The sequence below is a fragment of the Chimaeribacter arupi genome (assembly GCF_002858805.1).
GTDB lineage: Bacteria > Pseudomonadota > Gammaproteobacteria > Enterobacterales > Enterobacteriaceae > Chimaeribacter > Chimaeribacter arupi.
The window spans coordinates 1-57,408 of record NZ_PJZI01000025.1; the positions used below are offsets into that span (position 1 = coordinate 1).

52 protein-coding genes, 1 tRNA gene and 1 pseudogene (1 of these 54 only partly in view) are annotated in these 57,408 nt (G+C 58.3%); 30 read left to right on the forward strand and 24 right to left on the reverse strand.

Annotated elements, in window-relative coordinates:
- Positions 1 to 600: 600 nt before the first annotated feature.
- Positions 601 to 2,586 (reverse strand): methyl-accepting chemotaxis protein, encoded by a 1,986-nt coding sequence (locus tag CYR52_RS14600; protein WP_241506175.1) that lies wholly within the window; start codon positions 2,584 to 2,586, stop codon positions 601 to 603.
- 281 nt (positions 2,587 to 2,867) lie between these two features.
- Here CYR52_RS14600 and CYR52_RS14605 point away from each other — a divergent pair, with 281 nt between their 5' ends.
- From CYR52_RS14605 to CYR52_RS14615, 3 genes are all read left to right on the forward strand, one after another.
- Positions 2,868 to 3,383 (forward strand): GNAT family N-acetyltransferase, encoded by a 516-nt coding sequence (locus CYR52_RS14605; protein ID WP_072926664.1) that lies wholly within the window; start codon positions 2,868 to 2,870, stop codon positions 3,381 to 3,383.
- A gap of 168 nt (positions 3,384 to 3,551) precedes the next feature.
- Positions 3,552 to 3,998, forward strand: a complete 447-nt coding sequence (locus CYR52_RS14610; protein WP_165699092.1) for a DUF2946 domain-containing protein — start codon at positions 3,552 to 3,554, stop codon at positions 3,996 to 3,998.
- Positions 3,999 to 4,087: 89 nt separating this feature from the next.
- Entirely contained in the window at positions 4,088 to 5,503 is a 1,416-nt protein-coding gene (locus CYR52_RS14615; protein ID WP_101828838.1) for a PepSY-associated TM helix domain-containing protein, read from the forward strand.
- Positions 5,504 to 5,509: 6 nt separating this feature from the next.
- Here CYR52_RS14615 and CYR52_RS14620 read toward each other — a convergent pair whose 3' ends face one another.
- Positions 5,510 to 6,250: an SDR family oxidoreductase gene (locus tag CYR52_RS14620; protein ID WP_072926929.1), complete on the reverse strand. Its 741-nt coding sequence runs from the start codon at positions 6,248 to 6,250 to the stop codon at positions 5,510 to 5,512.
- A gap of 224 nt (positions 6,251 to 6,474) precedes the next feature.
- Positions 6,475 to 6,717, reverse strand: coding sequence for an exopolysaccharide production protein YjbE (gene yjbE, locus CYR52_RS14625; protein WP_241521491.1), 243 nt, complete (start codon positions 6,715 to 6,717; stop codon positions 6,475 to 6,477).
- A 708-nt stretch (positions 6,718 to 7,425) separates the two neighbouring features.
- Between yjbE and mmuP the strand changes: the two genes are divergently transcribed.
- A complete protein-coding gene (gene mmuP / locus CYR52_RS14630) occupies positions 7,426 to 8,856 on the forward strand; it encodes an S-methylmethionine permease (RefSeq protein ID WP_072926672.1) in 1,431 nt (476 codons plus the stop codon).
- Positions 8,846 to 9,784 (forward strand): homocysteine S-methyltransferase, encoded by a 939-nt coding sequence (mmuM, locus tag CYR52_RS14635; protein WP_072926674.1) that lies wholly within the window; start codon positions 8,846 to 8,848, stop codon positions 9,782 to 9,784. Before mmuP ends, mmuM begins: the two co-directional genes overlap by 11 nt.
- Positions 9,785 to 9,815: 31 nt before the next feature.
- Here mmuM and CYR52_RS14640 read toward each other — a convergent pair whose 3' ends face one another.
- Entirely contained in the window at positions 9,816 to 10,082 is a 267-nt protein-coding gene (locus tag CYR52_RS14640; RefSeq protein WP_072926676.1) for a helix-turn-helix transcriptional regulator, read from the reverse strand.
- Positions 10,083 to 10,707: 625 nt separating this feature from the next.
- Here CYR52_RS14640 and CYR52_RS14645 point away from each other — a divergent pair.
- Complete coding sequence (locus tag CYR52_RS14645; protein WP_101828839.1) at positions 10,708 to 12,255, forward strand: catalase; 1,548 nt, start codon at positions 10,708 to 10,710, stop codon at positions 12,253 to 12,255.
- A gap of 47 nt (positions 12,256 to 12,302) precedes the next feature.
- Positions 12,303 to 12,842 carry an ankyrin repeat domain-containing protein gene (locus CYR52_RS14650; protein ID WP_101828840.1) on the forward strand — a complete coding sequence of 180 codons (540 nt, stop codon included), beginning with the start codon at positions 12,303 to 12,305 and terminating at the stop codon, positions 12,840 to 12,842.
- A gap of 4 nt (positions 12,843 to 12,846) precedes the next feature.
- Here the strand turns inward: CYR52_RS14650 and CYR52_RS14655 are convergent, their stop codons facing one another.
- From CYR52_RS14655 to CYR52_RS14670, 4 genes are all read right to left on the reverse strand, one after another.
- A complete protein-coding gene (locus CYR52_RS14655; protein ID WP_101828841.1) occupies positions 12,847 to 13,251 on the reverse strand; it encodes a type II toxin-antitoxin system YafO family toxin in 405 nt (134 codons plus the stop codon).
- Positions 13,252 to 13,260: 9 nt separating this feature from the next.
- Complete coding sequence (yafN, locus tag CYR52_RS14660; protein WP_101828842.1) at positions 13,261 to 13,551, reverse strand: type I toxin-antitoxin system antitoxin YafN; 291 nt, start codon at positions 13,549 to 13,551, stop codon at positions 13,261 to 13,263.
- Positions 13,552 to 13,642: 91 nt separating this feature from the next.
- A complete protein-coding gene (locus CYR52_RS14665) occupies positions 13,643 to 14,116 on the reverse strand; it encodes a nuclear transport factor 2 family protein (RefSeq protein WP_101828843.1) in 474 nt (157 codons plus the stop codon).
- A gap of 189 nt (positions 14,117 to 14,305) precedes the next feature.
- A complete protein-coding gene (locus tag CYR52_RS14670; RefSeq protein WP_101828844.1) occupies positions 14,306 to 15,160 on the reverse strand; it encodes a LysR family transcriptional regulator in 855 nt (284 codons plus the stop codon).
- 264 nt (positions 15,161 to 15,424) lie between these two features.
- Between CYR52_RS14670 and CYR52_RS14675 the strand changes: the two genes are divergently transcribed.
- From CYR52_RS14675 to CYR52_RS14705, 7 genes and pseudogenes are all read left to right on the forward strand, one after another.
- On the forward strand, positions 15,425 to 15,820 hold the full coding sequence (locus CYR52_RS14675) for a putative holin (protein WP_072926690.1): 396 nt from the start codon (positions 15,425 to 15,427) through the stop codon (positions 15,818 to 15,820).
- On the forward strand, positions 15,817 to 16,077 hold the full coding sequence (locus tag CYR52_RS14680) for a phage holin family protein (protein WP_072926692.1): 261 nt from the start codon (positions 15,817 to 15,819) through the stop codon (positions 16,075 to 16,077). Before CYR52_RS14675 ends, CYR52_RS14680 begins: the two co-directional genes overlap by 4 nt.
- A gap of 8 nt (positions 16,078 to 16,085) precedes the next feature.
- A pseudogene (locus tag CYR52_RS14685) lies at positions 16,086 to 16,474 on the forward strand (M15 family metallopeptidase).
- A 155-nt stretch (positions 16,475 to 16,629) separates the two neighbouring features.
- On the forward strand, positions 16,630 to 17,757 hold the full coding sequence (locus CYR52_RS14690; RefSeq protein WP_101828845.1) for a hypothetical protein: 1,128 nt from the start codon (positions 16,630 to 16,632) through the stop codon (positions 17,755 to 17,757).
- A gap of 63 nt (positions 17,758 to 17,820) precedes the next feature.
- Positions 17,821 to 21,816: an RHS repeat domain-containing protein gene (locus tag CYR52_RS14695; RefSeq protein ID WP_165699093.1), complete on the forward strand. Its 3,996-nt coding sequence runs from the start codon at positions 17,821 to 17,823 to the stop codon at positions 21,814 to 21,816.
- A gap of 53 nt (positions 21,817 to 21,869) precedes the next feature.
- The gene (locus CYR52_RS14700; protein ID WP_101828847.1) at positions 21,870 to 23,078 is read left to right on the forward strand and encodes an RHS repeat-associated core domain-containing protein; all 1,209 of its coding nucleotides are present in this window, start codon (positions 21,870 to 21,872) and stop codon (positions 23,076 to 23,078) included.
- 258 nt (positions 23,079 to 23,336) lie between these two features.
- Positions 23,337 to 24,518 carry an RHS repeat-associated core domain-containing protein gene (locus tag CYR52_RS14705; protein ID WP_101828848.1) on the forward strand — a complete coding sequence of 394 codons (1,182 nt, stop codon included), beginning with the start codon at positions 23,337 to 23,339 and terminating at the stop codon, positions 24,516 to 24,518.
- A gap of 131 nt (positions 24,519 to 24,649) precedes the next feature.
- Here the strand turns inward: CYR52_RS14705 and CYR52_RS14710 are convergent, their stop codons facing one another.
- Positions 24,650 to 25,183, reverse strand: coding sequence for a helix-turn-helix domain-containing protein (locus CYR52_RS14710; RefSeq protein WP_072926704.1), 534 nt, complete (start codon positions 25,181 to 25,183; stop codon positions 24,650 to 24,652).
- Between the two features lie 342 nt (positions 25,184 to 25,525).
- Between CYR52_RS14710 and CYR52_RS14715 the strand changes: the two genes are divergently transcribed.
- The 5 genes from CYR52_RS14715 to CYR52_RS14735 all read left to right on the forward strand — a co-directional run bounded on the left by CYR52_RS14715 (position 25,526) and on the right by CYR52_RS14735 (position 32,053).
- Positions 25,526 to 26,662 (forward strand): CfaE/CblD family pilus tip adhesin, encoded by a 1,137-nt coding sequence (locus CYR52_RS14715; RefSeq protein ID WP_072926931.1) that lies wholly within the window; start codon positions 25,526 to 25,528, stop codon positions 26,660 to 26,662.
- A gap of 115 nt (positions 26,663 to 26,777) precedes the next feature.
- A complete protein-coding gene (locus CYR52_RS14720; RefSeq protein ID WP_101828850.1) occupies positions 26,778 to 27,509 on the forward strand; it encodes a fimbria/pilus periplasmic chaperone in 732 nt (243 codons plus the stop codon).
- Between the two features lie 105 nt (positions 27,510 to 27,614).
- Positions 27,615 to 28,133, forward strand: coding sequence for a fimbrial protein (locus tag CYR52_RS14725; RefSeq protein WP_101828851.1), 519 nt, complete (start codon positions 27,615 to 27,617; stop codon positions 28,131 to 28,133).
- Positions 28,134 to 28,217: 84 nt separating this feature from the next.
- Entirely contained in the window at positions 28,218 to 30,911 is a 2,694-nt protein-coding gene (locus tag CYR52_RS14730; RefSeq protein ID WP_101828852.1) for a TcfC E-set like domain-containing protein, read from the forward strand.
- Positions 30,908 to 32,053 carry a CfaE/CblD family pilus tip adhesin gene (locus CYR52_RS14735; RefSeq protein WP_241506178.1) on the forward strand — a complete coding sequence of 382 codons (1,146 nt, stop codon included), beginning with the start codon at positions 30,908 to 30,910 and terminating at the stop codon, positions 32,051 to 32,053. Before CYR52_RS14730 ends, CYR52_RS14735 begins: the two co-directional genes overlap by 4 nt.
- 74 nt (positions 32,054 to 32,127) lie before the next feature.
- On the opposite strand, the gene CYR52_RS14740 is transcribed toward CYR52_RS14735, so the two are convergent.
- The gene (locus CYR52_RS14740; RefSeq protein WP_072926715.1) at positions 32,128 to 33,096 is read right to left on the reverse strand and encodes a chemotaxis protein; all 969 of its coding nucleotides are present in this window, start codon (positions 33,094 to 33,096) and stop codon (positions 32,128 to 32,130) included.
- 395 nt (positions 33,097 to 33,491) lie between these two features.
- Between CYR52_RS14740 and CYR52_RS14745 the strand changes: the two genes are divergently transcribed.
- The 3 genes from CYR52_RS14745 (at position 33,492) to yajD (ending at position 34,823) form a co-directional block, all read left to right on the forward strand.
- Positions 33,492 to 33,806 (forward strand): hypothetical protein, encoded by a 315-nt coding sequence (locus tag CYR52_RS14745; RefSeq protein WP_146000797.1) that lies wholly within the window; start codon positions 33,492 to 33,494, stop codon positions 33,804 to 33,806.
- 134 nt (positions 33,807 to 33,940) lie between these two features.
- Entirely contained in the window at positions 33,941 to 34,291 is a 351-nt protein-coding gene (locus CYR52_RS14750; RefSeq protein ID WP_101828854.1) for a hypothetical protein, read from the forward strand.
- A gap of 184 nt (positions 34,292 to 34,475) precedes the next feature.
- Entirely contained in the window at positions 34,476 to 34,823 is a 348-nt protein-coding gene (yajD, locus tag CYR52_RS14755; RefSeq protein WP_072926721.1) for an HNH nuclease YajD, read from the forward strand.
- A 27-nt stretch (positions 34,824 to 34,850) separates the two neighbouring features.
- Here yajD and CYR52_RS14760 read toward each other — a convergent pair whose 3' ends face one another.
- Together CYR52_RS14760 and CYR52_RS14765 are read right to left on the reverse strand one after the other, a co-directional pair.
- Positions 34,851 to 35,723 (reverse strand): LysR family transcriptional regulator, encoded by an 873-nt coding sequence (locus CYR52_RS14760; RefSeq protein WP_101828855.1) that lies wholly within the window; start codon positions 35,721 to 35,723, stop codon positions 34,851 to 34,853.
- A gap of 179 nt (positions 35,724 to 35,902) precedes the next feature.
- The gene (locus CYR52_RS14765; RefSeq protein WP_101828856.1) at positions 35,903 to 36,556 is read right to left on the reverse strand and encodes a hydrolase; all 654 of its coding nucleotides are present in this window, start codon (positions 36,554 to 36,556) and stop codon (positions 35,903 to 35,905) included.
- Between the two features lie 443 nt (positions 36,557 to 36,999).
- Here CYR52_RS14765 and CYR52_RS14770 point away from each other — a divergent pair, with 443 nt between their 5' ends.
- Positions 37,000 to 37,251, forward strand: a complete 252-nt coding sequence (locus CYR52_RS14770) for a YdgH/BhsA/McbA family protein (RefSeq protein WP_101828857.1) — start codon at positions 37,000 to 37,002, stop codon at positions 37,249 to 37,251.
- Positions 37,252 to 37,311: 60 nt separating this feature from the next.
- Here the strand turns inward: CYR52_RS14770 and CYR52_RS22430 are convergent, their stop codons facing one another.
- The 8 genes from CYR52_RS22430 to gpt all read right to left on the reverse strand — a co-directional run bounded on the left by CYR52_RS22430 (position 37,312) and on the right by gpt (position 45,170).
- The gene (locus tag CYR52_RS22430) at positions 37,312 to 37,695 is read right to left on the reverse strand and encodes a hypothetical protein (RefSeq protein ID WP_146001344.1); all 384 of its coding nucleotides are present in this window, start codon (positions 37,693 to 37,695) and stop codon (positions 37,312 to 37,314) included.
- Between the two features lie 508 nt (positions 37,696 to 38,203).
- Positions 38,204 to 39,763: a GmrSD restriction endonuclease domain-containing protein gene (locus CYR52_RS14785; RefSeq protein ID WP_101828859.1), complete on the reverse strand. Its 1,560-nt coding sequence runs from the start codon at positions 39,761 to 39,763 to the stop codon at positions 38,204 to 38,206.
- 240 nt (positions 39,764 to 40,003) lie between these two features.
- Positions 40,004 to 40,079: transfer RNA gene (locus CYR52_RS14790), tRNA-Thr, on the reverse strand.
- 204 nt (positions 40,080 to 40,283) lie between these two features.
- Entirely contained in the window at positions 40,284 to 41,537 is a 1,254-nt protein-coding gene (gene proA / locus CYR52_RS14795) for a glutamate-5-semialdehyde dehydrogenase (RefSeq protein WP_072926733.1), read from the reverse strand.
- A gap of 9 nt (positions 41,538 to 41,546) precedes the next feature.
- Positions 41,547 to 42,650 (reverse strand): glutamate 5-kinase, encoded by a 1,104-nt coding sequence (gene proB, locus CYR52_RS14800; protein ID WP_072926735.1) that lies wholly within the window; start codon positions 42,648 to 42,650, stop codon positions 41,547 to 41,549.
- Between the two features lie 154 nt (positions 42,651 to 42,804).
- The gene (crl, locus tag CYR52_RS14805) at positions 42,805 to 43,206 is read right to left on the reverse strand and encodes a sigma factor-binding protein Crl (protein ID WP_072926737.1); all 402 of its coding nucleotides are present in this window, start codon (positions 43,204 to 43,206) and stop codon (positions 42,805 to 42,807) included.
- A 59-nt stretch (positions 43,207 to 43,265) separates the two neighbouring features.
- On the reverse strand, positions 43,266 to 44,513 hold the full coding sequence (gene frsA, locus CYR52_RS14810) for an esterase FrsA (protein ID WP_072926739.1): 1,248 nt from the start codon (positions 44,511 to 44,513) through the stop codon (positions 43,266 to 43,268).
- 198 nt (positions 44,514 to 44,711) lie between these two features.
- The gene (gene gpt, locus CYR52_RS14815) at positions 44,712 to 45,170 is read right to left on the reverse strand and encodes a xanthine phosphoribosyltransferase (protein ID WP_072926741.1); all 459 of its coding nucleotides are present in this window, start codon (positions 45,168 to 45,170) and stop codon (positions 44,712 to 44,714) included.
- A 300-nt stretch (positions 45,171 to 45,470) separates the two neighbouring features.
- Between gpt and pepD the strand changes: the two genes are divergently transcribed.
- Positions 45,471 to 46,931, forward strand: a complete 1,461-nt coding sequence (gene pepD, locus CYR52_RS14820) for a beta-Ala-His dipeptidase (RefSeq protein ID WP_072926743.1) — start codon at positions 45,471 to 45,473, stop codon at positions 46,929 to 46,931.
- A gap of 83 nt (positions 46,932 to 47,014) precedes the next feature.
- Here the strand turns inward: pepD and dinB are convergent, their stop codons facing one another.
- Positions 47,015 to 48,076 carry a DNA polymerase IV gene (gene dinB / locus CYR52_RS14825; RefSeq protein WP_072926745.1) on the reverse strand — a complete coding sequence of 354 codons (1,062 nt, stop codon included), beginning with the start codon at positions 48,074 to 48,076 and terminating at the stop codon, positions 47,015 to 47,017.
- Between the two features lie 194 nt (positions 48,077 to 48,270).
- Here dinB and CYR52_RS14830 point away from each other — a divergent pair, with 194 nt between their 5' ends.
- Positions 48,271 to 49,146, forward strand: a complete 876-nt coding sequence (locus CYR52_RS14830) for a glycerophosphodiester phosphodiesterase family protein (RefSeq protein ID WP_241522419.1) — start codon at positions 48,271 to 48,273, stop codon at positions 49,144 to 49,146.
- A 219-nt stretch (positions 49,147 to 49,365) separates the two neighbouring features.
- Complete coding sequence (gene dpaA / locus CYR52_RS14835) at positions 49,366 to 50,088, forward strand: peptidoglycan meso-diaminopimelic acid protein amidase (RefSeq protein WP_072926749.1); 723 nt, start codon at positions 49,366 to 49,368, stop codon at positions 50,086 to 50,088.
- Here the strand turns inward: dpaA and CYR52_RS14840 are convergent.
- Together CYR52_RS14840 and lpcA are read right to left on the reverse strand one after the other, a co-directional pair.
- The gene (locus CYR52_RS14840) at positions 50,059 to 50,826 is read right to left on the reverse strand and encodes a class II glutamine amidotransferase (RefSeq protein WP_072926751.1); all 768 of its coding nucleotides are present in this window, start codon (positions 50,824 to 50,826) and stop codon (positions 50,059 to 50,061) included. The genes dpaA and CYR52_RS14840 overlap by 30 nt on opposite strands.
- 36 nt (positions 50,827 to 50,862) lie before the next feature.
- A complete protein-coding gene (gene lpcA, locus CYR52_RS14845; RefSeq protein WP_072926752.1) occupies positions 50,863 to 51,444 on the reverse strand; it encodes a D-sedoheptulose 7-phosphate isomerase in 582 nt (193 codons plus the stop codon).
- A 234-nt stretch (positions 51,445 to 51,678) separates the two neighbouring features.
- Between lpcA and fadE the strand changes: the two genes are divergently transcribed.
- Complete coding sequence (gene fadE / locus CYR52_RS14850) at positions 51,679 to 54,126, forward strand: acyl-CoA dehydrogenase FadE (protein ID WP_101828861.1); 2,448 nt, start codon at positions 51,679 to 51,681, stop codon at positions 54,124 to 54,126.
- 84 nt (positions 54,127 to 54,210) lie between these two features.
- Here the strand turns inward: fadE and CYR52_RS14855 are convergent, their stop codons facing one another.
- Positions 54,211 to 54,681, reverse strand: a complete 471-nt coding sequence (locus tag CYR52_RS14855; RefSeq protein WP_072926756.1) for a YehS family protein — start codon at positions 54,679 to 54,681, stop codon at positions 54,211 to 54,213.
- Positions 54,682 to 54,872: 191 nt separating this feature from the next.
- Here CYR52_RS14855 and CYR52_RS14860 point away from each other — a divergent pair, with 191 nt between their 5' ends.
- From CYR52_RS14860 to CYR52_RS14870, 3 genes are all read left to right on the forward strand, one after another.
- Entirely contained in the window at positions 54,873 to 56,030 is a 1,158-nt protein-coding gene (locus CYR52_RS14860) for a pyridoxal phosphate-dependent aminotransferase (RefSeq protein WP_101828862.1), read from the forward strand.
- Positions 56,018 to 56,791: an amidohydrolase gene (locus tag CYR52_RS14865; protein ID WP_072926759.1), complete on the forward strand. Its 774-nt coding sequence runs from the start codon at positions 56,018 to 56,020 to the stop codon at positions 56,789 to 56,791. The genes CYR52_RS14860 and CYR52_RS14865 overlap by 13 nt, the downstream gene beginning before the upstream one ends.
- 152 nt (positions 56,792 to 56,943) lie before the next feature.
- Positions 56,944 to 57,408 carry the 5' portion of a glutamine amidotransferase-related protein gene (locus CYR52_RS14870; protein WP_101828863.1) on the forward strand. Its footprint extends 759 nt past the window's final position, so only the first 465 of its 1,224 coding nucleotides appear in the window; it begins with the start codon at positions 56,944 to 56,946; the stop codon falls past the right edge of the window.

The window sequence follows — 57,408 nt, forward strand, 5'->3', positions numbered from 1 at the left end:
GTTCGGCATCGCTGACCATTTCAACCACTAAGCCTCAACCGAGCAGGGCGCGCCGGTGCGCTCGCCCTGCACCCGCGCACTTTCGGTGCCCCGGCTGAATCATTGCCCGCTCTCGCGGGTGGCCCTCATTTCGCCTCCGGGCTAATCGGGCCGCCGCAGACACGCTCCCAGCGTGGCTGCGACTCTCGCGGGCGTCCTGCCCGCTCACCCGGCCCTGCGGCTCCATTCGGCAATGATTTTTACGCCCCCACCAGACTGCGAATTCTTAAGTATGTAAGGAAAAAGTAGACGGCGTTTTTGGCCGTCCTGCCCGCTCGGTTGGCCTGCGGCTCCATTCGGCAATGATTTTTACGCCCCCACTACTTCTGCAAACCAGCAAGTATGTGAGGAAATGGTAGGGGTGGTTTTTGGGTATCCGCCCCGCTTACCCAGGCCTGCGGCTCCGTTCGGCAAGGGTTTTTATGCCCCAGCCTTTCTGCAAGTTCTTGGGTAGGTACGGAAAAGCAGGCGGTGAATCGTTGAGGGTTGTCGTGAAGAAGGCGAAAAAAAGCCGGGACGTTGATACGCCCCGGCTTTTTATGCGGCCTGGTTTTATAACGCTTAAAGGTCGCGGGTTTTGAAGGTGCTGACGTGGGCGGTCAGGCCGAGGGCCTGCTGCTCCAGGGCGGCGGTGGTGGCGGTGGCTTGCTGTACCAGCGCGCTGTTCTGCTGGGTGACACCCTCCATCTCGTGCACCGCCTGGGTCACCTGGCTGATGCCGCGTGCCTGCTCGTCCGAGGCGGTGACAATCTCCGCCATAATGGCGTTGACTGCCATCACGGCCTGCGTCATCTCGGCCATCGTCTTGCCGGTGGCGTTCACCAACGATACCCCCTTGCCGACACGGGCACCGGACTCCGCCAGCAATGCGCTGATCTCGTGGGCGGCGTCGGCGCTGCGCTGCGCCAGATTCCGCACTTCCCCGGCAACCACCGCGAAACCACGGCCCTGCTCACCGGCGCGGGCGGCTTCCACCGCCGCGTTCAACGCGAGAATATTGGTCTGGAACGCGATGCCGTTAATCAGCGTGGTGATCTCGTTGATGCGCCGCGCGCTGTCGTCAATCTCACCCATAATCGCGACCACCTCACCCACCAGATGCTCACCGCGCCCGGCTATCTGCGCGGCATTGCCGGTCAGTGCGGTGGCGCTGTGCGCGTTCTCGGCGTTCTGCTGCACCGTGGCGGTCAACTGCTCCATACTGGCCGCCGTCTGCTCCAGCGCGGCAGCCTGCTGCTCCGTGCGGGCCGCCAGCTCCACATTCCCGGCAGCGATCTGCGTGGCCTCGCTGCTCACTGCCTCACTGGTGGCACGGATCTGCCCGACCAGCGTCGACAGCTGACGCTGCATGGTCGACAGCGCATAAAACAGACTGTGCGTGTCCTGCGCGCTCACCGTCACCGGCAAACGTAAATCCCCTGCGGCGACGGCGAGCGCAATCTCGGCCGCCTCGCGCGGTTCCCCGCCCAGCGGGCGCGCCACCTTAAAGGTAAACACCGCACCCAGCACGCCGGTCACAATCACAATACTCAGCAACATCAGCCACAACGCCTGAGTACGCTGCCGATCGGCCGCCGCCATCACCACATCCAGCGGCGCGACAATCTGCAACATCCACGGCGTGCCGCTGTTCCCCACCGGGATCGGCAACACAATACTGATGGCGCGCGTCTTCAGCACGCTGTCTTCCACTTCCGCCTGCCACGGCTTCCCGGCGCGGATATGCTCCAACAGCCCCGCTTCGGTCACACTCCCGCCACGCAGCGCCGCGTCCGGATGCGCCACCACTTTCCCCTCTGCCGAATAGAGCGCTGCATAACCGGTGCCCTGGAACGGCACAATCCCGGCAATCATCTTTTGCAAGGTAACCAGCGAGAAATCCGCCGTGACCGACCCGAGGAATTTCCCCTCTTTCATGATCGGCACGGCAATCGACGTCAGCAGTACCGGCACGCCGTTATACGGGTAACTGTAAGGCTCCAGAATCACGTCTGTGCGGCGCTCACGCGGCAACAGATAGTAATTGCCGCTGCCGGGGGTCTCGTAGTCCGTTAAGTTGTGCAGCGCCGGGTTGCCCTGCGCATCGCGATCGCTGTAGCGCACAAACCGCCCGGCGGCATCCTGCCCCGGCTGCCCGGCCAGCGCCCGGTCTTTGCCGTCAAAGGCGTCCGGCTCCCAGCCCATCGACATCGACAGAAAATCGGGATGGTTACCGAGCGTATTCTGTAACAGGGTATCCGCCAGGTGGCGATCGGCCGCGCCGCCCTGTTGCAGGCTTTGCAGGTTGACGCCCAGCGAGCGCGCGGCAATCAGCGCCGCATCCAGCCGTTGCTGGGTCGCCAACGCCTGCGTGGCTGCTGTCTGGGTCAGGTAGTGGATAGAAAGGGCTTTTTGTTGCTTGCCGGATTGGTAACTCAGCAGGCCCAGCGTGGTGACAAAGCCCAGCGTGATCACGCCAAGCCCCGCCAGCAGCATCACACTGCGGGTAGAGAGGCCGCGGTGCGCAGTGCCCGGCGGCTTTTTACGAAATAAGGATGACAAAAACATGGGGTTCCCCTGGCGAAGTCAGTCACAGTGTCAGCGGCACTCCCTGCTCGGGTGGTTCACCTGTTTCCCGCCAGGCATCGGGAACGTTATCGGCACCCGGCGGCGAAACCTTAGCCACTTGCCGCAGGCAAATTTCCGGTTTGCCCGCCCGGCGCACCGGGATCGGGTTCGCCTGATTCATTCATTTTGTGAATGAACGGTTAAAACGATTCAGCAAGCGGATTGATTTGTGTCGTTAAATTACGCAGGATGGAGGTCTTTTATACATCGAAGGAATGAGAATGTTGACGATCAGAACGGCCGGGGTCGCGGATGCGGCCACCCTGCAACAAGTGGCGCGTGAATCCTACCTGCACCATTTTGCCCACCTGTGGCAGGTGGCAGCGGAGATGGAGGAGTTTCTGGCCGACGAGTACAACCGTGACACGCTGGAGGCCGAACTCGCCAACCCGGAGATTTTGTGGCTGCTGGCCGAGTCCGCCGGGCAACCGATCGGCTTTGCCAAGGTGTGCTGGAACCGCCCGCGCCCTGACAACAACGAGCCGGGCGCGCTGCTGCAAAAACTCTACCTGATGCCGGAACAGACCGGCCAGGGCTATGGCCGGCAACTGTGGGAGCAGGTGCTGGCGGCCGCCAGGCAACAGGGCCAGAAAAGCCTGTGGCTGACGGTGTTGCAGAACAACCCGCGGGCGCGCACCTTCTACCTGCGGCACGGGATGGAAAGCATCCAGACCCTGCCCTTCTCCAGCGTCAGCCAGCGCAGCCTGATGGATCTGCTGGTGATGCCGCTCCCATAAGGGGGCGGTTGGCCGGTTAATTGCCCCGTTTGACGTCACCGATCGGTGATCTTTTCTTTACTGTCCCGTGTGTTTTTAGCAGCACGGGTTTAACATTTCTGCGATAAATCACGTACACTCCCTGCGCCGGTTACCGCATGGCGTGGTAACCCTGTGATGGGATCTGCTGTGTTTCTGACGCTCCGCCCCTCTGCCCGGCACCGTACCACGGCGGCCTGGCTGGGGATAGTCGCTCTGCTGCTGCTGTTTGTTGCCCCGGTGATCTCCACCTCACTGGCAGACACGCACGCCCGGACGACGGCGATGCCCGGCATGATGATGGCGATGGACTCTCCCTCAATGGGCCATGAGGCAATGGGCCATGAGGCGATGGATCATGGCGCGATGGCGGCGGGTGAGATGCCGATGTCGCACCCCGCGGGGATGATGCCCGATCAGGCCGCCTGTGGTTACTGCGTATTGCTGGCCCATGCGCCGCTGCTGGAGATAGCGCTGCCGTTGCTGGCCTGGTTTACCCTGCTGGCGGCCCGTGTGCCGCCGCCCCGGCTGCGGTTACGCCTGCCCCCGCCCCCGCCGGTCTGCCGCCCGCGTACCCGCGCGCCCCCTTTCTGCTGATAAGCCCCTGACGCCCCGGCGTCTGTTGTCCGTTGCCGCTGCCCTGCCGGGCGGTGGCGCGTGTCGTTTGCCTTATCACGGAGTTCACCATGTCGGTTGAATCTTTGCCGCAGGCGCGTACGCCTGCGCACACCCTCTCTGCCCGCGCGGCGCTGCTGGCGCTGCTGAAGCGGCTGCATTTCGCCATTGGCCTGTTCGTCGGCCCGTTTATCTTTGTCGCTGCCCTCACCGGCACGCTGTATGTGCTGACGCCGCAACTCGAAAATGCGCTGTATGCGCAGCAACTCTTTACCGATGCCACCGGCCCGGTGCAGCCGCTGTCGCGCCAGGTTGCCGCGGCCCAGGCGGCGGCAGGGCATGGTGCGCGGATCATCGCCGTGCGCCCTGCGCCTTCCCCCGGCCAGACCACCCGCGTGATGTTTGCGGCCGCCGGGCTGGGGCCGTCGGAGAGCCGGGCGCTGTTTATTGACCCACACACGCTGGCGCTACGCGGCGAGCTGACCGCCTACGGCACCAGCGGCATCCTGCCGTTGCGCACCACGCTGGACTACCTGCACCGCAACCTGCTGTTGGGCGAGCCGGGGCGCGTTTACAGCGAGCTGGCCGCCTCCTGGCTGTGGGTGGCGGCGCTGGGCGGTCTGGCGCTCTGGCTGATGCAGCGCCCGCCGCGGCTGACGCGCCACGCCACGGAGAACGCCCGGCAACAGCAACGCACCCGCCGCCGCCATACCGTGACCGGGCTGACGCTGCTGCTGGGGCTGCTGTTCTTCTCCGCCACCGGCCTGACCTGGTCAAACTGGGCAGGCAGCAATATCGACCGGATGCGCAGCGCGCTGGACTGGATGACCCCGGCCGTGAACACCGAGCTGCACCGCAGCCAGGGTGAAAAAGAAGAGGCTGACCCGCACGCGGAGCACCACGGCATGATGATGATGCCCGGCATGGTGATGCCGCCCGCCCCGGCGCAGGCCGCCGCCACGTTTGACGGCGTGCTGGCGGCGGCGCGGCAGGCCGGGATTGCCGCTGACCGGCTGGAGATCCGTCCGGCGAAAATCGCCGGCCGGGCCTGGACGGTGAATGAGATCAATCCCCGCTGGCCGACGCGCGTCGATTCCGCGGCCATCGACCCGCACGGCTACCGGGTGGTGGATGTGGTGCGCTTTGCCGATTTCCCGCTGGTGGCGAAACTGACGCGCTGGGGAATTGACGCACATATGGGCGTGCTGTTCGGGCTGCCGAACCAACTGGTGCTGGCGGCGTTCGGGCTGGGGCTGTGCCTGATGATCCTCTGGGGTTACCGGATGTGGTGGCTGCGGCGGCCCGCGGCCCCCGCGCAGCACCCGGCGCAGACACTCTCTGCCGCCTGGGCCGGGTTGCCGTGGCTGCCGCGCCTCGCGGTGGTGCTGGTGGCCGCCGGGCTGGCGCTCGCCTTGCCGGTGATGGGCGTCAGCCTGCTGCTGTTTTTGAGTGTGGATGTGTGGCGCTGGCGGCGCAGTCAGGCCTGATGAACGTCAGATAATGCCGCCGTTCGCGCGCAGCGTCTGGCCGTTGATCCAGCCGCCATCCGGCCCGGCCAGGAATGCCACGGTGGCGGCGATGTCCTGCGGCTCGCCGAGGCGCTCCAGCGGCGGCATCTTGGCCAGCCGCTCCACCTGTTCCGGGGTTTTGCCGTCGAGGAACAGATCGGTGGCGGTCGGGCCGGGCGCGACGGCGTTTACCGTGATGTTGCGGCCGCGCAGTTCCCGCGCCAGCACCGCCGTCAGCGCTTCCACCCCGGCTTTGGTGGCGGTGTAGACGCTGTAACCGGGGTGCAGCAGCCCGACCAGGCTGGAGGAAAGGTTGATGATGCGGCCGCCGTCGCGCAGGCGCGTTGCCGCCTCACGCAGGGTGTTGAAGCTGCCTTTCAGGTTGATGGCGATAAGCCGGTCAAAGGTGGCGTCATCGATCTCCGCCAGCGGCGCAATGGCCATGACCCCGGCGTTATTGACCAGCACGTCCACCCCGCCAAAGTCGGCGTCGGCCCGGTCAAACAAGGCGGCCACGGCGGCAGCATCACTGACATCCGCTTTTACCGCGATCGCCCGGCCACCGCGCAGGGTGATTTTTTCCACCAGCGCATTGGCCGGCAGGGCCTGGCTGGCGTAGTTCACCACTACCGCAAACCCCTCTTTGCTCAGCCGTTCCGCCACGGCCGCCCCGATGCCGCGTGAGGCCCCGGTCACGATCGCGACTTTCTGGTTTTCATTGCTCATCATCTTATCCCCCGGTTGAGGTCATCTGTTGCGCACGGTGTCGGCGCAAAGCGTGGCCTGCCCACCCGGCCGGGTGCGGCAGCCCTGGGAATAGCTATAGCAACCCACCGCCGCCCCGGCAATGAAAAAGGCCGCCGGTGAAGACGGAAAAAAGAGGCCGCCCGGAGGCGGCCTGTAAAACAAGCAAAGGGGAGTTACAGGTAAAGCGCAAAACAAGCAACAGGTTAGCGGGTGGTCTGGGTGGTGGTCGAGGTGCTGGTGGCAGTGGAGCCGTTGCCGTCTGAGCCGCCATTTTCCAGCAGCAGCGCCACGGCGGTAATCGCGGCAATGCTGCCGACACCGATGGCATCAGACTGCCCCTTGCTCAGCGAGGTCGCGCTGCTGCCTGCGGTTTGTGCCGCAGCCGCGCCGCCGGAGATCGCCAGGGCGGTGATAAGCCCGGCCACTTTCATCATAGTTGCGTTCATTTTCTTATTCTCCTGATGACTTGCTGTGAGAGTCCTGACATACCGGCGGGCCGCCCGGTTGCCGCCGCAGGTTTACGCTGTTTTTTTATCGCGTATTTATCCCGCTGCCGCCGGACGCGGCCCGATATTACCGGGGGATTCCTTGCCAATTAATCAAGCCCGGCGAATTAAAACGCTAGAGGTTTGGCTTTTAAAAAACAAATAACATCAGCGCCGGTAAAGTTTTTAAGAATAGCCTTAATATAAAATGAATTTTTTTAGTTTTTCCGGTGTTTATCACAAGGTGAAATGATCATGAAATCGGCGTGAAAATCCTTTAAAAACAAACAAATACCATTAGGAATGCAATTAAGAATCTCAGGCAACAACGCCAGCCGCCACACCGGCTAAAATAATCACATTATTTTCACTTCTGTTATTTATCTGCCGGGTTTTATTTTTAGCGGGGTATTTATTTCTCATTTCTTCCGGTGATTTTATTTCTTTGGGTGTGGCGCGGGGTTTTCATCAATAAATAAAGGTGTGTGCTGGGCGGGCGGGCGTTAAAAAAGCGGGCGGCGGGCTGGATAATTCCCGGCGGGGATTAATAAGCGGCCATCATCGCGCTCAGGCGGTCGGGGACACCCAGCAGGAGTGAAGATTGATTTCAGCCGGCGTAAAAGGTATAACAACCTCACTTTAGAAGTTTAGACGTCTATACGGATAAGAATGAGCAGCCAACCCTCCTCCACTTCCGGCCAAGAAGGCCAGTTCAAGCGCACCATGAAAGCCCGCCATCTGGTGATGCTCTCGCTTGGCGGCGTGATCGGCACCGGGTTGTTTTTCAACACCGGGTACATCATCTCCACCACCGGCGCCCTGGGGACGCTGCTGGCCTACCTGATTGGTGCGCTGGTGGTCTACCTGGTGATGCTGAGCCTGGGTGAGCTGTCGGTGGCGATGCCGGAAACCGGCGCGTTCCACCTCTATGCCGCCCGTTACCTCAGCCCGGCCACCGGTTACACCGTGGCCTGGCTCTACTGGCTGACCTGGACGGTGGCGCTCGGCTCCAGCCTGACTGCCGCCGGGTTCTGTATGCAGTACTGGTTCCCGACGGTGCCGGTGTGGATCTGGTGTCTGCTGTTTTGCGTCATCATCTTTGGGCTGAACGTCATCACCACCAAAGTGTTTGCCGAGGGGGAGTTCTGGTTTTCGCTGATCAAAGTGGTGACCATCCTGGCGTTCATTATCCTCGGGGCCGGGGCGATGGTCGGGCTGGTGCCGATGCGTGACGGCACGCCCGCGCCGTTCCTCAGTAACCTGACGGCCGGGGGCTGGTTCCCGCATGGCGGCCTGCCAATCCTGATGACGATGGTGGCGGTGAACTTTGCCTTCTCCGGCACTGAGCTTATCGGCATCGCCGCCGGTGAAACGGCGCAGCCGGAGAAAGTGGTGCCGATGGCCATCCGTACCACGGTGGCGCGGCTGGTGATCTTCTTTATCGGGTCGGTGCTGGTGCTGGCGGCGCTGATCCCGATGGACCAGGCAGGGATTGTGAAAAGCCCGTTCGTGGCGGTGTTTGAGAAGATCGGCATTCCTTATGCGGCCGACATGTTTAACTTCGTTATCCTGACGGCCATTCTGTCTGCGGCCAACTCCGGGCTGTACGCCTCCGGGCGGATGCTCTGGTCACTGGCGAATGAGCGCACGCTGCCGGGCGCCTTTGCCAAAGTGAACCGGCGCGGCATCCCGATGAACGCGCTGCTGGTCAGCATGGTCGGCGGGCTGCTGGCGCTGCTCTCCAGTGTGGTCGCGCCGGACACGGTGTTCGTGGCGCTCTCCGCCATTTCCGGCTTTGCGGTGGTGGCGGTGTGGCTGAGCATCTGCGCGTCACATTATGTGTTCCGCCGCCGCTGGCTGGCCGCGGGCAATGCGGCCGCCGCCCTGCCCTACCGCGCGCCCTGGTACCCGGTGACGCCGATCCTCGGTTTCGTGCTCTGCCTGCTGGCCTGCGTCGGGCTGGCGTTCGACCCGTCGCAACGGATTGCCCTATACTGTGGCCTGCCGTTCGTTGCGCTCTGCTATGTTGCCTATTATGTGACCCAACGACGGGCGAAAACCTTAACTGCCGCTGTATCAGGAGAACACCATGCCGGCTGAAAACCCGATTGCCCGCCATCTGGCGCAACACCCTTATCTGATCCTGGACGGGGCGCTGGCCACCGAGCTGGAGGCGCGCGGCTGCGACCTGGCTGACCCGCTCTGGTCGGCGAAAGTGCTGCTGGAGAACCCGGAACTGATTTATCAGGTGCATCTGGACTACTTCCGCGCCGGGGCGCAGTGCGCCATTACCGCCAGCTATCAGGCGACGCCGCAGGGCTTTGCGCCGCGCGGGCTGGATGAGGCGGCCTCGCTGGCGCTGATTGGCAAAAGCGTGTCGCTGGCGCAACAGGCGCGCAGCGATTACCTGGCGCAGCACCCGGAGAAAACCGGCCTGCTGGTGGCCGGCTCGGTTGGCCCCTACGGCGCTTACCTGGCGGACGGCTCTGAGTACCGCGGGGACTACCAGCTGCCGCAGGCGGAGATGATGGCGTTCCACCGGCCGCGCATCCGCGCGCTGGCGGAAGCGGGCGTGGATCTGCTGGCGTGCGAAACGCTGCCGTCGTTTGCCGAGTTGCAGGCGCTGATTGCGCTGCTGGCAGAGTTCCCGGCGCTCTCTGCCTGGTTCTCCTTTACGCTGCGTGACAGCGACCACCTGAGCGACGGCACCCCGCTGACGCAGGTGGTGGATCTGCTGAACGCCACCCCACAGGCGGCGGCGCTGGGGATTAACTGCATCGCGCTGGACAAGGTCACGGCGGCGCTGCAATCCCTAAGCCCGCTGACGGACAAACCGCTGCTGGTCTACCCGAATTCCGGCGAGCAGTATGACGCGACCAGCAAACGCTGGCACAGCTGCGGCAGCGGCCACCCCACGCCGGCAGACCACCTCCCGGCGTGGATCGCGCTCGGTGCCCGGCTGGTCGGCGGCTGCTGCCGCACTACCCCTGAAGACATCGCCGCCATCGCCCAGCGCTGCGCGGGCTGATCCCCTCCCTTGCCTGATTCAGGCGCGCCGGTTACTCCGGCGTGCCTGCCGCGCACTGCTGCCAGTAACGCAGGATGGCATCCGCAAGATCGTTCTCTTCGGCATAAAACCAGGCCAGCGGCAGCCCGAGTGCCTGGGCGATCCGGCTTGCGGTGGCCTGGTCGGGCTGGTGTTTGCCCTTCTCATACTGGTTCATCCGCGCGCTGGAGGTGGTTTCCTCCATGCCGGCCAACAGCCCGAGTTTATATTGCGTTAACCCGGCCCGTACCCGCGCCTCTTTTAATCGTTTTACCAGCATGATTATTTTCCTCTTCATTGACTCAGGTATTCTTAGTTTTTATCCGCGCCCGCCACCCGCCCGGAAAATAACGCGCCACCCCGCGCCGCAGAAGTATGAACGCCGTCCCACTTTTTGGGAAAGGGCTTTATTTTAAGATGTGTCTGAATATTGCCGATTTTATGAACCACTTCGCAAAATGTGTCTGTTTTGTTTTCAACCCACGCTTTTCCAATCGCCTCATTTACCTCACTTTTTTATTTCCCCACCGGGTTTGTTAAGCCCTGCCTATTAATCTGATAGTGATAACAGCCTTATAAAAAGACGTAATCCCGGTAAAGTAGCGCCCTGTCGCGCCCGCGTAACCGGTTGTTTTTACATCGCTGCGGGTAAATCACCGTGCGGCAGGCGGCGTTTTCTTTATGCTGCCGGTGACCGGTTCATTCATCCAGAGGAGAGAGACTGCCCGCCCATCGCGATATCTGACGACGTATTACGATAAACGCCGGTGCATCGCCACGTCAGTGACGGCTGGCCCGCCGGTTATTTATTTTGGTTACCTGCCTATTCAGGTGGCCCACCCCGACTCACCTGCAATAAATAGCCTCTGGCTGATAATAATGACTGTTTGAAATAAGGAAATACCATGCGCAATAGCCGTGCTGCGGTACTTAACACCCGAATTAAAAAAAGCCTGTTGATTGTCTCATCCTTAATTATCGCCACCTCTGCCGGTGCCGCGACCCTGACCCGTGATAATGGCGCGCCGGTAGGCGATAACCAGAATTCACAGACTGCCGGCGCCCACGGCCCGGTGCTGTTGCAGGATGTGCAGCTGTTGCAGAAGTTGCAGCGCTTTGACCGTGAACGCATCCCGGAGCGCGTGGTCCATGCCCGCGGCACCGGCGCGCACGGCGAGTTCACCGCCACCGCGGACATCTCCGACCTGACCACCGCGCAGCTGTTCCAGAAAGGCAGCAAAACGCCGGTGTTTGTGCGCTTCTCCCTGGTGGTGCACGGCAACCATTCGCCGGAGACGCTGCGTGACCCGCGCGGCTTCGCCACCAAGTTCTACACCCCCCAGGGCAACTGGGATCTGGTCGGCAATAACTTCCCGACCTTCTTCATCCGTGATGCGATTAAGTTCCCGGACATGGTGCACGCCTTCAAACCCGACCCGCGCACCAACCTGGATGATGACGCGCGCCGCTTTGACTTCTTCTCCCACCTGCCGGAGTCCACCCGCACCCTGACGGAGCTCTACTCCAACGAGGGTACCCCGGCCTCCTACCGCAACATGGACGGCAACAGCGTACACGCCTACAAGTTTGTGAATGCCAAAGGTGAAGTGCACTACGTGAAGTTCCACTGGAAGACGCTGCAAGGGGTGAAAAACCTCGACCCGCAGCAGGTTGAGCAGGTGCAGGGCAAAGATTACAGCCACCTGAGCCATGACCTGGTAGACGCGATTAACCGCGGCGATTTCCCGAAATGGGATCTCTATGTGCAGGTGCTGAAGCCGGAAGAGCTGAAGAATTTCGATTTCGACCCGCTCGACCCGACCAAAATCTGGCCAGATGTGCCGGAGCGTAAAATCGGCCAGATGGTGCTGAACAAGAACCCGGATAACGTGTTCCAGGAGACTGAGCAGGTGGCGATGGCCCCGGCGAACCTGGTGCCGGGCATTGAGCCGTCTGAAGACAAACTGTTGCAAGGCCGCCTGTTTGCCTATGCCGACACCCAGATCTACCGCCTGGGCGCCAACGGCATGAGCCTGCCGATCAACGCCCCGCGTGCGCCGGTCAACAACATCAACCAGGACGGCAGCCACAACACCGGCCACACGCAGGACAAGGGCGTGAACTACCAGCCAAGCCGCCTCTACCCGCGTGAGGAGCTGGCTTCGGCGCGCTACAGCCTGACGCCGCTGGAAGGTACCACCCAGCAAACCAAAATCCAGAAGGAGCAGAACTTCAAGCAGGCGGGTGAACTCTACCGCTCCTACAGCAAAAAAGATCAGGATGACCTGATCAACAGCCTTGGTTCGGCGCTGGCGACCACTGACAGTGCCAGCCGCGACGTGATGCTCTCCTACTTCTATAAAGCGGACGCCGACTACGGCACCCGTTTGACCAAAGTCGCGAAAGCAGACCTCAGCAAAGTGCAGCAGATGGCCGCCAAACTCTCTGACTGATTATTCCGGCCGCCCGCCCCACGGGCGGCCTGAAGGAGCCTGTGACGATGCGTAGTGTGTTGATAGTTAACCTGGTATGTAGCCTGCTGTTCTCCTGGCCGGGCCTGGCACAGCCCACCCCGACGGAGGAGGTGCGCGCCTCGCTGAACCAGCACCTCTGGGATGCGGCGCGCAACGGCGATACCGCCATCATCGGGGAGTTTGTCGCGGCAAAGTATGACCTGAACGTGCAGGATGCCAACGGCTACACGCCGGTGATCCTCGCGGCTTATCACGGCCATGCGGACACCCTGGCGCTGCTGCTGAAACATGGCGCAGACCCCTGCCTGCGGGACAAACGCGGCAACAGTGCGCTGATGGGCGCGATTTTCAAAGGTGAGGTCAGGATCGCCCGTACCCTGATTGCTGCGCCATGCAACCCGGATCAGCGCAACAATGCGGGCCAGACTGCCGCCATGTATGCGTCGCTGTTTCAGCGCACGGAGTTATTGAAAGCCCTGGCTGACAAAGGGGCGGATATGCAGGCCACCGATGCGCTGGGCAACAGCGTGACATCGCTGGGACAGGGGGAGATCCGGGGGCGGTGAGGGATCAGTATGTCATCCGGAAGGCTTCTGCCATTTTACCGATCTGATGCATATGGTTGTTATCCCGTGCCATTTTATGCGCTTCCGGTTTCAGAATGATAATCAGCAGGTAGCAGTCAGGATGCATGGCACCCCGGCAGTAAACCAGATGGGCGTTATCACTGGTGCGCGTAAATTGGCGGAGATGGCGGGGAAAGGGATGGTCACCGTCGGCAAGGTGCACGTGCATGACCTGCTCCTGCTTTACCAACGGATTCGTGCAGTCATCATCATAAGGGGCATCACGGCCAAACGTGTCCGGCAGTATCCCTTCCTGTTTATACAGCAAAAAATCCGCCACCAAATCGGCCAGTTCTTGCTGGCTGAGTTGATGACGGATCCAGGTCGATTTAAAGATTCTGATGTTCATTCCGTGAACTTATTCCGTAAATGCGTTGAAATCCTTGTCTGAGGCGTTTTCCAACAGCCCCTGTGCATGGCCGGTAATCTCATTCAGGCGCGCAGCCGTGGGCCTGAAACGGGCGGCAACCTGATGGCTACGGTTCTCCTCCAGTAAATCCATTAACTCTTCAAAGAGTCTGGCGCTGATCATATACCCGGCCGGGCGATTGTTGGACAACACCGCCACCGGCTGATCAATAAAATACTTCGCCGGGTTTTTCCGCAGTTCCGTAATATTGATCGCTTTTTCCGCTAAGATACGCTGCATAGTCCCTCCATCATGTACTTAACTCTGTACAGTATAGAGCCCTCCTGTCTGAGCAACAACAGCTGATCCTTTTTCTGCGGGACATCGTCGCTTACAGCCCCAACGCGGTCAGGCCCGGGTGGTCAATGGGCCGCGGGGCGTGGCGATCCCAATGGAATTTGCGTTCGGATTCCGTGATCGGCAGGTCGTTGATGGAGGCGTGGCGCGTCTCCATCAGGCCGTTGGCGTCAAATTGCCAGTTCTCATTGCCGTAGGCGCGGAACCACTGCCCGGCGGCGTCCTGCCACTCATAGGCAAAACGCACCGCGATGCGGTTTTCGCTGTACGCCCACAGCTCCTTGATCAAGCGGTAGTGTTGCTCGCGCACCCATTTTTCAGTCAGGAAAGTGACAATCTCCGCCCGCCCGCTGATAAAGCGATCGCGGTTGCGCCACTGTGAATGCTCGGTGTAGGCCAGCGCAACGCGCTGGGGATCGGTGCTGTTCCAGGCATCTTCTGCCGCACGGACTTTCTGGATGGCGGTTTCTAAGGTAAACGGCGGTAACGGCGGGCGTGGTAATGACATGGCAAACTCCTCTTTTCAGGTAATCCTTTGTTGTACCGGGATTTACTGCCGGAGGGAAATCACTGTTAGTGCTAAGGGTGGCCGGAAAAAGAGGTAAGCAGTGGGGCGTGGTGCCGGGGCCGCTCAACACTGCCGGCCACGCCATCAACAGCGGCACCGGCAGCGTCGCCCGCTGCGCTTTTGTTTCAATCAAATAAACAAGTTAATGATTTTTTTAAGCTTGTCCCGGCCCGGCATACTTTCTTTATGAAGATTATGGTAGAGATGCACATAGGGATGCAGTTTCTCAATCACCTGCAACGGCATGTTCTGCATGGCGTACATCGCCGCGATTTTATGGGTTAACACCGCCCCGCATTTGCCGGTTTTCAGGCAGTAGAGCAATTTGACGATATCAAAGTCATTTTCCAGGACGTCAATATCCTGCGCCAGGGTGTGAATATGCGCCTTGACCGATTGCCACATGATGTCTGAATAGTCATCTTTCCATAAGGAAATTTTAAACGGCCCGTTTTTATTCTGTTGCTGTTGGTTGCCGACAATCACAAAATCCCCTCCCGGCCATTTCTCAACCGCAATGCCGGATAAGAAAGGTAACGCCCGTAATGAAACGATGATCTGATCTTTTTTATCGAACATATTTTCGACATCCGCAATGCTGATCAGGGCGCGCTCACAGACGGCCTCCAGCCCTTCTGCCCCAATGGCCATGGTAATATGCTGGAAAAGGATCTGCGGCACGCTGATGTCAAATTTTATGGTGACCGGGATTTTTTTCGTCCGGTGATAGCACTCATATTCAATCGCATTAAGATAACGGTAAGCGGATTTGCATTTATTATAATACTCCCACGCCAGCTTTGTCGGCTCGAGGTCATTATACGTCCGGTGAAAAAGTTTCCCTCCAAGTACCTCTTCCAGCTCACAAATCACCTTATTTAACGGTGAGCGGGTAATGCATAATACTTCCGCCGCTTTGGAAAAGCTTTTCTCCTCCATGGTGACGATGAAATATTTCATTTTCTTAGCCAGAAAGATTCCCATATCTTATCCTATGAACGTGTAATCACAGCTGTCTCAGTTTATTCCACATAGGCACAAGGCGACCATTAGCGGGCAGATGAAAAAAATAATCAACCCGCCGCTCCCTAAATCCGGTAACAATACATTAATTCTTTTTGCGATCTTTTTATCGGTCAATTATTAGCTAACTCTTATCTATTTTTCAACCAACACGGGCAGCCTATGCCGCTATTATTCGGGCCTTAGCAAGATATTAACATCTGTGATCAACGTGAGGGTAAACCCATGCCAGACGCACTCAATGCGGGTGATAGCGGAAAAGCAGGCGTAACGCTATTTACCCCGTTCCTTGGCCTGCATATAAGCCATGATCCGGGGGTGATACTGGGCGCGTTTGCCGGCAGCCTGATTTTTATTATTTCCGCGGCTGACCTGCCGCGATGGGCGCGCATTGCCTCTTTTACCGCCTCAATGGTGATTGGGGTGATCGCGGCAGAATTTACCGCCTCCCTGCTCTCCTTTTTGCTGGAAAAGATGTTTAGCCTCCCGGTGGTGACGCCGGTAGCCGTGGGCGCCACCCTGACCTCTGTCGCGGCGGTCAGGGTTTTAATGTTTCTGAGTGTAAAACCGCAAAAAACCGCCTCGTTATTCGACACGCTGCGTAAGAGAGAAAAAAAATGAGCATCCCAACGCTGCTGAATATCATAGCCTGCCTATTTATTATCTTGCGAATAATTACATCACAAAGAAATAACCCCCACCCGCGCCGGATTATTTTATGGTTGACCTGGTTGCTGGCCGTTGCCTGCGGCAGCGTGATCTATTGCCTGGCAATGGGGTATTACCCACTGGCGGAGTGGCCGGAAAGCATTATTCATTTTTTATTATGCGCGGTGATTTATGTGGCCGCGGGGGATCTGTCAAAAATTATCAAGTGAGGAAGACGATGCCGGTATTTTCATTCAGCGAACGCAGCCTGCGCCAATTACGGGATGTCCACCCGGACTTAACGTCGCTGGCGCATTATGCCTTAACCTTAACCCCGGTGGACTTCGGCATCACCGAGGGCCGCCGGACGCCAGAGCGCCAGCAGGCGTTATTAAAACAGGGGCAATCCCGCACCCTCCATAGCCGCCACCTGACCGGCCATGCGATTGATATTATTGCTTACCCGACACCGGCAGGCTCCTGGGAATTACCTATTACCGGTTAATTGCCGAGGCCTTTATGCAGGCGTCAGAGGCGACAGGCATTCCGGTGGAATGGGGCGGAAATTGGGAAGGCCTTCGGGACGGCCCCCATTTCCAGCTTCCCTGGAAACACTACCCGGCATAATAACCTGGGCAGTAAAGAGTACAGAGTCAATCATTTTCAGCCGCACCCCAAGAAAGAGAATCATTACACTGATTTCGTACGCTGATCATTGGCCATAAATAATGGCGGTGATAAGCGACTCCCTGAAATTAATCATGTAACGTGAGGATATTATTATGGCTTTAGAGTATGTCACCGGCGTTTCTTCGTTAAAAATGTGGACCGAACCTTCGTCAGAAGATATTTCAACCGCCCATCTGGTGGTGAACGGCAGGCATTATGTCACGCTCTATGCCGGGGTAAAATTTAAAACAGAGAGTGGTAAACCGGCCCCCACACCTGAGCAGTGTGAAAAAGAAGTCACCATTAACCTGATTAATAACGTTACCGGTAATGCAATAGCCTATCTGGGTGCGCCGGCTAAGGACGCCGACCTATTTGGCGCCCTGTATAACCCCAATCAACTGTATCAGGCGACCTATGCAGAAGATCCCTCCAATAATTATGACTGGGTTATCAGCTGGAAACTTTGCAGTAATAAAACCATTAATCCGAACTTTGCCAGTGAAGCCGTGGCGCTGCAAATGGATTTTGTGGGCAAGGACAACGTTAAGATCAGCATGGACACGTCTGCATCCGGCAGCGGCAGCACGAAAACCTCAGTGCAGGTTGTCTGCCATGCGCCGCAAAATTATCAGCATGGCCCACAGAATAATACGCAGATGGTAACCATGAGCCGTGATAACGGGGTCGCTAATTTCGCCTGGGATGAGATGAAAAATAAGAAACCCGTCTTTGATAGAGATTTTAACACCACCGACTATGATGACTTTGTTTACCGCATGCATATCCAGAGCGACTATTTCACGATTACCCGTTTTGAGGTCGTGTCCGGCACGCGGCTCAAAAAAGTAAGCGGTGATGATCAGCTCTTTATGAACTCCTCTATTTCCGGTGCGCCACAATGGGACCATCTGCAAAATGTCTTTTGCCCGACCATCACCCAGGGTCTGGGTCAAAAAAATTACGATATTGTGGCGTATTCGGATGACAAAGTCTCGGTCACGGAATGTCGCCATGTCGGCAAACATAGCGGGAAAATTTATCAGGGTGCAGGGGAAATTATTTTTTATGCTGCCCATATCACGGCGAATTTTAAGTTCGGCACTTACCGGGAAGGCGAGCACAGCTATTTTTACCTCTGGGACCAGTTCGGCACCAAAATGCACGTTGAGGTCGTCCACACCATGAAAGACCATGACGCCGTGCCGGGCGTCAGCAACGTTCAGAATATCGATAATTAATATCGCCCTTCCCTTTCATTTGACGAAAAGCAGCATCTGATGATGCTGCTTTGGAGTGCCATCATGAGCGAAAATTATTATACCCAGACGCCGAATTTTGTCAGTTCCGTCTCCTCTGACGTTGACCCGCGGACGCGTCTTTTTTCTTTTTCTCTATCGCTGGGGACTATCACCGGGAATAACGGCATGGGGCCGGACTTCCCGGTCAGTATTAATTATTCCCCAACGTCCTCCTCAAATTACTGGAATATGGGGATTGGCACATCGCTGGGCCTGAGCATGTATAACCGGCAGACCGGGGATCTCTATTTAGAGAGCGGCGAGATGTTCAAAGTGAATGATAGCGGCAGCCAGCCGGTGATTCTTCACCAGAAAATCCGTACGGTGGTTTTTACCCGGATTAATGATGAGACCTACCGGGTGATTGAGCAGGACGGCAGCCTGACCGAACTTCAGGATGTGGCGGGCGATGGCCTGTTCCGCCCGGTGCAGCGCTGCTCACCGCTGGGCTACGCGTTGACCCTGCACTGGGCATTTGATGCCATAGGCTTTGTGCTCGCCTCGGTCAGCGATGATTCAGGCAGCACGCTCTGTACCTTTGAGTATGACGGGTATGGTGAGACCACGGCTCATTTTTACCCCGGCTGCACCGAAGCCTATTACGTGACGCTCTCCACGCTGAATAATTACCTGACGGATATCCGGCATACCGGGGTGACCGGTATGGAAGAGGATTACCACTGGCAACTGGATTATGACGATGTGGGCATGGGCAATGGGCTGTTAACCTTAATCCGCGTGACGACCCCGACCGGGCTTATCAAAGAGGCCATCTATAATTACGGTGCCGCCACCGGGATAATGCGCTTCCCGGATGAAGCAGGCCTGCCGCCGCTGCCGGCCGTGACCCAGTTAACCATCAGCCCCGGCCAGGGCCAACCGGAGATGGTCACGCTTTACAGCGCCACCGAAGACAATAACGACAGCAATGTCGCTTTCCGAAATTACCTCGGTTACGCCTTTACGCTGGGCAGCGGCTGGGACCCTGACAGCGATAATATGTACGCAATGTTAGACCCGGCGTATCTCTACCAGACCATTGTGACCCAGGTCTCTTCAGAGGGCGCCATCAGCGATATTAAAAACGTCTACACCTACAATAATTACCACCTGCTCCAGAAAACCGACATTACCCAGAACGCCACCCGCCACCTGACAGAGATGGACTATTACGCGCAGGCGTATCAGGAATTTGATGACCAGCCGGCGCAATGTTTATTCCCCCGCCAACAGACCGTCACCTGGACGGACGCCCTCGGCCGCTCGCGCAGCGAGATAACAACGTTTGAGTATGATGAACACGGCAACCTGCGCCAACAGACCGGGCCGGACGGCACCGTCATCAGCTATGTCTATTATCCGCCAGAAGGCGAAGCAGCGACCGACGCAGACTATTACGACATCAGCCAGGCCAATTACAGCCTGACCGGCTGCCCGGCGGACCCTAACGGCTTTCCCCGCTGGCTGAAATATAAAATCCAGCAGCCGCCGGTGGTCAATGGCTACACCGATGTACCGGTGCGCGCGGCGTTTTACCGTTATGATTCGTTCACCCCGGTTGGCGGCTCGCCGGTTACCCAGGCCGTGCTGCCGCGGCAGCAGACCAATGTTGAATGCACGCTCTCCGGTGCCGATCTGCGCGTAACGGTGCCGCCGATTCTGGCACGTGAAATCATCGCCTACGCCGGTGACCCAGCCTCGCTGTTCTATGGCCAGATTCAGCAGGTGGAGAAACGCTATTACGGTGATGACGGCCGCTGCTACCGTTACGGGCGGACGCACGATTATCGCATCGCCACCCCGGACATGTGCTCTGCCGAGGATCTGCGCCCGGCGGACGAGTCCTATCGTGAACAGGTAACCCACACCACCTACGATAATTTGTCGGTGACCACCTCATCACGCTATTCGCGTTATACGCACCAGCTCTGGTCATCGGTGGATGAACTCGGCAATACCCATGACAGCTACTATAACGCCCTCGGCGGCGTGGTGCGGGAAGTGCGCAATGCCGATAACCCGGACTACCGCGTTGAGCAGCGCACCAGCTATACCCTGTCACCGGCGGTTGACGGCATCTTCACCGCCACCAGTGACAGCAAAGGCAATGCCTCGCGTGAATATTATGACGGCATGGGCCGGGCGATTTCCGTGTCCATGAATGGGCCGGATTATCAACAGCCGGACACCTGGTTTGAAATTTCCCGCACCCATTATGATGCGCTAGGGCGGCCCGCCCTGGGCGGTGCCTGGGATTACTATTTTGACGACAATAATGCGCTGGAAGGCAGTTCCTCGGTCACGGAAACCACCCTGTATGATGACTGGGGCGAAGCCTGCCAGACCAACAGCTCGATCGGGCAGAACCAGGTGTACTCGCAAGACCCGGTCAGCCTGACGACGCTGGAAACGCTGGCCGTCCCGACAGGGGAGGTCGAAATGGGCTGGAGGCAGACGCGCTATAACCCCCAGGGCCTGCCGGTTTCCGTGACCGTGCTGCACGCGGATAAAAGCCCCTACAGCACCACCGCCAGCACCTATGACGGCTTAAACCGCCTGCGTAAATACCAGGATGCGCTGGGCCATGTGACGGAATACACCTATGACAAATTTGACCGCACGCTGACGCAGACGGTAGCCGACGGCACGCAAATCCAACTGGCGTATGATCCGGCCTCCACTGATGAACAGCCGATCCGCATCCAGGCAGCGTACCAGGTCAACGGCGCGCCGGTGGTGACGGAGCTGGGTACGCAAACCTTTGACGGCCTGGGCCGCCGGGTGGCGGTGCGCACCGGCGGGCGTGAGAACCTCGCCGCCTACAGCGGTGCCAACACCATGCCGGACTGGACGAAAGACGCGAAACAGCAGGCCATCTATTACGGCTATATCCCGGAGCTGGATAACATGATGCGTTATGCCAGCGACAACCCGCAGGGTACGGCGGGACGCTACCAGCAAAACTTCACCTATGAAAACAGCACCGGCCTGCTGCTGACCGCGCAGGAACAAGGCAGCCGGGGCGAAACGCACATCAATTACCCTTCCGGTGCCTTGCAGCAACAGGTTTTCGACCCGGCAAGCGGGGCGCAACGCCAGGCCGGTTATCACTGGTCGCTCCAGGGGGCGCAGCAGCGCTCGCGTGATATCGCCGGCAATGCGCAAGTCGTCAAGATGGACAGCTATGGCCGCCCGATACGGGTCGAGGATGCGCAGGTGGTGCTGACGTTCACCTATGACGAGGCGGGCCGGCTTTCTGCGCAAGTCGCGGAGGCAAAAGACGGCAGCCGCATGATGACCCTGATTGACTGGGATGAATTTAACCGGGAGACCGCGCGGACGATCGACGCCTCCACCGGGGATACGCTTTCCATTACGCTGGAGTATGCGTTAAATCACCAGGTCAGCCACCGTGAGATATGGAAAAACAGCACCCTGCTGCGCGCCGAAACCTTTACCTACGACAACCGTAACCGGCTGCGTACTTACCAGTGCGAAGGCAGCGAATTGCCGGTCGATGCCTACGGCTACCCGATGATGTCGCAGCAGTTTGATGAGATTGACGCCCTGAATAATATTCTGCGCTGCACCACACAACTCCCTGACGGCGAAGACGTGGCGCTGTTTGAGTATGGCAACCCGGCGGACCCCACGCAGCTTACCGGCATCACGCATTCGCTGACCTCGCACTACCCGGCGCACATTGTGCTGAAGTATGACGAGAACGGCCGGATGGTGCAGGACGACGCGGGCCGCACCCTGGCCTATGATGTCGCCGGGCGGCTGAGCCAGACCAGCGCGGAGAACGGCAATGCGCTGTACGCCTATGACAGCTTTAACCAGCTGGTCTTGCAGTCATTGAATAATAACAGTGACCCACGCGAGCTCTATTATCAGGACAGCCGGCTCACCAACGAGGTACATCTCCAGTCTGGTGAATGCACGCGCTTTATTCCCGGCTTCTCCGGCACCGCTGCCGTGAGTAATGAACCATTATAAAAAGGCTGCGCCGCCCCGGTTCCCACCGGGGCGGTTTATACAAGGACATCATCATGACGTTATCGTTAACCGGCGTGGATAACCACGGCAGCACGCTTTTTTCACTTTCGGCGCGCACATTGGCTGCTTTTGCTTACAGCCCGTTCGGGGCCACCCGCCCCCGCACCGGCGAACAGGCCGCCCTGCCCGGCTTTAACGGTGAGCGCAGTGACCCGCTGACCGGCGTGACCCACCTGGGCAATGGCTACCGCGCCTTCAGCCCGGCGCTGTTCCGCTTCACCTGCCCGGACAGCGCAAGCCCGTTTGGTGAGGGCGGGATCAACGCTTACGCCTATTGTGAAAATGACCCGGTCAATATGACCGATCCCAGCGGCCACGGCCCCATAACTCAGCTCATCCGGCAATCCCTGCGGCTGGGCGTGCGCCTCGGTTTAAATGACGCCACCGCCGGGGGAATGACCAGCGCCATGAGCCGGGCGGGCCTCGGCACGCTGGAGAACGTGCTGGAGGTCTCGGCGCAGGTGGCCACCGGCCTCGCGTCCGCCGCTGTACAGCAACGCAACCCGCAGCAGGCGAAAAAGCTGATGTGGGCGGCGCTGGGGCTGGGCATGGGGATCGGCGCGCGGCAATCAGTGGCGCTGGGCGGGGCGCTGCGTAAGGGGTTTCACCGCCTGGTGAACCGGGGCCCCTCGAATGGGATCCGCTTAGACTTTTGGTTAATGGGCGCTGACAGCAATCTGGAAACGATGAACGTCGACCTGGGCATCACGGATAATTTCCGCAGCCGGGGTGAACATGCCTTGTTAGCCCACGGCAATAAAGACGGGAATCTCATGTTTTTTTTTGACGGCGTGGAAAGCAGAGATCCTGCCACCGGCCAAATAAAAAAAGAGTTCATTCCTTCCAGGCAGTACCCCGATTTTGCAGGCGTGTACAGCGCAGCCAAGGCCAGGCAAGTCTTTGGGCAGCCCAATGCCTCCACTCTCTATATTGCCCCTGATACCGATGCCCACCTCTACCTTATCTGCTGCTATTCCAAACGCTATGCGCAAGAGTGGGCGAACCGCTTTGGGCGCCCCATGATCGCGTGTTCCCGGCATATTTCCTTTCTCTATTTTAACCCCTTTGCCAGCGTGCCGGTTGAAGAGCCCAACTTTACTGTTCTTACAGCTTACCGGAAGCATGACCCCCGCAGGCTTATTTTCGGGCGTTACCATAAAGCAAAATTTAAACTTTTCACGCCAAACATGGCGTACTTGTAATTTATTTACGCCCTTTCCTGATATGTCCTGCCACCCTTCACGCCGTAGCGGTGTATTCCCGCCGGGAACCCCATGCCCGGCACAATGCCATTTTATCTTCCGCTGTTTTTATGTTGTGCAGGGATGAGTTAACCCCAGGGCATAAATAAGGCCCTCCCCCCCACAACGGCTCTTTATATTACCCGGAGATGCTTTGCAGCATTTCGTTACCCCTGCCGACACGGGGTACATCATTCATTTATTTAGCCAGAGGACATTATGAACCTATCTCTCACGGGTAATGACGCTAATAACAGCACGCTGTTTGCATTGAGCGGAAATACCTTATCCGCTTTCCGTTATTCACCCTTTGGCGCAACGCCGCCGCCGGATGCCTCCGCCACGCCGCTGCCGGGGTTTAACGGCGAGCGGGCCGACCCGCTGACCGGTGTGACGCACCTGGGCAACGGCTACCGCGCCTTCAGCCCGGCGCTGTTCCGCTTCACCTGCCCGGACAGCGAAAGCCCGTTTGGCGAAGGGGGCATTAACGCCTACGCCTATTGTGAAAATGACCCGGTCAACCTCACCGACCCCAGCGGCCACGGCCTGATCACCATGATGATCAAACAAACGCTTAAACTGGGCGTCAGGCTGGGGATGTCACAGGCGGCGGCGGACGGCATTACCACCGCGATGGCGAGTGCCTATCTTGCCGTTATTGAAACGTCGATAGAAGGCGCGGCCGCGCTGGCAACCGGCATCGCAGGCTCTATGGAGATGAAAAAGAACCCGGTCGCCGCACAAAAACTGATGTGGGCCGGCATGGGGTTCGGCGGCGCGCTGGGCGTGTTGGGGACGGCACACTACCTCGCCCCGACGGCCAAATCGCTGTGGCGCCGCCTGCTGCGCCGCGGCCCGGCCGTAGAACTCATCGAGATGCGGCCGCGGGCGATAGCCGCTGCCGGGCCGGCGCAGGAAAGGGTCTTTGTCGGGTATCACGGCACCTCCACCAAATTTGACAAGTCCCTGGGCAAGGGCATCAACCCTTCCGCCCATGCCGGGACAGGGTCCGGCACCCGGAGCGATCACGGGTTTTATACCACGATGGACTACGGCTCGGCAGACGTATACGCCTTGCGCACCACCGCGCGGACCAACAACGTCCGGTGGCCGTTCAAGCGTGATCACCAACGGGCGGTGTATGAGGTCTATTTTGATAATGACGCCTATCAAGGCCCGCGCCAGCAGGAAATCAGGGTGAGCAGGCTCTATATGCCTGAAGCAGCGCGGGAGGCAATACAGCCCCCTGTCGCAGCGCGGGCACCAAGACGGCCCCCTGTCTATGAGGCACGTTTCTCGGGTTCAGCCGTACAACACCTTTCATTGGTAAAAAGGGCGAGCGGCGAAGGTGCGCCACGCATACGGGCCGCATCGCTCAAACAGACGTTACGCCTTGAATAAGGCGCAGGCTATCGGGCCGGTAAGATAACCGTCATTGAGCAAAAGGCCATTGAATTGGCATTCTGGCCCGGCATCCCGCCTTCAGAGTGCCAATTCGCCTGCGCAGCCCGGCCCCGCAGGGGATATGTTACTCAGAACTTCTTCGGCAACTCTTTATACACCACAATCCCTTTGCCGTTTTGGCCGATGCCGATATATTCCCCGTACTTTAATGCACGCAGTATCCGCATCACATTGGTTCTGGAAATAGACGTGCGTTTCTGAATATAGGCGGCGATTTTAATGTTTTCCCTGACGTCATCAGGCTGGCTGCACACGTCGTTGATAATCTCTTTAATCTGCTCATAGGCGGTTTTTCCGACAATTTTATAGCTCTCTTTCCATAATGCGACCATCGAATAGGTGACCGCCTCACACACCGCCTGCCACAACTTCCTTTCGGTGAAAATATCCCTGGCGGCGGCAATGGGAATATAGCTTAGCTCGCACCGGGTTTCAGCAATAAAATAGTGGCCGGTGTTTTCATAAATGGCATTCGCCAGGCCCAGGATCGTTCTTTCGATATTGACTTTGACATACAGATCATTATCTCCCCTGACCATCGACATGGTGCCTTTTTTCAGCAAGAAGATATAGTTAATGCCCTGGCGGAAATCCAGCGTCATGCCTTTTTCAAGGGCAAAAGAAAAAGATTTTGGCTCGAGGGCGTTAAATATCTCTTTGACTGACGAGGGTTTGCGGAGCCTGGCACGGTCTGTTTTAATACATATGGGGGGCAAAGAGACATCACTACCCGTATATTCTTTCATGATGCTGCGCGTCCTTCTCATTATTTAATGAAATGTTGCCAACTCATAAAAATAATCCAGATACCGCCAACTTACAATGTGCCAAGTGGCACAGTTATTTTTTCCCATTTTGCACAGTTGTCATTTCTGATGAAAGTAGGAAATATAATATGCGGACACTAATAATGATGCTAATAATACAGAAACCAATAAATGTTTATGAAACTATTCATATCAGGATTTTTTTTATGGGCCGTTTCCTTATGGGGCCATGCGGAAAGCTCCCCGCCCACGTCAAGTGCGCTCACCATTCAGCGCACCTTTGACCGGCTCTCCCCGCCCACTGAGGACATCAGCCTCTGGAAGCAGGTGCTGGGCGGCTATGATACGGAGGACCCCGGCAAATGGAACGGCAACGGTTGGGTATGCGAAAGCAACAGTGACCCGGCACATGGGCAATGCAGCCCCAAACTGGTGTGGTATGCCAGCGGGGAAACGGTGTTGCCGTTACGCTTTACCGAAAAGCGCAGCGGGATGCGGCAGGTGCTGAACCTGCGGGGCTACATTCAGCCCTACTTCGTTCACACCGGCTGCGGGACGTACGGTTCGAAATTCCAGGTTTATGGCGCGGCCGCAGTGGGGTGCCAGAGTGGCGGCGGAAGTTCCGGGGCCGCGCTCACGGTGTGGTTGCCGGCCGCCGAGCTGGCCAGACTGCCGGTGGGCGGCCTGTGGCAGGCTGATTTACGTTTGAAACTCACCAACTATTTTACCGACGGGCGGCTGGCGGACTTTACCGCCCACTTCCAGTTTGACGTGGTAGACCCGGACCATATTGAGATTTTCTTCCCGGCATTCCGCACTGCCAGCCCGCTGGTCGAGCTGGATCTCCGCCCGCAAGGCGCGCCGGACGGCAGCCCCACCGCGCAGGACATCACCCCGCTGGATATGTGCCTGTATGACGGCTACAACGCCAACAGCACCCGCTATGACGTGCTGCTCCGTGATGAGGGGCGGCCGCATAATGGCCGGGCCGACAGTGATTTTTCGATCTACCGGGAGGCGGCAGAGAGCGATCCGGATTCCCCGCGTGACCGGATTGATTATCAGGTGAGGTTAAAAAACCCGGAAAGCGGCGAGCTGATGCCGGTGGTCAATAATGCGCAGATCACCTGGTGGGAAATTAATAAGAATTTAATCCGCCCGGTGAGGTTGCCGTCGATTAATTACCCCGTATTGTGCGTGCCTGCGCCCTTATTACTCGTCGTGCCGAAATTTGCTGTTAAGGATAAGAATGCAGGCCATTACCGCGGGAAAATGACAGTGGTTTTCACGCCGACCACGCCCACGGTAAATTAGCGAAATCAACCCAATAAAACATAAATACTGTGCCATTTTGTACACTTGACCATTTCCAGAGGTCGTGCACAATTCCACAGCCCAAATAAACCACCCAACGACGCTCGGATTAATTATGGTTTCTTTTAAACATCTTCGAAAAATAGCCCTGGCGGCCGCCCCGTTATTTGCCTGCGCGGCCGCCTTCGCCAATATGACGATATACCCGATGGCGGTGGGCCTGGATGCCAAAGGGGAAGGCAGTGTGCGTATTTTTTCCAAAACGAATGATGTCCAGTTTGTCAAAACCACCATCAAGAAAATAAACGATCCGGGTACGCCGCAGGAAAAAGAGGTTGAGGTCTCTGCCGGTACGGATACCGGGCTGGTGATTATGCCGCCTAAGTTTGCCGTGCCGGGCGGGGCCAGTAAAACCGTGCGCTTTGTGGCGATGGAGCCGGTGAATAAAGAGGCGATGTACCGGGTATTATTTGAAGGGGTGCCTTCACTGGACGACTCACCAAAAAACCAAAAGGGAAATACGGTGACGTCGGCAGTCAATGTGAATCTGGTGTGGGGCATTCTGGTGACAGTGCCGCCGGTCAACCCCATTATTGAGTTGGCATTATCCGCTGATAATTCCTCCCTGCAAAACCACGGCACGCAACGGGTGAAAATTACCGACATCGGATTATGCCGGGCGGAAACCGCAGAAAAAGCGTGCACCTGGAAGAAAGAGAACCGCAATATTTTCCCGGACAAGACTTATAGCCTGCCGGCCTCGGCGGGGTATGAAAAAGTCATTATTAAATATTATGACTGGATTAAGAAAAGTAACAGCCAGATAGCGCTTCCCCTGAATGGCTGATGAGAGAAATCAGAACAGCATATTCCCTGATGATGCTGTTGTGGCCTCTGCCCTTACGCCGCAGTAAGGGCCTTACATATGGAAATAAAAAGGATATTACCCACCATGAAACTGATGATGAAACCCTTAATCGCCGCCCTCTGCCTGACCGTTGCCGGCTCCGCCTTCGCCGTTCAGAAAGATATTACCGTGACCGCGAACGTGGATGCCACGCTGGACATGACCCTGTCTGACGGCAGCGCATTACCGAAAAGTGTGGAAATGCAGTATATCCCCGGCAACGGCCTGTCACCGGTGAATCTGATGACCAAAATCTGGTCAAACGCGCCGACCGGCGGCAACATCCACCTGCAACTGATTACGGATGCGCAGCTGATCAACAACACCGGCCCAACCGCCAACCCGATCCCGTTGAGCGTGAGCTGGGGTGGTGAGGTGCTGAGCGTTGATACCCCGCTCGACCTGACCACCGCGGTGCTGTTCCCGAACGGGGCCGATGCTGCGAAAACCGGTTCTGTTGCCAAAGAGCTGCAAATTGCCCAGGCCACCAAAGGCGCGGTGGAAACCGGCATGTACCAGGGCGTGGTCAGCATCTATCTCTATCAGGATCCAGCCAGCGCATAACCGTGCCTGCCCCGCGCCCCCTGTGGCGCGGGTTTTATTTTTTGCTTCACCGCTCCCCTAAAATGAAAATGCGAAGCCATATTCATGAAAAAAACCCTTTCTGTTCTTATTATGCTGGCCTGTCTGGAGCGTGGGTATGCCGCTTCCATTAACGTCCCTGCCGGGTTTGAAATTCTGACGCAAGGGCAGCAGGAACGCGTTGAAGTGATCCTGGCGGGCAAAGAGATTGGCTTATTTGACGCCATTGTCAGTTTAGATACCGTTAAATTCATTGAGCCGGAAAAAGTGCTGGCCGCGCTGGAACTCCCGGTCACCCCGGCTGATAAAGATTACCCGCGGATATTAACGGCCCTCTCCGCACCGTTGGCCCGTAACGGCGGCGCGGCGTGCGGCTACGGCACCCAGACGCCCGGCTGTGGCTATATAAACTCCGACAGCGTCGACGCAATTTATGATGATAACGAAAGCAGCGTGACGCTGTTTATGCGCAAAGAATGGATGCCGGTCTCCGGCGCACAGGCGCTGTACCGGACGCCCACCACCCATGATGTGCAGAATGCTTTTATCCACCAGCAGGATCTGAACCTGATTGCGCAGGATGATTACAGCAGCCTGTTTTTACAGGGCGCAGGCGCGCTCGGTGTAACGGAAAACAGCTATTTCGGCATGCACTGGTCACTGAATGCCTCGCAGTATGAGGATGACGAGAGTGAGTACACCGCCGACGTCAGCGACCTCTATTACCGCTACGATTTCAACCGCCGCTATTATGCGCAACTGGGCCGGATTGACAGCCGCACGCTGTTCAGCACCCAGGGCGGTAATTTTAATTTCTCCTTCCTGCCGCTCGACTCGATTGACGGGCTGCGCATCGGCAGTACGCTGAGCTATTTCAACTATGAGCAAGGCGGCCAGGGCACCCCGCTGGTGGTGCTGCTCTCCCGTAACTCGCGGGTGGACGCCTACCGCAATGAGCAGTTGCTCGGCTCCTTCTATTTACCGCCGGGCAACCAGTCAGTTGATACCTCCATGTTCCCCAACGGCAGCTATAACGTGCAGCTCCGCATTTATGAAAGCAACCAATTGGTGCGCACCGAAAACCAGCCGTTTACCAAAACCGGCGGCATGGATGACGGCCGGGTGCACTGGTTTATGCAGGGCGGGCAGATAAGCGACCCGGAAAGTGACGACGCCGCTGCCTTTCAGGCCGGGTTACGGCTGCCGCTGCTGAATACGCTCTCCCTGACGGCGGGCGGCGCGTCGGTGGATAACCAGCTCTCCGCTGAACTGGGCGTGGACTATTCGCCCGATTTCGGCGCGTACGGCAACCTGGGGCTAAGCGCGCACCTGTATCAGGGCGAGGAGAACCGCCAGGGTGACAGCGAGCAGCTCTCCTGGTCACTTCAGGGCTGGCCAAGCCTGTCGCTGTACCGTTACGCCTCGTCCGGCGACCAGTGCGCCGCCGGCTATGACGACGACGGCAGCGACTACAACCGCCCCGGCTGCTACGAGAGCCTCAACGTCACACTGACTGACACGCTCTACGACTGGACGATGATGCTGGGCTACATCCAGACAGAGAACAACAGCGACGACGCGCTGCGCTGGGATGACAACACGGACTTTGAAGACAACGTGTTACGCCAGACCACCGAAAACGCCACCTCCCGTACCCTGCAATTCAGCGCCTCGCGCGCCTTCAGCTACCGCGACTGGATGATCAACAGCACGCTGGGGCTGTTCCGGCGTGATGACGAGGGCTATGACAACAGCGACAACGGCGTCTACGTGACATTTTCGCTCAGCCAGTCGCCCCGGCAGGACAGCGATGCCAGAAGCCAGATGACCGAAGTCAGCGCTGACTACCGCAGCAGCCGGCAGAGTTCTGACCAGCTCGCTTATAACGTCTCCCATACCTGGTATCAGGACAACACCGATCACCGGGAATTGAGCGTGGAAGCGGGCGGCATCAATACCGACACGCTGGACGCCGCCGTCAGCGGGCGGCTGGAAGGGGCTTACGGCAACCTGAGTGCCGCCCTGTCAGACAGTTACGACACGCAGGAAAACCGCCACGCCACGGCGCTCACCGCGACCTACAACTCCACCTTTGCCGTCAGCCGCCAGGGCCTGTACTGGGGCGCGGCAGGCTTTGGTGACCCGGCCTCCGCCGTGGTGGTGGAAGTGGAAAACCTCGATGAGAGCGATGATCAGATCGCCGTTGATGCGCAGGTGGCGGGCAACCGCCGGACGCCGATCTCCCAGGGCGGGTCGGTGCTGTTCCCGATGATGAGCTACGAGCCGGGCAGCATCGACGTACGTGACAGCACCCGCTCAGACCAGGGCGGCACCACCAGCCTGATAAGCGGTGCCGGTGCCGGCAATGTGATGCTGCTGCCGGGCAAAATGCGCCGCCGCAGCGTCACCGTTGAGCACCGTTATGGCTATGTCGGGCGCTTGCTGCTGCCTGCCGGCGCGCATGAGAACCCGGTCATCGGGCTGAATACGCATATGTTGCTGTTAAGTGAGGATCGCAGCTTTACCGCTGAATTCACCCGGATCGAAAACGATCTTTACCTGCTTTCCGGCCGTGACGTCTACCGCTGCCCATTGGTGGTACAGAAACAGCGCGCGATTGTGCGCTACGTCGGGGAGAGCCAGTGCCGGGCTATCGCGATGGATGACCTGCCCGCAGAGATGCGCGATCAGGCGCGGATTAAAATCAAAACACGCACGGAGACCGAAACGGCTTACCGTGCACCGGAGGGAACCGAGTGAAGTACATCTTAATTTTTTGGTTAGTCTGTTTACCCTGCCTGGCTCAGGCGGAGATGCAGCCCCCGGCCCCCAGCAATGTGACCATTCAGCGCACCTTTGACCGGGCCTCCCCGCCGGGCGGTGACATTATCCTCTGGGAACATGAATCAGGGGGATGGGATGAAGCCGATCACGCCAAATGGGGGCGCAACGGCTGGGTGTGTGAGAGTAACAGTGACCCCAAACAGGGCAAATGCAACACTAAATTAGAGTGGGCAAGTACCGGCAACACCACCGTGCCGCTGACTTTTACCGAAAAGCGCAGCGGTATGAAAGTGGTGTTGAATCTCCAGGGGTACAGTGAGCAATACTTCCGGCAAACTATGTGTGCGGCCTATGGTGGCCGTTATCAAATCTGGGGGAGCGCGTATGTCATATGTCCGGATGGAAACCCGGATGATCTCAATGTCGGGCGGGCGCTGAATATGGCCCTGCCCGCCGCTGAACTGGCAAAACTGCCGGTGGGCGGCCTGTGGGAAGCCGATTTACGGTTGAAGTTAATGCAATGGGACCCAAATATCTTTCTGGCGGACTTTACCGCCCATCTTCAGTTTGATGTGATTGACCCGAACCATATTGAGATCTATTTCCCGGCATTCCGCACTGCCAGCCCGCTGGTCGAGCTGGATTTACGCCCGCAAGGCGCGCCGGACGGCAACCCCTGGGCACAGGACGTGACCCCGCTGGATATGTGCTTGTATGACGGCTACAACGCCAACAGCACAAAATATGAACTCACCCTCAAAGATGAGGGCAAGCCCCACGCCGGGCGCCCGCGTGATGCGGATTTCTCACTCTACCGCGACGGGGAAAACAGTAACCCGGACTCCCTGCGCGATCGCATCGATTACGCCGTGCTGCTGAAAAACCCGGAGACCGGCCATCTGGAGCGGGCCAGAAACAACAGCACCTTTATCTGGAACGCCATCAACCAGAACTTAATCCGCCCGGTGAGGCTGCCTTCGCTGAGTTACCCGGTGCTGTGCGTGCCGGTGCCGCTGCTGATTAACGTGGAGAAGTTTGAGGTCACCACCAAAAATGCCGGGCGCTACACCGGGAAACTGACGGTGGTCTTTACCCCGACCACCCCCACGGTGAATTAACCGTCATGGCGTAAAAAAAACGCGCCGGGCTTCCACCCGGCGCGTTTTTTTATGGCCCTGCCCTGCCTGCGCTGTCAGCGGGCGGCGGCTTCCAGTACCTGATGGATAGTGGTCGAGAGCTCGTTGATTTCGAACTTCGCCACATAGCCGTTGGCCCCGACTTTACGCACGTGCTCCTCGTTGGCACTGCCGGAGAGCGACGAGTGGATCACCACCGGGATGTGTTTCAGCTGCTCGTCACGTTTGATGTTACGGGTCAGCGTGAAGCCGTCCATTTCCGGCATTTCGAGATCGGTCAGCACCAGCCCGATTTTGTCGGTGATCGGCACCCCTTCGGCGCGCGCCTGCTGGGCGATCAGTTTGATTTTCTCCCAGGCTTCCAGCCCGGTGTTGTGCATCAGCGCCGGGATACCCAGCCCTTTCAGGCCGTGTTCCAGCATGGTGCGCGCGACTTTGGAGTCTTCCGCCACGATGGCTATCGCACCCGGCTTCAGCTTAAAGCCTTTGGCTTTGATCTCATCGGCGGCGTCCACCATGCGCACCGTCGGGATAATGTCATGCAAAATCTGCTCAACGTCCAGCACCAGCGCCAGGTTATTGCTCTGCTTGTCGCTGTCGAGGCAGGCGATGCTGGTGATGTTGCGGTTGCTGACCCCGGCTTCCGCCGCGTGCACCTGGCTCCAGTCGAGGCGGACGATGTTGTCCACTGACTCCACCGCGAACGCCTGGGTGCTGCGCGCATACTCCGTCACCAGCAGCAGGTTCAGCCCGGTAGACGGCGTGCACCCGGCCACGGCCGGCAGGTCAATCACCGGGATAATCTGCCCGCGGATGCTCGCCACGCCCAGCAACGGGGATTTCATGCCCGCGGCTTTGGTGATGGTCGGCATCGGCACGATTTCACGCAGCTTAAACACGTTGATGCCATACAGCTCCGATTCCTCACCTTTTACATCCGTTCCCAGGCGGAACAGCAGCAGCTCAAATTTATTGGAGAGCGCAAGGTTGGCCCGTTCATCGATATCTTTTTGAAAATTGTCCATCTTTGCCTCTGAGAATGGTGAGTGTCGTCATTTACAAACCGATAGGGAGGATGACTGACGGGAACGGCCCGGCTTCCGGCATTGGCGCGCGTGAATGACTCTTCAGGGGTTATCGGCAGGCCGCCGGGATTTTATAGGGCAGAGAACAGATTTTGCGCTAAAGGGGGCAGAGGGCGTTAACCGGCGCACGGGTTCACCGTTTTGTGATCCCGGTTAACCAGCCTGCGTGCATTTCAGCGTACAACGTCAGTTTGGTTTTCCAGGCCTGACCGGCATCACTGAACAGAACGGGGTATTCCTTGCGCAAAGCGATAGTGAGCATACTGTTTTTACTGTTTTTTATGATCTCAGGCCGGGAGTTTCTGCAACGTCACATTTTCCCGGTGACCTTAACCGTGGCGGAGTCCCTTAACCTTAACGACACCGCCCGCTTATATGTGGTGGAAGCGGATGTGAACGCCACGCCCCGCCCCGTTTACCGTTACTATCTGGCGGATAAATCATTAAGCCAAAAGGATTTTCTCGCGAGCATTCAGGAGAGCGAGAACTATTTTTTGCAGGCCAGTGAAAAAGCAAAAGTGAACTTTACACAGGGCGTGCTCTCTTTATCCACCACCGGCACCGTCTCTAAATTCACCAATACCGGCAGCTACCGCGTCGGCGAAAATACCTATTACGTGAAGATCGCGCTGTCGGCTGCGCCGGAGTAATGGAATCAGCGTTCTGTTCCAGCTTTTATTTCCGACAGTTCTTCTGCGGGTTATTTCGCTTGATAAGCTGTTATGGTTTCATCAGTGCTACCGGACAGCACATCAACCTCCACTCGTCAGACAGGGAACGTTTTATGAATCTTGTGGCTAAAATGGGTATTGGCGTGGCGGCGTTTACCGCCCTGATCGTTGCCGATTATTACATTGGTAATATGATTGGCTATCAGGCTGATGTGAAAGCCTGCAAGACGCTGACGCGGGCAGAGGTGGTGGATGCCGTCGTGGCTGATATGACGCGCCCTGACAAGCGGAGTGTAAACCGGCGTCATTTTTCGCCTTCAGATATCGTCGTCGAAACAGAGGCTATTCAGATAGGCCCTTCGGATGTGCTGGCTCCCTTTCGTATCGCTTCTGAACCTGAGCGGCAGCAGTTCGCGATGCTGCCTTGTTCAGCGCTGGAAAGTATCGAATATGCAAGTGAATAACGGCCATGCCGTCTCAGCGTGAACAGCGTGTCACCTAAACGCATCATGCCCGGCAACACACCCACACGACGCGGTTGAGGAAAGAAAGAAGCGGACTTACCAGGCAGCGTGAAGTACCCTGTTGGGCAGGCTGGCCCGCCCAAACCGGAGGCCACATTGTCTCTTTATCACAGGTAATATCAGCATGGCTCTTATCCCCAAAAACTACGCGCGGCTGGAAAGCGGCTACCGTGAAAAAGCATTAAAAATCTATCCGTGGGTCTGTGGGCGCTGCTCACGCGAGTTCGTTTACTCGAACCTGCGTGAACTCACGGTTCACCATATCGATCACGACCATACCAATAACCCGGAAGACGGCAGTAACTGGGAGTTGTTGTGTCTTTACTGCCATGACCACGAGCACTCAAAGTACACGGAAGCTGACCTGTACGGCACCAACGTGGTGGCAGGGGAAGATGCGCAAAAAGATGTGGGCGCCGCGACCTACAATCCCTTTGCTGATTTAAAGTCGATGATCAATAAGAAGAAATAGGGTTGAGGATGTCCGCTTCCGGCCCCCTTACGCATAATCCTTAAAACACGCGATCAGCATATCCGTCAGCACCCTGACTTTTCGCGCCGGGTGCTGGCCCGGCGGGCGCACGACATAAACCCCGGCCGAGGGCGGGGGGTAGCGGGTCATGATTGGCACCAGGGCGCCGGAGTCGACGTGGGGGCGGGTGACGCCATCCGGGATCCAGGCGATGCCGAGCCCTTCTATGGCGGCGGCGGCGAGCGCGGTCGCGTTGTCAGCTTTGAAACGCCCCTGAGGGTTCACCGTCACGATTTTCCCGCCATCCATAAACTGCCAGGCTTCCGTTCCCTGCATCAATGCCTGATGGTTCACCAGCTCGCTGGGGTGCTCTGGCGCACCGTGCGCCTTGATGTAGCCGGGGCTTGCCACGAGTTTGCCGTAAATCGGCCCGACGCACCTGGCCATCAGGTTGGAATCCGGCAGGTAACCCACGCGGATCGCGCAATCAAACCCTTCAGCAATCAGATCCACAAACCGATCGCTAAAAGAGAGATGGATATGGAGGCGCGGGTGGTCCAGCGCCATTCTCGCCAGCACGGGGGCGAAGTGCGCAGGCCCGAAAGAGAGCGAGGCGGCCACCCGCAAACGGCCACGAAGTTCGCCGTCCGGCTGAAGGGTTTCCCTTGCCGCTTCAATCTCGGCGCACGCTTTGGCGGCATGTTCCCGGAACGTGCTCCCCGCTTCCGTGAGCGCGGCGCCCCGGGTGGTGCGGGCCAGCAACTGGACGCCGAGATCCGCTTCAAGCCGGGCGAGCCGTCGGCTGATGATGGATTTGGAGACATTAAGCCGGCGGGCGGCAGGCGAGATCCCGCCTGCATTCGCGACTTCCACAAAGGTAAGCAGATCCTCAATATCCACGCGTTTCCCCCTGGTACGCAAAACCGCCGGGCTTCATTATTACCAGCCGGCACAGGGGTGTCCATTTTTTAAGCGTTTTTGCCGTGCCGGGGAAAGGGCCTGGCCGGAGAGGAGGTGGTATTCAGGGCGGGAGGTGGGCGACGAAAAAGAGGCCGGTGTTGCGCACCGGCCTTTGGTTGTCAGCGGGCGTTACCCGGTGCCGGAGTGTTGAGCAACTGCTGCTCCCATAGGTAGGCGATACCGCTGCCTGCCGCGTGCTGGATGATGACCTTATTCAACTCAGCGGCGCTCTCCGCCCTGGCCCAATCACGCTGCCACTCCGCCGCCAGCGCCATCCAGGTCATCATATTGATGCCGGCGGCGATCATGCGCTGTATCGCCACCTGATGCGCCTCGACGGACACCGCGCCCGAGGCATCGGTGATGACGGTAACATCCCAGCCCTCGCCTGCGGCCTGGATGGCGGGCATCGCGACACAGATTTCGGTCCACAGCCCGGCGATGATCAGCTGTTTGCGGCCGGTCGCCTTAACCACATCGACGACCTTGGGATCTTCCCAGGTGTTGATAAACGTCCGGTCTATCACCTCCTGATCAGGGAAAACATCGGTAATTTGCGGGAAAATAAGGCCGCCGCGTTCGGCAATCACGCTGGTCAGGATGGTCGGCACCCCAAAGATTTTAGCGGCTTTTGCCAGGGCGGTGGCGTTATTGACCACCAGGTGGGGATCGTGGCTGTTGAGGTTGGTGAGCTGGTAAGGCTGGTGATCGATCAGCACCAGTACGGAGTCTTCAGGGCGAAGAAGCGAAGTAAGGCCGTTGCGAAAGGTCATGCATGCATCCTCTGTTACCGTGGTGAGTAAGACTGGTGCGGTAAGGCCCGTGCGGCCTCCGGCACCACCTGATTCGGATACTGGCACGTCTCCTCAGCCTGCGGTAGCGCCCTTTCCCGACTTGCTCTGTCGCATAAAGTGGAACGCCGGTGCCATGCAGGCCGCCCGGTTTGATGCGGTGACACCGCTTCCCGCAGGGCGTGAATTTGTTCCCACAGCACAAAGCCCAGTGATGCCCTCGCCCATATTTCCCCGATCTGCAACAGCTCCCATACCCGCAGCCGCATTTTCTGGAGCCTTTAAGTCAATGCAGCCACAGTGACAATTTTGTCATATCCCCGTCAGTCTCATGACAGGTTGGGTGCGTATATTCCTCTTTAAAGCCATAGAGCACCCTCATGGTAAACATTCTGATACCGTTATTTGTCTAAAAAGGAAACAACATGAAAGCATCACTTGTTATTACCCTGCTCATGGGGCTTATTTCCGTCAATGCCGCCTCTGCTGCACAGCATATTGATCAGGCAGAAGGGAAAGAGAAGATCGGCGTCATCTCCGTAAGCAATGCTTATAACCTTGATGAACTCTCGGAAGAACTTTCTGCCAAGGCGGATGAGAAAGGGGCAACCTCTTACAAAATACTTTCAGCCTCCGGTAATAACCGGCTGCACGGCGTGGCAGAAATTTATAAGTAATTTGATCTATTGAGGCCGTACTAATGGGGCGGCTTCATTCACCGCCCTGTTTTTACGCCGTTACAGCACCAATCGCAGGGCGTTAACCCGCTCCCACAGCACAAAGCCCAATGAGGCCCTCACCCACGGCTCACTCACCTGCAACATCGCGTGCGCCAGCGCCCGGCACTGCTCCGCCAGCTCCGAGGCCGTCAGCGGGCGGTCGTCATAAAGATGTTCATCAAAAGGATAAGGCGACGCGGGCGGGTCGAATGGCCGATCGAGCGCGGCATCCAGCGCGTTCAGTTCAGCCAGCAACATCGCACAGAGATCCTCACTGGCTGGCGAGGCATCGAGACTCACCAGGGAGAAGGCCAACAGGCGGCAGTGTTCGGTTAGGGTGTGGAGGGTATAGGCGTTGAGTGAAGAGAGTTCAGAGACCACGTGTGGAGATTGGCTATCCATATAAAAGCTCCTTGAAGTGATGAGTAAAGCCACCACCGGAGTTCTCACGCTCTTGGGTGGTAGCCCAGACGGGGGTGAGAAACCGGCCTTCAAGGACACCGGCCAGCCCGAAGGCTGCCCCGCCTGAGCCACCATTGAAACACTGCGAAAGCCGTGTAATAGATGTGCCAAGGCCGCAACCCCAAATAAGGGGTCGCCCTGAAGTCGCTCGGGTTCTCACGCCCGGCTGCGGATGTGCCGCAGCGGCGGGAATGATAGCAGGTGGGGGGGTGGGGGGGAATGGGTATTAAAAGGAATTTAAATGTTTAAAACATACTCTATAAACAACACATTAATTCCATGATAAATTAAAACATTAATAAAAAGCAAAATTTTAAAAAAACGCACATGCATTTTCTTATAAAATGTAAAAAACACAAGGGAAAACCCTAATAATTATTGGCATAAAAATTCTCACTTGTTAATTTATAACAAAATACAACCCCAGCAATTAATTGCTGGGTTCTTGTTAATTCTTGATAGACATATTGCAGTATGGGTGTGTTAGCTGGCCATTTTCAACATTTCCAACCCCTCCATTTTCAACTCTTATTACGTGATCATATGAGACTGATTTTACTGGGTCTAAATGCCCGTTACAAATAGGACATTTCATTGAAGACTTTAAAGCCGAAGATATAAATATTTGGCTTTTACTATCATCTGAAAATGATTTATTCAGTGATTGCGAACTTCCAGAAATAACTTTACCTTTTAACCCTGACTCTTCAATTAATGTATTCTCGTTAATCACATCCCTTTTATTTAGCTTGTCAATCATAACTTCTAACAAATGAGAATATATGCTAATTCGCTTCCCGCTCACATGCTTTTGAATTATAGTGGCTATTAGATCTTTATTATAAATTAAAATATCTTCTAACTCTTTTCTTATGCTGGTGAATTTTCTAAAAAATTCCTTGTCGTTATGCGCTAATTTTTTAGCTATTAAGCTAACTGTACCCATAAACATGGGTCCAGAGTGACGACCTGTAGGCCCATAAAAATACACAGCAGGATGTAACCCTAGGCTCCCGTTATCATTACCTGTAATACGATTTGCTAACTTTGTTGCTTGTTTCAATACAGAAACAGTAAGATCTCCAGATTCATCATCTTCCTGATCATAAATACTTTTAGGATTACCCTCTATATCCCTATTTGCGATTAAAATAAAGTCTATTAATATTTGTAACGCTACCCTAACGCCTCTAGAACCTCCAAGAGGAAGATCAAGAGTTTTTACAGGAGTTTTTAAATCTGGATCAAATAATGTTGAATGCAATTCAGATGCTGCTTTTTCTATTTTGTCTGCATTATTTGCACTAAAAGATGACCAATACTTATGTCCTTTCCCTGCTCTTATTACTGCTCGTGATGCAATTGACGTTGGTTTTTTCCTACTTTTGAGCAATAATTCTTCTACGTCATCAAGAGGGGTGCCTTTCATATTAATATTAAAAAAAGAAGTTTCTGCCTTGTCTGCATCTCCTTTTACCCATTGGATAGAAAGACCTCTTGTTAGGATCGTAGATATTTTTGATCTTTCAACATCAGAAATCTCATCATCATTTTTCTTTTTATTGAAATCAGCCCAACTCCCAACTTTTGAGTTCACTAACTTTCTAGTTTTATCAGCAATAATTTTTTGTTCGTTAGATATTTCTCCGCCAAAGTATTTTAAAGAAACAAGACCATCTCCATAATCATCTTCAACCCAAGCTCTCAAGACGCTCAACCTATGCCCACCATCAATGACGAATAAAAATGAGCTAGATTTCCATAAAATAACTGATGGAATTAAATCTCCAGATACAAAGCTTTCAAGCAGTGAAGCTACTTGGCTTGGAGACCAATGGTTTGTTTCACGCTGAAAATCAGGTTTTCTTAAGATGGTAGTGAAATCATTTAGATCTCTAATAGAGATATTGTGAATTGTATCAAATGTAGTATCCTCATCGTATTTAGAAGCAAAATCTGCTCTTTTTATCATCGCATCTAGATTAACAAGATTAGCTTTACTAGCCATTTGCATATCCTTTCAGAATGAAATTAATCTTATGTCAAAAATAAAAATAGCATAGCCTATTTAAAAAATCCTTTAGAATTTTATATTAATATTTCTTATGAAGCGCTGCGTTTTTGAGTTCTTCCTTATTTTATTTTTTAATTTAAAAATTTGTAAGAGCAACTGTCCCTAATGGAGAGATGCTGCCTTATCTCTGATGAAGAGATAATAGCAGTTAAAAATATAACTTATTGATTTTAATGGTGCCGATAATAGGAGTCGAACCTACGACCTTCGCATTACGAATGCGCTGCTCTACCAACTGAGCTATATCGGCTTGGGAGGGAACTGCCGGGGAACTACGGGGTGACAAATTATTGAAAACTGCGCGGCAAGTCAAGAGGCGTTTGGTCGTCTGCTGATTTTATCAGCGCCCTGCCCTGTCAGACTTGTAGATTGCGGCTTTGCCATTGATAAGCTGAATGAAAGTGGTGGCAGGTTACGCGAAAATCCCCCGCACCATTTGGTGCGGGGGTCAGGGTCAGGCGCGGACTAAATCGTCGCCGTAGCCGATCCATTTGTAGGTGGTGAGCGCTTCCAGCCCCATCGGGCCGCGGGCGTGAAGCTTCTGGGTGCTGACTGCCACTTCCGCGCCGAGGCCGAACTGGCCGCCGTCGGTGAAGCGGGTGCTGGCGTTCACGTAGACCGCGGAAGAGTCTACTTCGCGCACGAAGCGTTCGGCGTTGGTCAGCGAACGCGTCAAAATCGCGTCAGAGTGCGCGGTGCCGTAGGTGCGGATGTGCTCCACCGCCGCATCCAGGTCATCCACCAGCGTGACGTTCAGGTCGTTCGACAGCCACTCATCTTCGTAATCCTGCGGCTTCACCGGCACCACTTGCGCCGGGCCGTCTTGCAGCAGCGGCAGCGCGTCCTCAGAGGCGTGCAGCGTCACACCGGCGTCGGCCATCTTGCGGCTCAGCGCCGGCAGGAAGGTGTCAGCAATCGCACGGTGCACCAGCAGCGTCTCCAGGCTGTTGCAGGCGCTTGGGCGCTGCACCTTGGCGCTCTCAATCACCGTCAGCGCTTTGCCGAAATCGATGCTCTCATCAGCGAACATATGGCACACGCCGATGCCGCCGGTGATGACCGGAATGGTCGAGTGCTCGCGGCACAGCTTGTGCAGCGACGCGCCGCCGCGGGGGATCAGCATGTCAACGTAACGGTCGAGGCGCAGCAGCTCGTTCACCAGCGCGCGATCGGGGTTCTCAATCGCCTGCACCGCCGCGCCCGGCAGGCCGCAGCGCTCCAGCGCCCGCTGGATCACGCTGACCGTCGCCTGGTTGGTGAGGTGCGTCTCTTTACCGCCGCGCAGGATCACCGCGTTGCCGGTCTTCAGGCACAGGGTCGCGACATCAATGGTCACGTTCGGGCGCGCCTCGTAGATCACGCCAATCACGCCCAGCGGCACCCGGCGGCGCTCCAGCTTCAGGCCGTTGTCCAGCAGGCTGCCGTCAATCACATGGCCCACCGGGTCGTGCAATTTACTGACCTGACGCACGTCGTTGGCAATCGCCGCCAGCCGGGCCGGGGTCAGCAGCAGGCGATCAAGCAGCGCCTCGCTCATCCCGGCCGCGCGCGCGGCGGCCACATCCTGTTCGTTGGCGCTGAGGATAATCTCGCTCTCGGCTTCCAGCATGTCGGCAATCACCAACAGCGCCTGGTTTTTTTTCGCCGTGCTCAGCACGGACAACTGGTAAGAGGCCTGTTTCGCGGCCTTACCCATAGACTCCAGCATGGCAGCTCCTTAACTGACAATCATATCGTCGCGGTGCACAGCCACCGGGCCGTACTCATAACCGAGGATATCGTTGATCTGTTGTGAGTGATACCCGGCGATCATGCGCATCGCATCACTATTATAGCGGCTGACCCCGTGGGCCAGGTCGCGCCCCGCCAGGTTGCGGATGCGGATCACCTCGCCGCGCGAGAAGTCGCCTTTGACTTCCTTGATGCCTTTTGGCAGCAGCGAGCTGCCGCGCTCCAGCATCGCGGCGACGGCCCCGTCATCAATGGTGACTTCACCGGCCGGCGGTGCGCCGAAGATCCAGCGTTTACGGTTTTCCAGCGGCGTTTCGAGCGCGTGGAAACGGGTGCCGACCGAGGTGCCGTTGATCACGTCGCCGATCACATCCGGGCGGCTGCCGGCAGCGATGATCACATCAATGCCCGCGCGGCAGGCGACGTCCGCAGCCTGGAGTTTGGTGGCCATGCCGCCGGTGCCGAGGCCGGAGACGCTGTCCCCGGCGATGCCGCGCAGCGCGTCATCAATGCCGGTGACTTCGCGGATCAGCTCCGCTTCCGGGTTTTTGCGCGGGTCAGCGGTGAACAGCCCCGGCTGGTCGGTCAGCAGCAGCAGTTTGTCGGCCCCGCCGAGGATCGCCGCCAGCGCCGACAGGTTGTCGTTATCGCCGACTTTGATCTCCGCGGTGGCGACCGCGTCGTTCTCGTTGATCACCGGCACAATGTGGTTGTCCAGCAGGGCGCGCATCGTGTCACGGGCGTTGAGGAAACGCTCCCTGTCTTCCAGATCCGCACGCGTCAGCAGCATCTGCCCGATGTGGATGCCGTAAATCGAGAAGAGTTGCTCCCAGAGCTGGATCAGGCGGCTCTGCCCGACGGCCGCCAGCAGCTGCTTGGAGGCGATGGTGGCGGGCAGTTCAGGGTAGCCCAGGTGCTCGCGCCCGGCGGCGATCGCCCCGGAGGTGACAATGATGATGCGGTGACCCGCCGCGTGTTGCTGGGCGCACTGGCGCACCAGTTCCACAATGTGGGCACGGTTCAGGCGGCGCGATCCGCCGGTGAGCACGCTGGTGCCCAGTTTTACAACCAAAGTCTGGCTGCCACTCATAATTAGTCTGCCGTTGCGTCTGAAAAGGGAAAGGATAAAGAAGTCTGAGAAGACCGTCACACCGATCTTTGTAACAGGAGAGACGCGCCATGCCAACAGGCACAGCGCGAAATTAAAGGAAATCAGGGGGAAAGCGCCCGGGGGGCGGGCCGCATCAGGCGCTGAGTTTTACCGGCTCATCCGCAAAGTGGTCGGCTGGCGCCAGCGGCAGTTCCATCTCGTTCAGCATGGCAGCCAGACGTTGGTGGAAGTCGCGTAACGTGGTTTCCAGTTTCTCCTGCACTTCCGGATCTTTAATCTTCTGGGCTTTCCAGACGCCCTCTTTGTCAAACAAGCCAAACTGGTAAACGTAGGTAAAACGCGTGGCCTCGGCCTGGAGTTCAATCCACCAGCCCCAGAACTCACGTTTTTCCGGCGCGGGCTTGACGTTGACACACACTGCCAGGCAATCAAAAAAGAACTGATCGTCCCGGCATTTTCCTTCCCGCAGATAAGGCCCCAATGCCGCGAAACGCTTCATTAACCGGCTTTTAGGATGTCCGCTTGGTAATGTCATTTTCTACCTCCTTATGGCGACGATCCTTTTTAACAAACCAATCAAAAATAGCAACTCTATTAACGCATTTTACCCTTCAGCCAGGCACTCATCTCTTCCATCGCCTGATGGAAACCGCGATACACCGGCTTTTTGCCGATCTCCAGCAGTTTGCCGTCACTGGACGAGGAGACGATCAGCCGCGATTCCTCTTTCGGGCTGAACGGCTCATTCGGCCAGTAGCCGGAGAACATCGGCGTCGGGCAGCGGCGGCCGAGCAGCCCCTGGGTTTTCAGCGAGTAGCGGTTCAGCTCCACCCGCAACGCGGCGTCTGAGGCGGTGCTCATGCCGAGGCGGCTGGCCAGCACGTCCATATACATGTCCGGTACCGCCTCCTGCGTGGCGCTGTTGCACATCAGGTTATGCACAATCGGCCCGAGGCAGGCCACGGCGCGCAGCCGTTTCGGCTCCAGGTAGGCCAGCCGCACCGCCACGTTGGCCCCGAAGCGGAAGCCGAGCAGCGACACGCGGGTGTGGTCTACCCACGGCACGGTCGGGAGCTGCGCCAGCACCTGTTGGTGCAAAAAGCTGGTGTCCTGGGTGAGTTTCCAGCGTGAGGAGAAGCCGATGGAGGGCATGTCGATGGTGAGCATCGCCATGCCGCGCGGGGCGAAGTAGTCACGGAACAGGCGGTAGTGGTCGCTCTGCATCATGTCCAGCCCGCCGCAGATCAGCACCGTGGGGTACGGCGCGCTGCCCTCGTGCGGCATATGCAGGAAGCCGCTGATGGGCGCGCCACCGGGGATCGGGAACTCAAGCTCTTTCAGCTGATAGGGCAAATGCTGTGACGCCTCTTCGTAGGCGCGGTTCGACAGCACTTCGGCCTGGTCAGCCAGCTCATCCCCTTTCAGGTGCGGATACGCCGCGATGCTGTAGAGGTTGGCGGCCATCAGCCAGTATTCACCGCGTGCCGCCGGGTCGGTGCTCTCCAGCGCTTTTTGCTGCCAGAGCATCGCCTGGTGCGACCACTCATAGATCCAGTTGCCGTTGCGGTAGCCGACCACGGTGTCGAGCAGCGCCTCGTCGGTGCGCTCAGCCGTCGAGGCGGCGATGCGCGCCAGCACCTCCTGCATCTCCAGCGCGTCCACGCCGCGCCAGATCCACATCAGGCGGTTGATCATCCGGTACCAGTGGCGGGTCGCCTGCCCTTCCAGGGCGGACTCGGTGGCCAGCGCCGGGTGATGGTGCGCACGCTTGACCAGCGTGGAGGTTTCCGGGTGCTTGAAACGGGGTTTGAACAGGATTTCCGACAGATTGGCTTGGGACATGTACAGCCTCCATGATGCAGTGGGCGGGCGCGGATGCGGCCGGACATTATCGTGAGAGTGTACCAAATAACGCGGAAGAGGGAGCGGACAGGGTCAATATTGGTGCAGGTGGAGGACGGTGGCGGTGATAAAAACCGGCCCGCCGGAAAAAACAATGCCCGGCATAAGCCGGGCAAAGGAACGCATCACAGACGGGGCTTAGCGGCCGCCGATCGGCTCAACGAAGGTCACGGCCATGTCCCACGGCTGTTCAATCCAGGTATCCTGCGGGATGTCGACCACGTAGTCATCCACCAGCGGCTGACCGGCCGGTTTGGCGAAGATGGTGACGAAATGCGCTTTCGGGTACATCTCGCGGATCGCGCGGGCGGTGCCGCCGGTGTCGACCAGATCGTCGATGACGATGAAGCCTTCACCGTCGCCTTCTGCGCGCTTGAGCACTTTCAGGTCGCGCTGGTTGTCGTGGTCGTAGCTGGAGATGCACACGGTATCAACATGGCGGATACCCAGTTCACGCGCCAGCAGCGCCGCCGGCACCAGGCCGCCGCGGCTCACCGCGATGATGCCCTGCCATTGGTCGGCCGGAAGCAGGCGGTGTGCCAGTTTACGGGCCTGCATTTGCAACATGTCCCAAGTAACGACGTATTTTTCGCTCATAAAATCGTGTCCCAGCCAGCAATAAATTGGCTTAAAAGTATTCAGGGGGGAAAAGGTTGCGCGAGATTATAGAGAGGCAGCCGGATAAAAACCAGTAACAATCGGTGAAAGCGCCCGCTTTTTTCCCGGCCCGCCACGCGCACCCCGCAGGAGAAAGTGATATTCTCTCAGGTCCACGCCAGGGGTTTCTGGCGGCGCATTATCCACCTAACCATTTGCAGCATCCCACCTTTTCCGCGCCTGCCCGTGCATTCACCGGGGCCGGCACCGGGCCGGAGGTGCTGCCACAGGAGACTCATTGTGTCTGAACTGTCGCAACTCTCGCCACAGCCGTTGTGGGACATTTTCGCCAAGATCTGCTCGATTCCGCACCCTTCTTTCCATGAAGAAGCGCTGGCCCAACACATCATGGCCTGGGCCGCTGAGAAAGGGATCCACGCTGAGCGCGATCAGGTCGGCAATATTTTGCTGCGCAAACCGGCCAAACCAGGCATGGAAAACCGTAAACCGGTGGTGCTCCAGGCGCACCTCGACATGGTGCCGCAGAAAAACAACGACACCGTGCATGACTTCACCAAAGACCCGATCCAGCCGTATGTGGATGGCGAGTGGGTAAAAGCGCGCGGCACCACGCTGGGTGCGGACAACGGCATCGGCATGGCGTCCGCGCTGGCGGTGCTGGCTGACGAGAGCGTGGCGCACGGCCCGCTGGAAGTGCTGCTGACCATGACTGAAGAGACCGGCATGGACGGTGCCTTCGGCCTCCAGCCGGACTGGTTACAGGGCGAGATCCTGATCAACACCGATTCCGAGGAAGAGGGTGAGATCTACATGGGCTGCGCAGGCGGCATCGACGTCTCCACCACCCTGCCATTGCAGCGCGAGACGCTGGCCGGTGGTTACACCACGCTGTCGCTGGTGGTGAAAGGGCTGAAAGGCGGCCACTCCGGCGCAGACATCCACCACGGCCTCGGCAACGCCAACAAGCTGCTGGTGCGTTTCCTGTTTGAGCACGCGGCCCCGCTCGGCCTGCGCGTGCTCGATTTAAACGGCGGCACCCTGCGCAACGCCATCCCGCGTGAAGCCTCGGCCACGCTGGCGGTGCCGTCGGCTAACGTCGATGCACTGAAAACGCTGGTGGAGGATTACCAGACCACGCTGCAAAACGAGCTGGCGGCCAAAGAGAAGAAGCTGGCGGTGCTGGTCACCCCGGCGGAAAACAGCACGCCGGCACTCACCACCGACTGCCAGGCCCGCCTGCTGGCGCTGCTGAACGCCATGCCGAACGGCGTGATCCGCATGAGTGACGCGGTGCCGGGCGTGGTGGAAACCTCGCTGAACGTCGGTGTGGTGACGATGACGGCGGACGAGGCCCACATTAACTGCCTGATCCGCTCGCTGATCGACAGCGGTAAAGAGTACGTGGTCGACATGCTGACCGCCCTCGGCCAACTGGCGAACGCCACCACCACGCCGAAAGGCGGCTACCCTGGCTGGCAGCCGGACCCGCACTCCCCGGTGATGGGCCTGGTGCGTGAAACCTACCAGTCACTGTTCGGCAAAACCCCGAACATTATGGTGATCCACGCCGGGCTGGAATGCGGCCTGTTCAAAAAGCCGTACCCGGAGATGGACATGGTCTCCATCGGGCCAACCATCACCGGCCCGCACTCCCCGGACGAGCAGGTGCACATTGAGAGCGTCGGCCTCTACTGGCAACTGCTCACCGCGCTGCTGAAGGCGATCCCTGAGAAAGCGTAATCCCGCTTTCACTTCTGCTTTCACTTCTGCAAAAAGCGACGCCCCGGCGTCGCTTTTTTATTGGCCGGATCCCAGGGTAGCCGTCAATCCCACGGCAACAGCAACTGGCGCTCCAGTTGCGGGTCGAGCAGCGTCACATGCAGCCCCACCAGCCGTACACTGCGCCCGGCGCGGCGCTGATCCCACGCCTGGCGCGCCACCGCCAGCAGATCCGGCAGGTTCAATTCCGGCCAGACGTGTTCCTGGGTGGTCTGCTGGAAATCCTGGAATTTCAGCTTCACCCCCTGCCGCGCAATCTGCAAATCCGGCCGCACCCGCCGCAGCCGCGCCTCCAGCTCCGGGTAGAGCCGGTCAGTAATCAGCGCCGCGCAGTCGTCCCAGTCGCTGATGTCATTCGCCAGCGTGGTTTCCACACCCACGGATTTGCGCAGCCGGTCAGCGGAAACATCCCGCTCATCAATGCCGTGGCTGCGCTCCCAGATGGCATGGCCAAACTTGCCGAAGCGCTTGAGCAGGTCAGCCAGGTCATAACGCTGCACATCGGCACAGGTCAGCAGCCCCAGCTCCTCAAGCCTGGCCGCCGTGACCTTGCCGACGCCGGGGATTTTGCTCAGCGGCAGATCCTGCAAAAACGCCGCCACGCCGCTGGGCGGGATCACAAACTGGCCGTTGGGCTTGTTGAGGTCAGAGGCGATTTTCGCCAGGAATTTCACCGGCGCGACCCCGGCCGAGGCGGTGAGTTGCAGCTCGTCCCAGATCGCCTGGCGGATCTCACGGGCAATCAGCGTGGCCGAGCCGCTGCATTGCGGGGTGTCGGAGACATCCAGATAGGCTTCATCCAGTGACAGCGGTTCAATCAGCGGCGTGTAGCGGGCAAAGATGTCGCGGATATGGAGCGAGGCCTCTTTATAGGCCGCCATCCGGCCGGGGATCACGGTCAGTTGCGGGCAGAGTTTCAGCGCCATCGCCGTGGACATCGCGCTGCGCACGCCATATTTGCGTGCCGGATAGTTGGCGGTGCTGATCACCCCGCGCCGGTCTGAGCTGCCGCCGATGGCGATCGGGATGTCGCGCAGGCGCGGGTCGTCACGCATCTCCACCGCCGCGTAAAAGCAGTCCATATCGACATGTATGATTTTGCGCACCTTCTCCCCCGGTTCCGGCCTCCCGACCCTGTATAAGTATACAGGCGGAGGCGGTGATGGCTCAAGCCGCGCGGTGTCATGGATATGTCACTGTAAATGAATATGTTATGTAGCCATCGTTACTTTTCGCGGGCGGCCTGCCGTGCTACTCAACAGCGGTATGTTTTTCCCTCTGCGCTTTTAAGGATGAAATGATGTCAATCAGCAAAACGTTTGTGATCGCAGCCTCGCTGTTACTCGGCAGCGCCCCGGCGTGGGCCGCCCCGCAGATTATCGCCCACCGCGGCGGCACCGGCGATGCGCCGGAAAACACCCTGCCCGCCATCGGCCTGGCGCTGAAAAATGGCGCGGATGCCGTCTGGGTCACCGTGCAGCTCAGCAAAGACGGCATGCCGGTACTCTACCGCCCGTCGGACTTAAGCGCGCTGACACCGCGCAAAGGCCCAGTCTCTGCGTATACCGCGGCCGAGCTGGTAAACACCGACGCCGGCTGGGCGTTCGGCAGCGGCGACCAGCACCCGTGGCGCGGCAAACAGGTCGCCATCCCCACACTGGCCGGGGTGCTGACGCGCTTCCCGGATGTCACCTTTTACCTCGACATCAAAAGCCCCGACGCCGCGCCGGAGGTGATGGCCGCCGCGCTGGCGAAGGTACTGCGGGACACCCACAGCCTGGCGCGCATCCGGGTTTACAGCACTGACAGCCGCTACCTGGCCGCCCTGCCGCCGGAGGTGCCGCGCTTTGAAAGCCGCGACCTGACGCGCACCGTACTGGCGAACATCACCATGGCGCACCAGTGCACGCTGGAGGCGTCAGCCGCCGACCGCTGGTACGGACTGGAGCTGCAACGCAAGGTGGAGGTGGTGGAGAAATATACGCTCGGCGAAGCGCGTTCCGCCGCCACGCTGGTCTGGGATAAAGAAGCCGTAGACTGCTTCCGCAGCCGCGGCAAGGCGCATATTGTGTTGTTCGGCGTAAACAGCCCGCAGGCATTGCAGCAAGCCATTGAGCTGGGTGCGGATGGTGTGCTGGTGGATGCCCCGTCGCAATTTGCCGCCGCCGCCCATTAATTCCCCGCCGGTGCGCCTTTCATCAGGAAGACGGCGGCTGTTCAGCCCCGTCTTTTTTCTTATTCAGCGATATGGCTTCCAAAAAATATCGTTTTACCCCCATTGCTAAATAATTAATCAGCTTTACTATGAGTCAGCCCCGCACCGGGGCAGCAAGGGCATACGCCGGGGCGCTCGCCCGCAGGCAACGACAGTTATTAATAATAAGCAGGAATGACAATGGGCAAAATCGCGCTGATGCTTGCGATGTTTCTCTGTTTGCCTTGGGTAGCCGCCCCCAGCTCCGCCAGTGAGCAGGTACCGGTTAGCCAAAATATTAAACAGCAATTATTGGGTACACCGATCTATATTCAAATCTTTAAAGAAGAACGCACCCTGGAGTTATACGGCAAGATGGGGAATGAGTTCCGCTTGCTGGGCGCGTACCGTATCTGCAATTTCTCCGGCGGCCTCGGCCCGAAACGGCGTGAAGGGGATTTCAAAAGCCCGGAAGGGTTTTACAGCGTCGATATCCGTAACCTGAAACCCAACAGCCGCTTCTACCGTGCCATTAATATCGGTTACCCGAACGCCTATGACCGCGCGCAGGGCTATTCCGGTAATTATTTGATGATTCACGGGGAGTGCAAGTCCATCGGCTGTTACGCGATGACCAACGCCTATATGGATGAGATCTTCACCTATGTGCAGGCGGCGCTGCGCAATGGGCAGGTGAAAGTGGATATCGCCATCTATCCGTTCCGCATGACGGACGCCAACCTCCAGCGCCACCGCATGTCCTCTTATTTCGCCTTCTGGCGCGGCCTGCAACCAGGCTACCGCTACTTCAGCGAGAAACACCTGCCGCCGACGGTGACCGTCGCCAACGGCCAGTATGTGTTTAACCCGGCCATCATCGGTACGCAGGCTATTTCAGAGTATGCGTTCACCGAAACGAAATAAGGCGAACTCACCTGGCGCAATCTTGTGCCAGGTTTCATTGCCGGTCAGCGGCTGGGTGGCAATCACCGTGACCACATCATTCGGTGTGGTCTGCTGCTGAAAATCGATCTCGACATCCCTGTCCAGCAACGTGGCTTTGCCGAACGGCGCACGGCGGGTGATCCAGTGCAGGTTGGTGGAGCAGTACGCCATCACGAACCGACCATCCGACAACAGCATATTAAATACCCCTTTCTGCCGCAGCTGATCGGCCAGTGACGCGATAAAGCGGAACACGGCCGTCCAGTTGCCGGGCGTACGCGGGTAGCGCTGCGTCAGTTGGTTCAGCAGCCAGCAAAACGCATATTCGCTGTCCGTCTGGCCGATTGGGCGCAGCTGGCCGGTTTCCAGCTGGCGGTAGCCGGTCAGCTGGCCGTTATGGGCATACGTCCAGTTGCGGCCCCAGAGTTCGCGGGTAAATGGGTGGGTGTTTTCCAGCGCCACTTCGCCGCGGTTGGCCTGGCGGATGTGCGACACCACGGCGCAGGATTTAATCGGGTACTCCTGCACCAGCCGCGCAATCGGGGAGTTAAAGCTGGGCTGCGGGTCTTTAAAGGTACGGCAGCCCAGCCCCTCATAAAAGGTAATCCCCCAGCCATCTTTATGCGGGCCGGTGCCGCCGCCGCGCTGTACCAGGCCGGTAAAGCTGAAGCAGATATCGGTCGGTACATTGGCGCTCATCCCGAGCAATTCACACATGGCTCTCTCCTCCCCTGACGACCCGCGCGCTGTGACTCAGTGGCTGCTCATCTCTTTTTCAATCAGCATGATCAGGATGTGAATCACTTTGATGTGAATCTCCTGGATACGATCGGCATAACCGAAGTGCGGCACCCGGATTTCAACGTCCGCGCTGCCGTCCATCTGGCCGCCGTCTTTGCCGGTCAGGGTGATCACTTTCATGCCTTTGGCACGCGCAGCGGAAATCGCCTTGATCACATTGCCGGAGTTGCCGGAGGTGGAGATGCCGAGCAGCACATCGCCGCGCTGGCCGACGGCCTCAATAAAGCGTGAGAATACGAATTCGTAACCGAAATCGTTGCTGACGCAAGAGAGGTGGCTGACGTCAGAGATGGCGATAGCCGGGTAGCCGGGGCGGTTTTCACGGTAGCGGCCGGTGAGTTCCTCGGCGAAGTGCATGGCGTCACAGTGTGAACCGCCGTTACCGCAGGAGAGCACCTTGCCGCCCGCTTTGAAGGCGTCTGCCAGCAGCACCGCCGCCTGCTGGATGGCGGCCAGGTTGGCCTCATCGCTGAGGAAATTGTTCAGAGTTTCAGCAGCTTCGTTCAGTTCGTTACGGATTAAATCCTGGTACATGACAGCCTCTTGATAGCCCGTTGGCATGAAAATTCTTCCGCTGTGCAGTGTAGCGGATTGCCCCATAAGCGAGAAGCGTTGTCACGCCCGGCCTGCCTTTTTGGCAACCGGTGCGGTGGGAATGTGAGCCAGATTGTAATTAGCATGTAAACGTATTGCTAAAAAAATAGCCATCATCTACAACCTATACATCGTCAACAGGTCAGACCTCCTACAACTTAGGGAGCTTTCAATATGCTGGTGCTTACGATTATTGGTTTTCTGGTGCTGCTGGGTGCGCTGTTCTACCACAAGGTCAACCTGACGCTCAGCAGCCTGCTGCTGCTGGCGTATACCGCCGTGCTCAGCGCGGCCCAGGTGTGGTCGTGGTGGGTGGTGCTGCCGCTGGCCCTGGTGCTGCTGCCGCTTAACCTGCTGCCGCTGCGCCGCGCCCTGTTCTCCGCCCCGGCGATGCGCATTTTCGGCAAGGTGATGCCGGCGATGTCCCGCACGGAAAAAGAGGCGATTGATGCCGGGACGACCTGGTGGGAAGGCGATATCTTCCAGGGCGCGCCGGACTGGAAAAAGCTGCACAACTACCCGCAGCCGGTGCTGACGCCGGAAGAGCAGGCCTTCCTGGACGGCCCGGTCAACGAGGCGTGCCGCATGGCGAATGATTTCGCCATCACCCACGAGCTGGCTGACCTGCCGCCGGAGCTGTGGGCTTACCTGAAAGAGCACCGCTTCTTTGCGATGATCATCAAGAAAGAGTATGGCGGGCTGGAATTCTCCGCCTATGCCCAGGCGCGGGTGTTGCAGAAACTGGCGGGCGTCTCCGGCATTCTGGCAATCACCGTGGGCGTGCCGAACTCCCTCGGCCCCGGCGAACTGCTGCAACACTACGGCACCGACGCGCAGAAAGATCACTACCTGCCGCGGCTGGCGCGCGGGCAGGAGATCCCCTGCTTTGCCCTGACCAGCCCGGAAGCCGGCTCTGACGCCGGGGCCATCCCGGACACCGGCGTGGTCTGCATGGGTGAATGGCAGGGCCAGCAGGTGCTGGGGATGCGCCTGACCTGGAACAAACGCTATATCACGCTGGCCCCGGTCGCCACGGTGCTCGGGCTGGCGTTCAAACTCTCTGACCCGGAACACCTGCTGGGTGACACCGAAGAACTCGGCATCACCTGCGCGCTGATCCCGACCAGCACGCCGGGCGTGGAGATTGGCCGCCGCCACTTCCCGCTGAACGTGCCGTTCCAGAACGGCCCGACGCGCGGCAACAATATCTTTGTGCCGATTGACACCATCATCGGCGGCCCGGCGATGGCCGGCCAGGGCTGGCGGATGCTGGTCGAGTGCCTGTCAGTCGGGCGCGGTATCACCCTGCCCTCCAACTCCACCGGCAGCCTGAAATCGGTAGCGCTGGCGACCGGCGCTTATGCCCACATCCGCCGCCAGTTCAAAGTGGCGATCGGCAAAATGGAAGGGATCGAGGAGCCGCTGGCGCGCATTGCCGGTAACGCCTACGTGATGGACGCCGCCGCGACGCTGATTACCACCGGCATCATGGCCGGCGAAAAACCGGCGGTGCTCTCTGCCATCATCAAATACCACTGCACCCACCGCGGCCAGCGCGCGGTAATGGACGCGATGGACATCACCGGCGGCAAAGGCATTATGCTCGGCCGCAGTAACTTCCTTGCCCGCACCTATCAGGGCGCGCCGATCGCCATCACCGTGGAAGGCGCGAACATCCTGACGCGCAGCATGATCATCTTCGGCCAGGGGGCGATCCGCTGCCACCCGTATGTGCTGGAAGAGATGGCCGCCGCCGCCGAACGCAATGTGGAACGCTTCGACCGTGCGCTGTTCGGCCACCTCGGCCACGTCGGCAGCAACGAAATGCGCAGCCTGTGGCTCGGCCTGACCAACGGCCGCACCAGCCGTGCACCGGTGCGTGACGCCACCACACGCTATTACCAGCAGATCAACCGGCTGAGCGCCAACCTCGCGCTGCTGGCGGATGTCTCGATGGGCGTGCTGGGCGGCAGCCTGAAACGCCGTGAACGTATGTCGGCGCGGCTCGGCGACATCCTCAGCCAGCTGTTCCTCGCCACCGCCACCCTGAAACGTTACGAGGACGAAGGGCGTCAGCAGGCTGATTTACCGCTGGTGCACTGGGGCGTGCAGGACTGCCTGCGCCAGGCCGAGCAGGCGCTGGATGAGCTGCTGCGCAACTTCCCGAACCGGCTGGTGGCCGGGCTGGTGCGGCTGGTGGTGTTCCCGCTCGGCCGGGCGCAGCGCGGGCCGTCAGATCGCCTTGACCACAAGCTGGCACAACTGCTGCAACAGCCTTCCGCCACCCGTTCCCGCCTGGGGCGCGGCCAGTACCTGACGCCGGGCGAAAATAACCCGTTCGGCCAGCTGGAAGAGGCGTTACAGCACATCATCGCGGCGGAAGTTGTCCATAAACGGCTCTGCCTTGAGGCCGGCAAAACCCTGCCGTTCACCCGGCTGGATCAGCTGGCACACCAGGCACGTAAAGAAGGGAAGATTAATGACGACGAGGCGCGTATATTAATCCAGGCGGAAGAGAGCCGTCTGCGTTCGATTAACGTGGACGATTTCGACCCAGAGGAACTGGCAGCCAAAAAGCCGGACTCAGTAAAACAGACGCCGCGCCAGCCTGAGGCGGCCTAGGGCAAAGACATTACACAGCAACTTTTCCCGCAGTAAGCAAAACGGCACTCCCTGGAGTGCCGTTTTTTTTCGCTGATGCTGCGGTTACGCTTTGGCCGGGCGCACGCGCTGCGTCAGGCCCTTCAGGAAGTAACGCATAAACTGGTCACCGCACGGGCGATAGTTCTTGTGGCCCGGCTTGCGGAAGATCGCGCCGATTTCCGGCTGCGAGACGCGGAAATCCACCGACGCCAGGATCTCCAGGATGTCGGTGGTTTTCAGCTCGAACGCCACGCGCAGCTTTTTCAGGATCACGTTATTGGTGACCGGCAGCTCGATCTCCGGCACCGGGTGCGACTCATCACGGCCGCGGCGGAAGAAGATCAGGCCATTCAGGAAGTGCGCCATCACGGTGTCCGGGCAAGGCTGGTGGCCCGCCTCCTCCTCTTTTTTCAGATAGCTTTGCACCTGTTCCACACTCGCGCTTTCACCGGCCGAAGCCAGGATCTCGATGAGGCGGGCATCGCTCAGGTCAAGCATGTAGCGGATGCTGCGCAAAACATCGTTGTTCATCATATCGGTCATTCCTGTTTTTAAGAGAGGGCGGCGTTTGGGGGCGCCGGTGCGCATTATAAAAGGATCGCGCCGCGAAACACCTCTTTATTTACCCTGATTTCCCGGCTTTGGCCGTCTAAGCGTCTTGATTGCCAAACGTCAACCAGATGTTATATTGTCGTTACACCTATTTCTGAGTATCGGCCAATACCATGAGCGCAGCCCTGATCCCGCAAAGTAAATTACCGGCCCTCGGCACCACCATTTTCACCCAGATGAGCGCCCTGGCGCAGCAGCACAATGCCATCAACCTGTCGCAGGGCTTCCCGGATTATGACGGCCCCGACTACCTGAAAGCGCGGCTGGCGTTCCATGTGGCACAGGGCGCGAACCAGTATGCGCCGATGACCGGCTGTGCTGCGCTGCGCGAGGCGATTGCCGATAAAACCGCGGAGCGCTACGGCTGGCAGCCGGATGCCGGTGCCGGGGTGACGATCACCGCCGGGGCGACCGAGGCGCTGTATGCCGCCATCACCGCGCTGGTGCGCCGGGGCGACGAGGTGATTTGTTTCGATCCGAGCTATGACAGCTACGGCCCGGCGGTGGAACTGGCGGGCGGCGTGATGAAGCGTCTCACGCTGCAACCGCCTGCGTTCCGCGTGGACTGGTCACAGTTTGCTGATTTGCTCACCGACAACACCCGGCTGGTGATCGTCAACACGCCGCATAACCCGTCCGCCACCAGCTGGCAGGCCGCAGACTTCGAGGCGCTGTGGCAGGCGATTGGCGAGCGAGAGATCTATGTGCTGAGTGACGAAGTGTATGAGCACATCTGCTTTACCGCGCAGGGCCACGCCAGCGTGCTGGCACACCCGCAACTGCGCCAGCGGGCGGTGGCGGTCTACTCATTCGGCAAAACCTACCACATGACCGGCTGGCGCGTCGGGTACTGCATCGCCCCGGCGGCGATCACCGCCGAACTGCGCAAAGTGCACCAGTACCTGACCTTCTCCATCACCACGCCGGTGCAACTGGCGCTGGCGGACATGCTGCGCCATGAACCGGCCCACTGGCAGACGCTGCCGGCATTTTACCGGGCGAAGCGTGACCGGCTGGTGCAGGCATTGGCCGCCAGCCGCTTTGAGGTACTGCCGTGCGAGGGCACCTATTTCCTGCTGGTGGACTACAGCGCTGTCTCGGATCTGGATGATGTCGCCTTCAGCCGCTGGCTGACGGAGCATGTCGGCGTGGCGGCGATCCCGCTGTCAGTGTTCTGCGCCGATGCTTTTCCCCACAAACTGGTGCGGCTCTGCTTTGCCAAGCAGGATGCCACGCTGGACGCCGCCGCGGAGCGCCTGTGTCAACTCTGAACCTGACCTTACTGCAACAGCCGCTGACGTGGCTGGACGGCGCGGCCAACCTGCGCCATTTCGACACCCTGCTCAGCACGCTGCACGGGCGCGATCTGATTATTCTGCCGGAGATGTTCACCACCGGTTTTGCGATGCAGGCCCCCGCGAGTGCGCTGCCGGAGGCAGAGGTGATCGCCTGGCTGCACCACTGGGCGCAACAGACCCACGCGTTGGTGGGCGGCAGTGTGGCGCTGAAGACGCCGGAAGGGGCGGTGAACCGTTTCCTGCTGGTGGAGCCGGGCGGCCGGGTGCACCGCTACGACAAGCGCCACCTGTTCCGTATGGCGAACGAACATATGCACTACCAGGCGGGCAAACGGCGCGAGATCATCGAGTGGCGCGGCTGGCGCATCCTGCCGCAGATCTGTTACGACCTGCGTTTCCCGGTCTGGTCGCGCTGCCACCAGGATTACGATCTGGCGCTCTACGTCGCCAACTGGCCCGCTGCGCGCGCCGCCCACTGGCAAACCCTGCTGGCCGCGCGGGCGATTGAGAACCAGTGTTACGTCGCCGGCTGCAACCGGGTAGGCACTGACGGCAACGGCCTGCACTACCGCGGTGACAGCGTGATCCATGACCCGCAAGGCGCGCTGCTGGCTTCCGCTGAGCCGGAGACCCCGGCGACCATTGAGGCCGCGCTCTCCCTGGAAGCGCTCCAGGCCTACCGCCAGGCCTTCCCCGCCTGGATGGATCAAGACAGCTTCCTGCGCCACGACTGAGCCTCACCGCCTGCTGAAACGTGGGCGGTTTTCTGGAAACCTTTTTTCCCTCCCCTCTCTGCCACGTCCTTTGCCACCCCATCGCCGTCATTTTCACCCCGGTACAAATCTTGCATCCCTTCTCTGTTTTTTATTTCACAGGGGGCAGACCGATGACCATTACCTTTGTTGCACACCTTACACCGGAACCGGCGCTGTATGGCGCGCTGGCGGCGATGCTGGCGGAGCTGCGGGCGCTGCCGTTGCTGCATCTGCCGGTCAGCCATGACGAGGAACGGTTCCCCGGCGGGCGGCAGCATATTACCGCGCAGGGGCAGCGGGTCAGCAGCGGGTTGCTGTGGGTCGAGCGGTTAACCGGCCGCGATGCCGGGGCAGAAACGCCGTGGGAAAGGGTGCGGGAACGGGCGCTCAACGAAGATCTGGTGGTGCCGGTGAACCCGGCGCTGTTGCCGCGCCTGGAGGAAATGATGGCGGATGCCGGGGCGCACGGCGTGGCGGTGGTCTGTTTGCGGGTAGTGAAAAAGAACCAGCGCTATCAGCTTGAAGAGTGGGAGAGCGGCAAAGTGCGCAGCAACGGCTGGATGCAGGATGAGGTCGGCCGCTGGACGGTGGGCAGC

Excerpts from the sequence above, each read along its gene's own strand:
- yjbE (WP_241521491.1), bottom strand. The coding sequence starts at position 6,717 with ATGAACGCAACTATGATGAAAGTGGCCGGGCTTATCACCGCCCTGGCG.
- CYR52_RS14715 (WP_072926931.1), top strand. The coding sequence starts at position 25,526 with ATGAAACTATTCATATCAGGATTTTTTTTATGGGCCGTTTCCTTATGG.
- CYR52_RS14670 (WP_101828844.1), bottom strand. The coding sequence starts at position 15,160 with ATGGGAATCTTTCTGGCTAAGAAAATGAAATATTTCATCGTCACCATG.
- CYR52_RS14650 (WP_101828840.1), top strand. The coding sequence starts at position 12,303 with ATGCGTAGTGTGTTGATAGTTAACCTGGTATGTAGCCTGCTGTTCTCC.
- CYR52_RS14710 (WP_072926704.1), bottom strand. The coding sequence starts at position 25,183 with ATGACGCTGGATTTCCGCCAGGGCATTAACTATATCTTCTTGCTGAAA.
- CYR52_RS14700 (WP_101828847.1), top strand. The coding sequence starts at position 21,870 with ATGACGTTATCGTTAACCGGCGTGGATAACCACGGCAGCACGCTTTTT.
- CYR52_RS14770 (WP_101828857.1), top strand. The coding sequence starts at position 37,000 with ATGAAAGCATCACTTGTTATTACCCTGCTCATGGGGCTTATTTCCGTC.
- CYR52_RS14860 (WP_101828862.1), top strand. The coding sequence starts at position 54,873 with ATGAGCGCAGCCCTGATCCCGCAAAGTAAATTACCGGCCCTCGGCACC.
- yajD (WP_072926721.1), top strand. The coding sequence starts at position 34,476 with ATGGCTCTTATCCCCAAAAACTACGCGCGGCTGGAAAGCGGCTACCGT.
- CYR52_RS14720 (WP_101828850.1), top strand. The coding sequence starts at position 26,778 with ATGGTTTCTTTTAAACATCTTCGAAAAATAGCCCTGGCGGCCGCCCCG.
- CYR52_RS14600 (WP_241506175.1), bottom strand. The coding sequence starts at position 2,586 with ATGTTTTTGTCATCCTTATTTCGTAAAAAGCCGCCGGGCACTGCGCAC.
- lpcA (WP_072926752.1), bottom strand. The coding sequence starts at position 51,444 with ATGTACCAGGATTTAATCCGTAACGAACTGAACGAAGCTGCTGAAACT.
- CYR52_RS14765 (WP_101828856.1), bottom strand. The coding sequence starts at position 36,556 with ATGACCTTTCGCAACGGCCTTACTTCGCTTCTTCGCCCTGAAGACTCC.
- CYR52_RS14645 (WP_101828839.1), top strand. The coding sequence starts at position 10,708 with ATGCGCAATAGCCGTGCTGCGGTACTTAACACCCGAATTAAAAAAAGC.
- CYR52_RS14855 (WP_072926756.1), bottom strand. The coding sequence starts at position 54,681 with ATGATGAACAACGATGTTTTGCGCAGCATCCGCTACATGCTTGACCTG.
- gpt (WP_072926741.1), bottom strand. The coding sequence starts at position 45,170 with ATGAGCGAAAAATACGTCGTTACTTGGGACATGTTGCAAATGCAGGCC.
- CYR52_RS14655 (WP_101828841.1), bottom strand. The coding sequence starts at position 13,251 with ATGAACATCAGAATCTTTAAATCGACCTGGATCCGTCATCAACTCAGC.
- dpaA (WP_072926749.1), top strand. The coding sequence starts at position 49,366 with ATGGGCAAAATCGCGCTGATGCTTGCGATGTTTCTCTGTTTGCCTTGG.
- CYR52_RS14750 (WP_101828854.1), top strand. The coding sequence starts at position 33,941 with ATGAATCTTGTGGCTAAAATGGGTATTGGCGTGGCGGCGTTTACCGCC.
- CYR52_RS14725 (WP_101828851.1), top strand. The coding sequence starts at position 27,615 with ATGAAACTGATGATGAAACCCTTAATCGCCGCCCTCTGCCTGACCGTT.
- fadE (WP_101828861.1), top strand. The coding sequence starts at position 51,679 with ATGCTGGTGCTTACGATTATTGGTTTTCTGGTGCTGCTGGGTGCGCTG.
- CYR52_RS14615 (WP_101828838.1), top strand. The coding sequence starts at position 4,088 with ATGTCGGTTGAATCTTTGCCGCAGGCGCGTACGCCTGCGCACACCCTC.
- mmuP (WP_072926672.1), top strand. The coding sequence starts at position 7,426 with ATGAGCAGCCAACCCTCCTCCACTTCCGGCCAAGAAGGCCAGTTCAAG.
- CYR52_RS14840 (WP_072926751.1), bottom strand. The coding sequence starts at position 50,826 with ATGTGTGAATTGCTCGGGATGAGCGCCAATGTACCGACCGATATCTGC.
- CYR52_RS14665 (WP_101828843.1), bottom strand. The coding sequence starts at position 14,116 with ATGTCATTACCACGCCCGCCGTTACCGCCGTTTACCTTAGAAACCGCC.
- CYR52_RS14705 (WP_101828848.1), top strand. The coding sequence starts at position 23,337 with ATGAACCTATCTCTCACGGGTAATGACGCTAATAACAGCACGCTGTTT.
- CYR52_RS14740 (WP_072926715.1), bottom strand. The coding sequence starts at position 33,096 with ATGGACAATTTTCAAAAAGATATCGATGAACGGGCCAACCTTGCGCTC.
- CYR52_RS14680 (WP_072926692.1), top strand. The coding sequence starts at position 15,817 with ATGAGCATCCCAACGCTGCTGAATATCATAGCCTGCCTATTTATTATC.
- CYR52_RS14730 (WP_101828852.1), top strand. The coding sequence starts at position 28,218 with ATGAAAAAAACCCTTTCTGTTCTTATTATGCTGGCCTGTCTGGAGCGT.
- proB (WP_072926735.1), bottom strand. The coding sequence starts at position 42,650 with ATGAGTGGCAGCCAGACTTTGGTTGTAAAACTGGGCACCAGCGTGCTC.
- mmuM (WP_072926674.1), top strand. The coding sequence starts at position 8,846 with ATGCCGGCTGAAAACCCGATTGCCCGCCATCTGGCGCAACACCCTTAT.
- CYR52_RS14690 (WP_101828845.1), top strand. The coding sequence starts at position 16,630 with ATGGCTTTAGAGTATGTCACCGGCGTTTCTTCGTTAAAAATGTGGACC.
- CYR52_RS22430 (WP_146001344.1), bottom strand. The coding sequence starts at position 37,695 with ATGGATAGCCAATCTCCACACGTGGTCTCTGAACTCTCTTCACTCAAC.
- CYR52_RS14830 (WP_241522419.1), top strand. The coding sequence starts at position 48,271 with ATGTCAATCAGCAAAACGTTTGTGATCGCAGCCTCGCTGTTACTCGGC.
- frsA (WP_072926739.1), bottom strand. The coding sequence starts at position 44,513 with ATGTCCCAAGCCAATCTGTCGGAAATCCTGTTCAAACCCCGTTTCAAG.
- proA (WP_072926733.1), bottom strand. The coding sequence starts at position 41,537 with ATGCTGGAGTCTATGGGTAAGGCCGCGAAACAGGCCTCTTACCAGTTG.
- CYR52_RS14605 (WP_072926664.1), top strand. The coding sequence starts at position 2,868 with ATGTTGACGATCAGAACGGCCGGGGTCGCGGATGCGGCCACCCTGCAA.
- CYR52_RS14695 (WP_165699093.1), top strand. The coding sequence starts at position 17,821 with ATGAGCGAAAATTATTATACCCAGACGCCGAATTTTGTCAGTTCCGTC.
- crl (WP_072926737.1), bottom strand. The coding sequence starts at position 43,206 with ATGACATTACCAAGCGGACATCCTAAAAGCCGGTTAATGAAGCGTTTC.
- yafN (WP_101828842.1), bottom strand. The coding sequence starts at position 13,551 with ATGCAGCGTATCTTAGCGGAAAAAGCGATCAATATTACGGAACTGCGG.
- CYR52_RS14640 (WP_072926676.1), bottom strand. The coding sequence starts at position 10,082 with ATGCTGGTAAAACGATTAAAAGAGGCGCGGGTACGGGCCGGGTTAACG.
- CYR52_RS14620 (WP_072926929.1), bottom strand. The coding sequence starts at position 6,250 with ATGAGCAATGAAAACCAGAAAGTCGCGATCGTGACCGGGGCCTCACGC.
- CYR52_RS14675 (WP_072926690.1), top strand. The coding sequence starts at position 15,425 with ATGCCAGACGCACTCAATGCGGGTGATAGCGGAAAAGCAGGCGTAACG.
- CYR52_RS14785 (WP_101828859.1), bottom strand. The coding sequence starts at position 39,763 with ATGGCTAGTAAAGCTAATCTTGTTAATCTAGATGCGATGATAAAAAGA.